The 57671-nt window shown below is 68.8% G+C and carries 55 protein-coding genes (1 of these 55 running past the window's edge); 44 read left to right on the top strand and 11 right to left on the bottom strand.

What is annotated here, in order from left to right; translation table 11 throughout:
- The 3 genes from ACWDEX_RS29385 to ACWDEX_RS29375 form a co-directional block, all read left to right on the top strand.
- Positions 1-659 carry the 3' portion of a YhjD/YihY/BrkB family envelope integrity protein gene (locus ACWDEX_RS29385; RefSeq protein WP_450467346.1) on the top strand. 46 nt of this gene lie to the left of the window's left edge, so 659 of the gene's 705 nt are visible here — the last part of the coding sequence; the start codon falls outside the window, past its left edge; its stop codon occupies positions 657-659.
- A 253-nt stretch (positions 660-912) separates the two neighbouring features.
- The gene (locus ACWDEX_RS29380) at positions 913-1395 is read left to right on the top strand and encodes a YceI family protein (RefSeq protein ID WP_450467345.1); all 483 of its coding nucleotides are present in this window, start codon (positions 913-915) and stop codon (positions 1393-1395) included.
- Between the two features lie 99 nt (positions 1396-1494).
- Positions 1495-2229 (top strand): ubiquinone/menaquinone biosynthesis methyltransferase, encoded by a 735-nt coding sequence (locus ACWDEX_RS29375; RefSeq protein ID WP_450467344.1) that lies wholly within the window; start codon positions 1495-1497, stop codon positions 2227-2229.
- Between the two features lie 128 nt (positions 2230-2357).
- Here the strand turns inward: ACWDEX_RS29375 and ligD are convergent, their stop codons facing one another.
- Positions 2358-3293, bottom strand: a complete 936-nt coding sequence (gene ligD, locus ACWDEX_RS29370; RefSeq protein WP_450467343.1) for a non-homologous end-joining DNA ligase — start codon at positions 3291-3293, stop codon at positions 2358-2360.
- A complete protein-coding gene (locus ACWDEX_RS29365; RefSeq protein WP_450467342.1) occupies positions 3290-3925 on the bottom strand; it encodes a DNA polymerase ligase N-terminal domain-containing protein in 636 nt (211 codons plus the stop codon). The genes ligD and ACWDEX_RS29365 overlap by 4 nt, the downstream gene beginning before the upstream one ends.
- A 140-nt stretch (positions 3926-4065) precedes the next feature.
- Between ACWDEX_RS29365 and ACWDEX_RS29360 the strand changes: the two genes are divergently transcribed.
- The 8 genes from ACWDEX_RS29360 (at position 4066) to ACWDEX_RS29325 (ending at position 14654) form a co-directional block, all read left to right on the top strand.
- A complete protein-coding gene (locus ACWDEX_RS29360) occupies positions 4066-4773 on the top strand; it encodes an endonuclease (RefSeq protein WP_450467341.1) in 708 nt (235 codons plus the stop codon).
- A 136-nt stretch (positions 4774-4909) separates the two neighbouring features.
- Complete coding sequence (locus ACWDEX_RS29355; protein WP_450467339.1) at positions 4910-8002, top strand: FAD-binding and (Fe-S)-binding domain-containing protein; 3093 nt, start codon at positions 4910-4912, stop codon at positions 8000-8002.
- 2 nt (positions 8003-8004) lie between these two features.
- Positions 8005-9807 carry a thiamine pyrophosphate-requiring protein gene (locus ACWDEX_RS29350; RefSeq protein WP_450467337.1) on the top strand — a complete coding sequence of 601 codons (1803 nt, stop codon included), beginning with the start codon at positions 8005-8007 and terminating at the stop codon, positions 9805-9807.
- Positions 9804-10913 carry an enolase C-terminal domain-like protein gene (locus ACWDEX_RS29345; RefSeq protein WP_450467335.1) on the top strand — a complete coding sequence of 370 codons (1110 nt, stop codon included), beginning with the start codon at positions 9804-9806 and terminating at the stop codon, positions 10911-10913. The genes ACWDEX_RS29350 and ACWDEX_RS29345 overlap by 4 nt, the downstream gene beginning before the upstream one ends.
- 18 nt (positions 10914-10931) lie before the next feature.
- Positions 10932-12698: a glycoside hydrolase family 15 protein gene (locus tag ACWDEX_RS29340; protein ID WP_450467333.1), complete on the top strand. Its 1767-nt coding sequence runs from the start codon at positions 10932-10934 to the stop codon at positions 12696-12698.
- A 10-nt stretch (positions 12699-12708) separates the two neighbouring features.
- Positions 12709-13746 (top strand): SDR family oxidoreductase, encoded by a 1038-nt coding sequence (locus ACWDEX_RS29335; protein ID WP_450467331.1) that lies wholly within the window; start codon positions 12709-12711, stop codon positions 13744-13746.
- Positions 13747-13848: 102 nt separating this feature from the next.
- Positions 13849-14193: a DUF3147 family protein gene (locus ACWDEX_RS29330; RefSeq protein ID WP_450467329.1), complete on the top strand. Its 345-nt coding sequence runs from the start codon at positions 13849-13851 to the stop codon at positions 14191-14193.
- Positions 14190-14654 carry a DUF3147 family protein gene (locus ACWDEX_RS29325; protein ID WP_450467327.1) on the top strand — a complete coding sequence of 155 codons (465 nt, stop codon included), beginning with the start codon at positions 14190-14192 and terminating at the stop codon, positions 14652-14654. Before ACWDEX_RS29330 ends, ACWDEX_RS29325 begins: the two co-directional genes overlap by 4 nt.
- 26 nt (positions 14655-14680) lie before the next feature.
- On the opposite strand, the gene ACWDEX_RS29320 is transcribed toward ACWDEX_RS29325, so the two are convergent.
- Positions 14681-15241, bottom strand: a complete 561-nt coding sequence (locus tag ACWDEX_RS29320) for a hemerythrin domain-containing protein (RefSeq protein WP_450467325.1) — start codon at positions 15239-15241, stop codon at positions 14681-14683.
- Between the two features lie 234 nt (positions 15242-15475).
- Here ACWDEX_RS29320 and qcrB point away from each other — a divergent pair, with 234 nt between their 5' ends.
- The gene (gene qcrB / locus ACWDEX_RS29315; RefSeq protein ID WP_450467323.1) at positions 15476-17116 is read left to right on the top strand and encodes a cytochrome bc1 complex cytochrome b subunit; all 1641 of its coding nucleotides are present in this window, start codon (positions 15476-15478) and stop codon (positions 17114-17116) included.
- 67 nt (positions 17117-17183) lie between these two features.
- Here the strand turns inward: qcrB and ctaF are convergent, their stop codons facing one another.
- Together ctaF and ctaD are read right to left on the bottom strand one after the other, a co-directional pair.
- Positions 17184-17576, bottom strand: a complete 393-nt coding sequence (gene ctaF / locus ACWDEX_RS29310) for an aa3-type cytochrome oxidase subunit IV (RefSeq protein WP_450467321.1) — start codon at positions 17574-17576, stop codon at positions 17184-17186.
- A complete protein-coding gene (ctaD, locus tag ACWDEX_RS29305) occupies positions 17573-19288 on the bottom strand; it encodes an aa3-type cytochrome oxidase subunit I (protein WP_450467319.1) in 1716 nt (571 codons plus the stop codon). The genes ctaF and ctaD overlap by 4 nt, the downstream gene beginning before the upstream one ends.
- 391 nt (positions 19289-19679) lie before the next feature.
- Here ctaD and ACWDEX_RS29300 point away from each other — a divergent pair, with 391 nt between their 5' ends.
- Genes ACWDEX_RS29300 through ACWDEX_RS29255 form a run of 10 tightly spaced genes read left to right on the top strand, consistent with a single transcriptional unit; the run spans position 19680 to position 24944 of the window.
- Positions 19680-20024 carry a gas vesicle protein GvpO gene (locus ACWDEX_RS29300; protein WP_450467317.1) on the top strand — a complete coding sequence of 115 codons (345 nt, stop codon included), beginning with the start codon at positions 19680-19682 and terminating at the stop codon, positions 20022-20024.
- A 49-nt stretch (positions 20025-20073) separates the two neighbouring features.
- On the top strand, positions 20074-20502 hold the full coding sequence (locus ACWDEX_RS29295) for a gas vesicle structural protein GvpA (RefSeq protein WP_450467315.1): 429 nt from the start codon (positions 20074-20076) through the stop codon (positions 20500-20502).
- Positions 20499-21296, top strand: a complete 798-nt coding sequence (locus tag ACWDEX_RS29290) for a GvpL/GvpF family gas vesicle protein (RefSeq protein WP_450467313.1) — start codon at positions 20499-20501, stop codon at positions 21294-21296. The genes ACWDEX_RS29295 and ACWDEX_RS29290 overlap by 4 nt, the downstream gene beginning before the upstream one ends.
- Positions 21297-21299: 3 nt before the next feature.
- Positions 21300-21560 carry a gas vesicle protein GvpG gene (locus ACWDEX_RS29285; RefSeq protein ID WP_450467311.1) on the top strand — a complete coding sequence of 87 codons (261 nt, stop codon included), beginning with the start codon at positions 21300-21302 and terminating at the stop codon, positions 21558-21560.
- On the top strand, positions 21557-22231 hold the full coding sequence (locus ACWDEX_RS29280) for a DNA primase (protein WP_450467309.1): 675 nt from the start codon (positions 21557-21559) through the stop codon (positions 22229-22231). Before ACWDEX_RS29285 ends, ACWDEX_RS29280 begins: the two co-directional genes overlap by 4 nt.
- Before the next feature lie 2 nt (positions 22232-22233).
- The gene (locus ACWDEX_RS29275; RefSeq protein ID WP_450467307.1) at positions 22234-23334 is read left to right on the top strand and encodes an SRPBCC family protein; all 1101 of its coding nucleotides are present in this window, start codon (positions 22234-22236) and stop codon (positions 23332-23334) included.
- Positions 23331-23687, top strand: a complete 357-nt coding sequence (locus ACWDEX_RS29270) for a gas vesicle protein (protein WP_450467305.1) — start codon at positions 23331-23333, stop codon at positions 23685-23687. The genes ACWDEX_RS29275 and ACWDEX_RS29270 overlap by 4 nt, the downstream gene beginning before the upstream one ends.
- Positions 23684-24457, top strand: a complete 774-nt coding sequence (locus tag ACWDEX_RS29265) for a GvpL/GvpF family gas vesicle protein (RefSeq protein ID WP_450467303.1) — start codon at positions 23684-23686, stop codon at positions 24455-24457. Before ACWDEX_RS29270 ends, ACWDEX_RS29265 begins: the two co-directional genes overlap by 4 nt.
- A complete protein-coding gene (locus ACWDEX_RS29260; protein WP_450467301.1) occupies positions 24454-24648 on the top strand; it encodes a gas vesicle protein in 195 nt (64 codons plus the stop codon). The genes ACWDEX_RS29265 and ACWDEX_RS29260 overlap by 4 nt, the downstream gene beginning before the upstream one ends.
- The gene (locus ACWDEX_RS29255; RefSeq protein ID WP_450467299.1) at positions 24645-24944 is read left to right on the top strand and encodes a gas vesicle protein K; all 300 of its coding nucleotides are present in this window, start codon (positions 24645-24647) and stop codon (positions 24942-24944) included. Before ACWDEX_RS29260 ends, ACWDEX_RS29255 begins: the two co-directional genes overlap by 4 nt.
- 119 nt (positions 24945-25063) lie before the next feature.
- On the opposite strand, the gene ACWDEX_RS29250 is transcribed toward ACWDEX_RS29255, so the two are convergent.
- Positions 25064-25870 (bottom strand): thioesterase family protein, encoded by an 807-nt coding sequence (locus ACWDEX_RS29250; RefSeq protein WP_450467297.1) that lies wholly within the window; start codon positions 25868-25870, stop codon positions 25064-25066.
- 252 nt (positions 25871-26122) lie between these two features.
- On the bottom strand, positions 26123-27391 hold the full coding sequence (locus ACWDEX_RS29245; protein WP_450467295.1) for a cytochrome P450 family protein: 1269 nt from the start codon (positions 27389-27391) through the stop codon (positions 26123-26125).
- 274 nt (positions 27392-27665) lie between these two features.
- Between ACWDEX_RS29245 and ACWDEX_RS29240 the strand changes: the two genes are divergently transcribed.
- Together ACWDEX_RS29240 and ACWDEX_RS29235 are read left to right on the top strand one after the other, a co-directional pair.
- Positions 27666-29288: an FAD-dependent oxidoreductase gene (locus tag ACWDEX_RS29240; protein ID WP_450467293.1), complete on the top strand. Its 1623-nt coding sequence runs from the start codon at positions 27666-27668 to the stop codon at positions 29286-29288.
- A gap of 61 nt (positions 29289-29349) precedes the next feature.
- On the top strand, positions 29350-30393 hold the full coding sequence (locus tag ACWDEX_RS29235; protein WP_450467291.1) for an amidohydrolase family protein: 1044 nt from the start codon (positions 29350-29352) through the stop codon (positions 30391-30393).
- 85 nt (positions 30394-30478) lie between these two features.
- Here ACWDEX_RS29235 and ACWDEX_RS29230 read toward each other — a convergent pair whose 3' ends face one another.
- Positions 30479-30934, bottom strand: coding sequence for a MarR family winged helix-turn-helix transcriptional regulator (locus tag ACWDEX_RS29230; protein ID WP_450467289.1), 456 nt, complete (start codon positions 30932-30934; stop codon positions 30479-30481).
- A 175-nt stretch (positions 30935-31109) separates the two neighbouring features.
- On the opposite strand from ACWDEX_RS29230, the gene ACWDEX_RS29225 reads away from it, so the two are divergent.
- From ACWDEX_RS29225 to ACWDEX_RS29205, 5 genes are all read left to right on the top strand, one after another.
- Positions 31110-32570: an MFS transporter gene (locus ACWDEX_RS29225; protein ID WP_450467288.1), complete on the top strand. Its 1461-nt coding sequence runs from the start codon at positions 31110-31112 to the stop codon at positions 32568-32570.
- Between the two features lie 290 nt (positions 32571-32860).
- Positions 32861-33841, top strand: a complete 981-nt coding sequence (locus ACWDEX_RS29220; RefSeq protein WP_450467287.1) for a cytochrome c oxidase assembly protein — start codon at positions 32861-32863, stop codon at positions 33839-33841.
- 324 nt (positions 33842-34165) lie between these two features.
- On the top strand, positions 34166-35218 hold the full coding sequence (locus ACWDEX_RS29215; RefSeq protein WP_450467388.1) for a SpoIIE family protein phosphatase: 1053 nt from the start codon (positions 34166-34168) through the stop codon (positions 35216-35218).
- 192 nt (positions 35219-35410) lie between these two features.
- The gene (locus tag ACWDEX_RS29210) at positions 35411-35644 is read left to right on the top strand and encodes a ferredoxin (RefSeq protein WP_450467386.1); all 234 of its coding nucleotides are present in this window, start codon (positions 35411-35413) and stop codon (positions 35642-35644) included.
- Between the two features lie 166 nt (positions 35645-35810).
- Positions 35811-36254: a universal stress protein gene (locus ACWDEX_RS29205; RefSeq protein WP_450467286.1), complete on the top strand. Its 444-nt coding sequence runs from the start codon at positions 35811-35813 to the stop codon at positions 36252-36254.
- Positions 36255-36313: 59 nt separating this feature from the next.
- Here the strand turns inward: ACWDEX_RS29205 and ACWDEX_RS29200 are convergent, their stop codons facing one another.
- On the bottom strand, positions 36314-36772 hold the full coding sequence (locus ACWDEX_RS29200) for a CBS domain-containing protein (RefSeq protein WP_450467284.1): 459 nt from the start codon (positions 36770-36772) through the stop codon (positions 36314-36316).
- A gap of 789 nt (positions 36773-37561) precedes the next feature.
- On the opposite strand from ACWDEX_RS29200, the gene ftsH reads away from it, so the two are divergent.
- Entirely contained in the window at positions 37562-39499 is a 1938-nt protein-coding gene (ftsH, locus tag ACWDEX_RS29195; RefSeq protein WP_450467282.1) for an ATP-dependent zinc metalloprotease FtsH, read from the top strand.
- A gap of 30 nt (positions 39500-39529) precedes the next feature.
- Here the strand turns inward: ftsH and ACWDEX_RS29190 are convergent, their stop codons facing one another.
- Entirely contained in the window at positions 39530-40411 is an 882-nt protein-coding gene (locus tag ACWDEX_RS29190) for a universal stress protein (protein WP_450467384.1), read from the bottom strand.
- A gap of 500 nt (positions 40412-40911) precedes the next feature.
- On the opposite strand from ACWDEX_RS29190, the gene ACWDEX_RS29185 reads away from it, so the two are divergent.
- The 13 genes from ACWDEX_RS29185 to ACWDEX_RS29125 all read left to right on the top strand — a co-directional run bounded on the left by ACWDEX_RS29185 (position 40912) and on the right by ACWDEX_RS29125 (position 56316).
- The gene (locus ACWDEX_RS29185; protein WP_450467280.1) at positions 40912-41334 is read left to right on the top strand and encodes an Hsp20/alpha crystallin family protein; all 423 of its coding nucleotides are present in this window, start codon (positions 40912-40914) and stop codon (positions 41332-41334) included.
- A gap of 141 nt (positions 41335-41475) precedes the next feature.
- The gene (locus tag ACWDEX_RS29180) at positions 41476-42120 is read left to right on the top strand and encodes a CBS domain-containing protein (protein ID WP_450467279.1); all 645 of its coding nucleotides are present in this window, start codon (positions 41476-41478) and stop codon (positions 42118-42120) included.
- Positions 42121-42249: 129 nt separating this feature from the next.
- Entirely contained in the window at positions 42250-43281 is a 1032-nt protein-coding gene (locus ACWDEX_RS29175) for a hydroxyacid dehydrogenase (protein WP_450467277.1), read from the top strand.
- 204 nt (positions 43282-43485) lie between these two features.
- A complete protein-coding gene (locus ACWDEX_RS29170; RefSeq protein ID WP_450467276.1) occupies positions 43486-45261 on the top strand; it encodes an enoyl-CoA hydratase-related protein in 1776 nt (591 codons plus the stop codon).
- 58 nt (positions 45262-45319) lie between these two features.
- A complete protein-coding gene (locus ACWDEX_RS29165) occupies positions 45320-45865 on the top strand; it encodes a hydrogenase maturation protease (protein ID WP_450467275.1) in 546 nt (181 codons plus the stop codon).
- Between the two features lie 170 nt (positions 45866-46035).
- Entirely contained in the window at positions 46036-46431 is a 396-nt protein-coding gene (locus tag ACWDEX_RS29160) for a hydrogenase maturation nickel metallochaperone HypA/HybF (protein ID WP_450467274.1), read from the top strand.
- Between the two features lie 3 nt (positions 46432-46434).
- Complete coding sequence (gene hypB, locus ACWDEX_RS29155) at positions 46435-47184, top strand: hydrogenase nickel incorporation protein HypB (protein ID WP_450467273.1); 750 nt, start codon at positions 46435-46437, stop codon at positions 47182-47184.
- 17 nt (positions 47185-47201) lie between these two features.
- Positions 47202-49583, top strand: a complete 2382-nt coding sequence (gene hypF, locus ACWDEX_RS29150; protein WP_450467382.1) for a carbamoyltransferase HypF — start codon at positions 47202-47204, stop codon at positions 49581-49583.
- A gap of 57 nt (positions 49584-49640) precedes the next feature.
- A complete protein-coding gene (locus ACWDEX_RS29145) occupies positions 49641-49949 on the top strand; it encodes a HypC/HybG/HupF family hydrogenase formation chaperone (RefSeq protein ID WP_450467271.1) in 309 nt (102 codons plus the stop codon).
- Entirely contained in the window at positions 49946-51070 is a 1125-nt protein-coding gene (hypD, locus tag ACWDEX_RS29140; protein WP_450467269.1) for a hydrogenase formation protein HypD, read from the top strand. Before ACWDEX_RS29145 ends, hypD begins: the two co-directional genes overlap by 4 nt.
- Complete coding sequence (hypE, locus tag ACWDEX_RS29135) at positions 51063-52142, top strand: hydrogenase expression/formation protein HypE (RefSeq protein ID WP_450467267.1); 1080 nt, start codon at positions 51063-51065, stop codon at positions 52140-52142. Before hypD ends, hypE begins: the two co-directional genes overlap by 8 nt.
- A 56-nt stretch (positions 52143-52198) precedes the next feature.
- On the top strand, positions 52199-52972 hold the full coding sequence (locus tag ACWDEX_RS29130) for a class I SAM-dependent methyltransferase (RefSeq protein ID WP_450467266.1): 774 nt from the start codon (positions 52199-52201) through the stop codon (positions 52970-52972).
- A gap of 323 nt (positions 52973-53295) precedes the next feature.
- Complete coding sequence (locus tag ACWDEX_RS29125; RefSeq protein ID WP_450467264.1) at positions 53296-56316, top strand: Kelch repeat-containing protein; 3021 nt, start codon at positions 53296-53298, stop codon at positions 56314-56316.
- A gap of 283 nt (positions 56317-56599) precedes the next feature.
- On the opposite strand, the gene ACWDEX_RS29120 is transcribed toward ACWDEX_RS29125, so the two are convergent.
- The gene (locus ACWDEX_RS29120; protein ID WP_450467263.1) at positions 56600-57238 is read right to left on the bottom strand and encodes a class I SAM-dependent methyltransferase; all 639 of its coding nucleotides are present in this window, start codon (positions 57236-57238) and stop codon (positions 56600-56602) included.
- Positions 57239-57276: 38 nt separating this feature from the next.
- On the opposite strand from ACWDEX_RS29120, the gene ACWDEX_RS29115 reads away from it, so the two are divergent.
- A partial coding sequence (locus ACWDEX_RS29115) for a hypothetical protein (protein WP_450467262.1) occupies positions 57277-57671 on the top strand: 395 nt, incomplete at its 3' end.

Raw genomic sequence — 57671 nt, 5'->3', positions numbered from 1 at the left:
TCGTCGTCGCCGCGGCCTCCCCCTTGCGGCGTCGCGGCTTCGCCTCCTGGGTGACCGACGGCATGGACCTGTCCGGACATCCCGCCCACGCCGTGCAGCAGCTGTTCGCCGCACCTCACCGGGTACTGAGCGCCACCAGCGTCTTCAGCGTGGCCGCCCTGGCATTTTTCGGACTCACCTTCGCCTCAAGCGTGCAAACCGGGTACGAACGCGTCTGGGACCTGCCCTCAGGCCGGTGGCACACCGTGTGGCGCCGCGCAGTGTGGCTCGCGGCGATGACGGCCTATCTGTTCGCCGAAGTGCACAGCGGAGTGGTGCTGCGAAGCGGGACCTGGCAGTTCCCCATCCGCGTCGCACTCACCCTTCTGTTCGGCGTGCTGTTCTTCTGGTGGGCCCAGCACTTCCTCCTCGGAGAGCGCGTCTCCTGGAAGGCCCTGCTGCCCGGCGCGGTGGCCACCATGCTGGGCCTGATCGGGCTGCGCTGGTTCTCCTACCAGATCTTCTCACCGCTCATCGTCACCAACGCGGTCACCTATGGAGCCGTGGGCACCATACTCATCGTGCAGTCCTGGCTCATCGGGGTCGGATTCGTGGTCTTCGGGGGCGCCCTTGTGGGGCGCCATGTTCATGAGGCGCTGGCCAAGCGGCGGCCCGGATGAGCAGGGCGGCCTGCCAACGGCAAATCAAAGGCCCCTCCACGGGCACAGGCGGCGGGCCGGTCAGAGAGGTCGCGGCTGCTCGGAATTCGGCGGCGGAGACGCGCCGAGTGGCCTTCTTGAACGCGTGCACCCATCACTTACAGTCACTCACGTGACAGTGTGTAATGGAGTGTATGCCTTCGGACCGCCAACCAGCCGTCTGCTGATCAGGACCAGTCGCGCCGGGTTCGGCCGGAGTGCGGGCCACGATCTCGTGATCGAGGCCACCCGATGGGCGGGGAAAGCGATGATCGTCGCCGACGACCCCGGGAAGTCGTCGGTGACCGTGACGGTCGAGACGAGATCACTGACCGTGAGGGAGGGGACCGGTGGACTCAAACCGCTCACCGACACTGACCGGTCCGAGATCGAACGGACGCTGGGCAGCGCGGCGCTGCTGCACACCGTGAAGTACCCCACCATCGCATTCCGCTCCGTCGACATCACGGGAACACCCGAGGACTTCGAGATCACCGGGGACCTCACCATCAAGGGCCGACCCCGTCGTGTCACCGTGCACGGCGGCAGTGACGGCGACGGCATGGTGTGCGGCTGGGCGGCTGTCGCCCAGTCCACGTGGGGTATCAAGCCGTACGCCGCCTTCCTGGGTGCGCTGAAGGTAGCTGACGAGGTCCGGATCGAGTACGAGGTGACCGAACTGAAACCGCTGCCCGGCCCTGGGCCTGCGCCCGGATAGGAGCTTTGCGCCAGCCGGTGTCCCTCAGGTTGTGATGAACAGGCGCTGGTTCTCGCCCCGTTCAGAGCGGAGCCAGTGGTTAACATGATCTCCTTGGCCATGGTCGGCATGGAGGAGGTCCGAGAGGTGACCATTGACCGCACGCCTCGTGGCAAAGGCCCCCAAGTGCACGGGATCTTCGAGAAGATCGCTGGGTACTACGACCGGATGAACTTTGTCATGACCCTCGGCCGCCATGAAAAGTGGTGCCGTGAAGTGGCCGCACGTGTCGCGCCACCCGCCGGCGGACAACTCCTGGACTTGGCCACAGGGACAGGTGTGATCGCCTTGGAGGCGGCACGGAGATTCCCTTCCGCCACCGTGACAGGCGTCGACTTCTCGGAGGAGATGCTGAGTCGCGCAAGGGTCAAGTCCGGGGCGAGCGCGATTTGTTGGCAGCAGGCGGATGCGGCCCGCCTGCCGTTCGAGAACGAGTCCTTCGACGGGATCACCGAGGGCTATCTCCTCAGGAACGTCGAAGACCTGGACGGAGTGCTTCGCGAGCAGTACCGAGTTCTCAAGCCCGGTGGCCGGATCGTGATCCTCGAAACGTGCCCACCGAGCGGCCTGGCGAGGCCGGTGGTGAAGTGGGGAGTTCGCACCGTCGTTCCGCTGCTGGGAGCCGTCGTGGCTCGCGATCGATCGTCCTACACGTATCTCGAATCCAGCACACTCACCTTCGAGTCGCCAGAACACATCGCCAAGATTCTGAACGGACTTGGTTTCGAGAACATCGGGTGGCGAAAGAAGTTCTTCGGCACGAACGTCATCCTGTGGGCCACCAAGTCGAGATGACCGAGATGACGGAGATGGCGCGCCGTCGGTGATCGTCGCCGTGGTGCCCACGCCGGCCTCGGCGATGTCGGCCACCCCCCGTGGCGTCGCCCGCCCGAAGTGTCCTGCCACGCAGGTGAACTACCGGGTCAGCAAGCGGATTCGTCGAGGCGCTGTCGCGCCCGGGCGAGCGACCGTCGGCAGCGGCTCAGTCCCTTCCAGACGTCTCCACGCTGTTCGAGACGTTCGGGCAGGGTGCGCAGCGTCCACCGCTGTGGGCCCAGGTCCGGGTCGTCGAGTTCGTCCCAGTCCAGCGGGGTGGCGACCGGGGCGTGTGGGCGGGCTCGCACGGCGTAGGGTGCGACCGAGGTCTGCGCGTAGGCGTTGCGTTGGGTGTCCAGGTAGAGGCGGCCACGACGCTTGTTCTTGCGGGGTTCGGTGGTCAGCCGGTCCTCGTGCCGCGCGGCGAGAACCTCGGCGACGCGGCGGGCGAAGCGCCGAGCGGTGTCGAAGTCGGTGCGGCGGTCGAGCAGGACCAGCAGATGCAGGCCGCGCGATCCGGTCGTCATCAGGGCCGGCCGGAGCCCGAGTTCGGTGAGCAGGTCCCCGAGGACGCGAGCGCTCCACCGTACGGTCTCGAATCCGTCGCCGTTGCCGTCGGGAGGATCGAGGTCGAAGACCAGTCGGTCAGGACAGTCGAGGCAGTTCGCGGGGCTCAGCCATGGATGCGGTGTGATGCAGGCCTGGTTGGCGAGGTAGACGAGGGTGGCTGTGTCGTCGCAGACCGCCATGGTGAGGCTGCCGCCTTCCTTGGGCACCTGGACGGTACGGACCCAGTCGGGGAAATAGGCGGGAACGTTCTTGTGGAAGAAGGACTTTCCCCGGTATCCGTCGGGATAGCGTTCCATCACCAAGGGGCGCCCCTTGAGATGGGTCAGCATCGGCCGCGCGATCGCCCGGTAGTAGTCGACCAGTTCCGCCTTGGTGATTCCGTCCTCAGGAAACAGCTCCTTGTCGGGATTGGACAGTGGAACGCTCCTGCCGCTGACACGGATCTCGTCCTTCGTCTCCGCCCGGGTGTTCATGAGGTCTGCTCGCCGTCCTCGGGGAGCTCGTCCAGGGTGCGGCCGCTGCATACGGACGCGGGCTCGGTGCTGACGGGGTTCCGGCGGGCGTCCGCCTCCTCGTCGGACAGCTTGACCATGATCCAGCGCTCGCGATCGCCCGCAGGTCCAGTTCGGGTCAGCGCATAGCCACCGCGCAGCTTCTCGCCTTCCAGCCACACCTTGACGTGGCCCTGGCCCACCCCCTTGGCGACCGGCACTTTTCTGCCCTCCTGCTCGGCGAGGTTGCGGTAGGTGCCGATGTCCCAGACGAGAACCTTGCCCGCGCCGTACTCGCCGGACGGGATGACTCCCTCGAAGTCGAGGTAGTCCACGGGATGGTCCTCGGTCCGTATGGCCAGACGCTTGTCCTTGGGGCTGGTCGACGGACCCTTCGGCACGGCCCACGATTTCAGGACGCCGCCCGCCTCCAGACGGAAGTCGTAGTGCAGTGTTGTGGCCGAATGTTTCTGGATCACGAACCGTCGCTTTCCGCCCTTGGGTGATGCGCCGTCCATCGGCTCCGGCGTATGTCCTGCGCGGCGCTTGCCCCGGTACTCGTCCAACCGGCGACCTGACGTGGGTTTCCGGGAGTTACCTCTGCTACCAGCCACGGTGCACGGGTTCCCGGGGCCTCCGTGACAAAACGGCCGCATCGATCCGAGTCAGGCGGGTACCCGGAGCGGACGAACGCGGCCCGCTGTGAAAGGCCGTTGAAGCGTTGAACGGGAGAAACGTTGAATCGGTGACAGGAATGACCACGAAAACGGAAAGAAAGTCAGCGAATTCCCACAAATCCCACAGCTCCGGTAAGAAGACGGCCGAAGCGACGGACAAGGCGGTGGTCCGCGCTCTGCTGGACCGACAGCGGCAGACCTACACCGCACAGGCCGGAATCCGGCTGCGCAACACCCCGGCACCGCTCTTCCAGACGCTCGTCCTGGCGATACTCCTCAGCGCCCGCATCAAGGCCGACATCGGCGTGGCGGCGGCCCGGGCGCTGTTCGACGCCGGACTGCGCGATCCGCGATCGATGGCGGACGCGAGCTGGCAGAAACGTGTCGACGCGCTGGGCGAGGGCGGCTACCGGCGCTACGACGAGCGCACCTCGACCATGCTCGGCAAGGGTGCCGAACTGGTGCTCGAGCGCTATGACGGTGATCTGCGTCGGCTACGCGAGGAACCCGACCCCAGAGCGGCCCTGTTGGACATACCCGGGATCGGGCCCACCGGAGCCGACATCTTTCTGCGCGACGTGCAGGGAGTCTGGCCGGAGTTCACGCCGTACATAGACGGTAAGGCCCTGGACGGCGCGCGACGGCTCGGACTGCCCACTTCGCCCGAGAAGCTGAGCGACCTGGTCACCGGTCGCGAGATGCCGAGACTGGCGGACGGACTTGTCCACGCGGCCCTCGACAAGCCCCTGGCCGACGAGGTGCGCGCAGCGGCCACATCGGCGTGAGACACCCCCACGCGGTTTCACCACGACCGCTCGTCTCTTCGTCGGTGCCGCTGAGGCGAGAGCGGGTACTCGGGCCCACAAGCGCCGGCCCGTAGCGCATGTTCCGGTTCACGGTCAGGAAGGCGGTCTCTCTCCGATGACTCCCATACCCCTCTTCGACATCTCCACGTTGGATGTGGCCGGTCTGGAGGACGCGCTTCGTGCGACGGTGGACGCGGAGGTGCGGTTCGACGCGGGGAGCAGAGGCACCTACTCCACGGACGGCTCCAACTACCGCCAGATGCCGATCGGCGTCGTCGTACCGCACACCGTGGAGGCGGGAGCCCAAGCGGCGGACGTCTGTGCCCACTTCGGAGCCCCGATTCTCTCGCGGGGCGGCGGCACCAGCCTCGCTGGGCAGGCCACCAACCTCGCCGTGGTGATCGACTGGACCAAATACTGCCATGCTCTGGTTTCTGTCGATCCCGAACAACGCACCTGTGTGGTCGAGCCGGGGATCGTCCTGGACGAACTCAACAGCCGGCTGTCCTGCCACCGCCTGCAGTTCGGGCCGAAGCCGTCCACACACAGCCACTGCGCCATCGGCGGCATGATCGGCAACAACTCGTGCGGGGCGTCGGCGCAGGCATACGGCAAGACGGTGGACAACGTACGACGGCTCGAGGTCCTCACCAATGACGGTGCACGCAAGTGGGTGGGTGCCACGTCCGCGGTCGAGCGTGCGCGGATCGCCGCGGAAGGGGGCCGATGGGCCGAGATCTACGACGGTCTGGACCGCCTCGTCGCCGAGTACATGGGGGACATCCGGCGTGGCTTCCCCAAGATCCCGCGCCGGGTTTCCGGCTACAACCTGGATTCGCTGCTACCGGAGAACAGCTTCGACCTGGCCAAGGCCCTGGTGGGCAGCGAGGGCACTTTGGTGACTGTGCTGCGCGCCGAACTGGACCTGGTGCCGGTCCCCAACTGTCAGGCACTCCTCGTCCTTGGCTACGACAGCATTTGCGATGCCGCCGACGATGTGTCGCACCTGCTTCAGCTGTGCTCGCCCACTCAGTTGGAGGCCCTGGACGGGCGGATGGCGCAGTTGATGCGTGAGGAGAGCGCCCACCTGGATTCCCTCAATGCCCTTCCGCAGGGAGACAGTTGGCTGTTGTTGCAGTTCAGCGGTGACAGTCAGGACGACGTCGACGAGCAAGCGCATGCCGCGTTGCGCGCGCTGGGCCGTGGCGAGAAGGACTCGACGGTGGCCTTCTCCGATGATCCCGAGCGGGAACAGAGGATGCTCAAGGCGCGCGAGGCAGGCCTCGGGGTGACGGCACGTCCGCCCGACGGCCGGGAGACGTGGGAGGGCTGGGAGGACTCCGCCGTCCCGCCGGAACGTCTGGGTGACTACCTGCGCGACCTGAAGACACTGTTCGCCGAGTTCGACTACGACCACCCCTCGCTGTACGGGCACTTTGGACAGGGATGTGTACACACCCGCATCCCGTTCGGTCTGAAGACCGCCGAGGGGGTGGCGGACTTCCGCCGTTTCCTCGAGAGCGCCGCAGACCTCGTGGCCTCCTACAACGGCTCCCTCTCCGGCGAACACGGGGACGGTCAGGCCCGGGGCGAGATGTTGACCCGGATGTTCGGAGAGCGACTGGTGTCCGCGTTCGGCGAACTCAAGGCGCTGTTCGACCCGGACAACCGCATGAACCCGGGCAAGGTGGTGGACCCCAACCCTGTCGACGGGCAGTTGCGACTCGGCCCCGCGTGGCGGCCGGCAACGCCGCAGACGCACTTCGGCTACCCGGAGGACGAGCACTCCTTCACTCGCGCCGTGATGCGCTGTGTGGGCATCGGCAACTGCCGAAGCCATCACGGTGGCGTGATGTGTCCCTCCTACCGGGCCACCAAGGAGGAGGAGCACTCCACGCGCGGCCGGGCCCGGCTGCTGTTCGAGATGCTTGACGGTCACGCGGTCTCCGCGATCGGCGACGGCTGGCGCTCCACCGAGGTCCGTGACGCCCTCGACCTGTGCCTGGCGTGCAAAGGGTGCAAGTCGGACTGCCCGACCGGTGTCGACATGGCGACGCTCAAGGCGGAGTTCCTCGCCCACCACTACGCTGGAAGGCCACGCCCGGCGGCCCACTACTCGATGGGCTGGCTGCCTGTCTGGGCCCGGCTCTCGCGCGTCGCCCCCTCGCTGGTCAACAGCGTGTGCCACGCACCCGGCCTCGCCTGGGCGGCTAAGCGACTGGCCGGGGTCGACGGGGCCCGACAGGCACCGGTCTTCGCCGATGAATCCTTCCTACAGTGGTGGCAGGAGCGTGGAGGGACGCAACCGGACCCGGCCGACCCGCGGACCGTGCTGCTGTGGCCCGACACCTTCAGCACGTACTTTCATCCCTCGATCGCGATCTCGGCGGTACAGGTCCTGGAGGACGCCGGCTTCCGTGTCGCCGTACCCACCACGCCCGCGTGCTGCGGCCTGACCTGGATCTCCACAGGTCAGCTGGCCGTCGCCCAGAGGGTGCTCCGGCGCACGCTGGGCGTGCTGCGGCCCTATCTGGAATCGGGCACCCCCGTCATCGGCCTCGAACCTTCCTGCACCGCCGTTTTCCGAGCGGACGCGCCGGAACTGATGCCCGAGCACCAGGATGTGCGGCGTCTGGCCGGGCAGGTCCGCACCTTCGCCGAGCACCTCGTCGACCACGCGCCCGACACCTGGCAGCCGCCCCGACTGGCCCGGCACGCGACCGTGCAGACCCACTGCCATCAGCACGCCATCATGAAGTTCGAAGCCGACCAGGAACTCATGCGCCGCGCCCACCTGGACGCCCATGTCCTCGACGAGGGCTGCTGCGGCCTGGCCGGCAACTTCGGCTTCGAACGCGGACACCACGAGGTCTCCATGGCGGTGGCGGAACAGGGCGTCCTGCCCGCCGTGCGCGCGGCGGCCCCCGACAGCCTGTTGCTCGCGGACGGCTTCAGCTGCCGCACCCAGATCGAACACGGCGACACAAACCGCCGGGCTCTGCACCTGGCCGAGGTGCTGGCCATGGGACTCGACGGCAACCTGCCCAGCGAGTACCCCGAACGCCTTGCGGCACGTCCCTCCCGCCCCTCCCGCGCGGCGCGGTGGGCGACCACCGTGAGCGCCGCGGCCCTCGCGGCGACGGCTGCTGCGGCGGCCGGGCGGGGCGCCCTGCGGCGCCCGCAGCCGCGACCCTCCGAAAGGTTCTGAACATGTCGACGAAGGTCTCCGACCACATACTCGAGCGCCTGCGCACCTGGGGGGTGGAGTACGTCTTCGCCTACCCCGGCGACGGCATCAACGGTCTGCTCGCGGCCTGGGGCCGCGCCGACGACAACCCCCGATTCGTCCAGGCCCGCCACGAGGAGATGGCCGCCTTCGAAGCTGTCGGCTACGCCAAGTTCTCCGGCCGGGTCGGCGTGTGCGCCGCCACCTCCGGGCCCGGCGCCATCCACCTGCTCAATGGCCTGTATGACGCCAAGCTCGACCACGTACCGGTCGTCGCGATCGTGGGGCAGACCAACCGGAGCGCCATGGGCGGCTCGTACCAGCAGGAAGTCGACCTGCTGAGCCTCTACAAGGACGTCGCCTCCGACTTCTGCGAGATGGTCACCGTCCCCGAGCAGTTGCCCAACGTGCTGGACCGTGCGATGCGCACAGCCATGGCCCGGAGCACGGTGACGGCGATCATCGTCCCCGCCGACGTACAGGAACTGGACTATTCGCCGCCCGAGCACGCATTCAAGATGGTGCCCTCCAGCCTGGGCATGCCCCACTACGCGCCCGTGCCGAGCGACGAGGACCTCACCCGCGCCGCCGAGGTGCTCAACGCGGGAAAGAAAGTCGCGATCCTCATCGGCCAGGGAGCTCGTGGCGCCCGGCAGGAGGTCATGGCGGTCGCCGACCGGCTCGACGCCGGGGTCGCCAAAGCACTGCTCGGCAAGGACGCCCTCGACGACGACCTGCCTTACGTCACCGGCGCCATCGGGCTGCTCGGCACCCGTCCGTCGTACGAGCTGATGCGGGACTGTGACACCCTCCTGGTCATCGGCTCGTCGTTCCCCTACACCCAGTTCCTGCCGGAGTTCGGGCAGGCGCGGGCGGTCCAGGTCGACATCGACCCGCACATGGTCGGGATGCGCTACCCGTTCGAGGTGAACCTGGTCGGTGACGCCCACGAGACCCTGAGCCGACTGCTGCCGCTGCTGAACGCGGTCAGGGACAGGGGCTGGCGCAAGAAGATCGAAAAGGACACTGCCCGCTGGTGGGAGGTCATGCAGCGGCGCGCCGCCGTGGAGGCCGATCCGATCAACCCCGAGTACGTGGCCTACGCACTCAACGATGTGCTGCCGGAGAACGTCATCCTGGCCTCGGACTCCGGGTCGGCGGCCAACTGGTATGCCCGTCATCTGAAGCTGCGCGGCGCCATGCGCGGCTCGTTGTCCGGCACCCTCGCCACCATGGGGCCCGGTGTGCCCTACGTCATCGGTGCCAAGTTCGCGCACGGCGACCGCCCCGCGATCGCGCTCGTGGGCGACGGGGCGATGCAGATGAACGGGATGGCCGAGCTGATCACCGTCGCCAAGTACTGGCAGGAGTGGGCGGATCCACGCCTGGTGGTGGCCATCCTCAACAACCGGGACCTCAACCAGGTCACCTGGGAGATGCGAGCCATGGCGGGAGCCCCGCAGTTCCTGCCCTCCCAGTCGATTCCCGACGTCGCCTACGCCGACTTCGCCCGCCTCATCGGCCTGGAAGGCCTGCGGATCGAGAAGCCGCAGGACGTTCCCGGTGCGTGGGAGACCGCGCTCGCCTCCGACCGGCCCTGCGTGCTGGACTTCGTCACCGATCCGGCCGTGCCGCCCATCCCGCCGCACGCCAGTATGGACCAGATCGAGGCCGCCGCAACCGCCGTACTCAAAGGCGACAGCGACCGTGCCGCCATGGTCCGCCAGGGCTTCAAAGCAAAGGTGCAGGAATTCCTGCCCGGTCGCCGTCACCAGGAAAAGCAGTGACCGACACCCCGGTCGCGGAGCGAGTCGACAGCGCCGTCTTCACGGTTCCGACGGACGCGCCCGAGGCCGACGGCACCCTCAGCTGGGACAGCACCACCCTCGTGCTCGTCACCGTGCGCTGCGGTGAATACACCGGACTCGGTTACACCTACGCGCCCGCCGCCACAGCGCGCATCGTCGATGATCTCCTCGCCGAGATCGTGACCGGCTCCCCGGTCCTCGACGTGGCACGCACCAACGAGGCCATGCACCGCGCGGTCCGCAACGCCGGACTTCCCGGCATTGCGGCGCAGGCGATCGCCGCCGTCGACATCGCCCTGTGGGACTGCAAGGCCCGCCTCATCGGCCTCCCCCTCGTCCACCTGCTGGGCGCGGCGCGCGACGACGTACCGGTCTACGGCAGCGGCGGCTTCACCACGTACGACGACGAGCAACAAGACCGGCAACTGCGCGGCTGGGTCGAGAAGGAGCGCATCCCCCGGGTAAAAATCAAAGTCGCCCAGTCGTGGGGGCGATGCGAGGACCGCGACCAGCGGCGGGTGACCCGGGCCCGCGCCACCATCGGCGAGCCGACCGAACTGTACGTCGACGCCAACGGCGGCTACGGCGCCAAGCAAGCGGTGCGCGTCGGCCGGGCGCTCGCCGACCAAGGAGTGACCTGGTTCGAGGAGCCGGTCTCCTCCGACCACCTCACCGCCCTCTCCACCATCCGCGACCAGGTGTCCCAGGACGTGGCCGCGGGGGAGTACGGCTACACCCTGTCGTACTTCGAGCACATGCTTGCCGCCGACGCCGTGGACTGCCTGCAGGCCGACGTCACTCGCTGCGGCGGCATCACCGTCTGGTTGCGCGCCGCAGCCCTCGCCCATGCGCGCGGCATCGACATCTCCGGGCACTGCGCCCCGCACGCCCACGCGCACGTCGCCGCCGCGGTGCCCAACCTGCGGCACCTGGAGTGGTTCCACGACCACGTCCGCATCGAACGCCTCCTCTTCGATGGCGTCCTCGACGCCGGCGGCGGCAGCATCACGCCCGGCAGCGAGGGAGAGCCCGGACTCGGGCTCAGCCTCAACACCGAGCGCGCACAGACCTACCGGGTGGGCTGACGGCAGGAGGCAGCGCTCATGATCACCACGTCGCTTCCGCCGCACGTTCTGCGTGACTACGCCCTGCTGGCCGACGGTGAGCGTGGCGCCCTGATCGGGCCTGACGGCGCCGTCGCCTGGCTGTGCGCTCCCACCTGGCACGACGACGCCGTCTTCGCCTCCCTCCTCGGTAGTCCAGGCGTCTACGCCATCACTCCGCGCGGCCGGTTTGTCCCCGGCGGCTACTACGAGGAGGACACTCTGATCTGGCGCAGCCGATGGATCACCAGCAGCGGTGTCATCGAGTGCCGGGAAACCCTCTCCTTCCCCGGTGAAGAAGCCCGCCTCATCCTGCTGCGGCGACTGCGCGCCGTCGACGGACCAGCCCACGTCCGGGTCGTGCTCGACCCGCGTGCCGACTACGGTCGCGCCCCGCTGACCTCCCCGCACCGCGACGACGACGGCGTCTGGCACCTGTACAGCGGCCACCACCGCCTGCGCTGGCAGGGCGCCCAGACTGCAGGCGCAGCCGCGGAGGGCCTGGTCGACGACCTCGTCCTCCAGCCGGGCGAGAGCCATGACCTGGTCCTGGAGTGCTCCACCTGCCCACTGCCGCACACCCTTCCGCAAGCCGAGCAGTTGTGGGCCGCAACGGAACAGGCTTGGCGCCAGGCCGTTCCAGCGCTGGAGCAGACCATCACCCCTCGTGACGCGAAACGCGCCCACGCCCTCTTGCGCGCGCTGACCACACACGGCGGGGGCATGGTCGCCGCGGCGACCACCAGCCTGCCCGAACGCGCCGAGGCAGGCCGCAACTACGACTACCGGTACGTGTGGATTCGCGACCAGAGTTACGCCGGGCAAGCGGCAGCGGCCGTGGACGCCCCGGACCTGCTCGACGCCGCCGTCCGCTTCGTCAGTGAGCGGCTGCTTGCCGACGGTCCGAATCTCGCCCCCGCGTACACGGTTTACGGTACGGCCGTCCCTGACCAACAGGAACTCGACCTGCCCGGCTACCCCGGCGGTTTCAGCCGGATCGGCAACCACGTGGGGAAGCAGTTCCAGTTGGACTGCTTCGGCGAGGCCCTGCTGCTGTTCGCCGCCGCCGAGCGCCGGCGCCGTATGTATCCCGATGCCTGGAAGGCCGCCGACCTCGCGGTGCGGGCCATAGCCGAGCGATGGCGCGAACCCGACACAGGGATCTGGGAGTTGGATCCCCGACCATGGACGCACAGCCGTCTCATCTGCGTCGCCGGGTTGCGCACCCTGGCCCACGCGGCACCGCGCCATCCGCTCGCGGACACCTGCACCCACCTCGCCGATACCGTGCTCGCCGCCACCTCCGCCACGAGTGTGCATCCCGAGGGCCACTGGCAGCGCACCCCCGACGACCCGGCGATCGACGCCGCACTGTTGTTGCCCCCACTGCGGGGGGCCCTGCCCGCTCACGACGCACGCACCCGCGCCACCCTTGCGGTCTGCCGTGGGCAACTGACACAGGACCACTTCGTCTACCGCTTCCGCCACGACGACCGGCCCCTGGAGGAGGCCGAGGGCGCGTTCGTGCTCTGCGGGTTCCTCATGGCGCTTGCTGAACACCAGCAAGGCCGCCTGATCGACGCGCACCGCTGGTTCGAACGCAACCGCAGCGCCTGCGGCGCGTCGGGCCTGTACGCCGAGGAGTTCGACATAGCCCAGCGCCAACTGCGCGGAAACCTCCCACAGGCCTTCGTCCACGCCCTGCTGCTGGAGAGTGCCGCCCGCCTCGCCGAGGACCCGAGCCGCATGGCGCGCGCCGCCGAGTAAGGAGCTGACCATGTCCCAGACCGTCGTCATCACCGGCGCCAGTGCCGGCATCGGCCGCGCCACCGCACGTCTGTACGGCAAACGAGGCGCCAATGTCGTCCTGATCGCCCGCGGCCAAGCAGGCCTGGACGCTGCCGCCAAGGAGGTCGAGTCGCTCGGTGGCCAGTCCCTCGTGCAGGTAGCCGACACTGCCGACGCCCAGCAGGTCGAAGCCGCCGCCGACGCCGCCGAGCGACGCTTCGGCGCCATCGACGTATGGATCAACTGCGCGTTCACCAGCGTCTTCGCGCCCTTCGACGAGATCACCACCGAGGAGTACGACCGGGTCACCCATGTGACCTACCTCGGCTTCGTCAACGGCACCCGCACGGCGCTGAAGCGGATGCTGCCCCGCGACCACGGCACCGTCGTGCAGGTCGGTTCCGCGCTCGGCGAGCGAGCCATCCCGCTGCAGTCGGCGTACTGCGGGGCCAAGCACGCCATCAACGGTTTCACCTCCTCGCTGCGCATCGAACTGCTTCACCGAGGCAGCAATGTGCGGGTGACGGTCGCCCAGATGCCCGCGGTCAACACCCCCCAGTTCTCCTGGGTGCGCTCCCGCCTGCCCCGGCACCCGCAGCCGGTCCCGCCGATCTACCAGCCGGAGGTCGCCGCCCGAGGCGTCGTGCACGCCGCGGACCACCCACGACGCAAGCAGTACTACGTCGGGGGAACCACGCTGGCGACCGTCTGGGCCAACCGCCTGGCCCCTGCCCTGCTCGACCGCTACCTGGCGCGCACCGGTTTCGACTCCCAGCAGACCGACCTGCGGCCCCCGAGCGGCGACAGCAACCTCTTCGAACCTGTCGACCGGACGGGGGGCAGCGACCACGGAGCCCGCGGCATCTTCGACGCCTTGGCGCACAGCCGGTCCTTCGAGGCCACTGTGGCCCGCCATCCCGTCGCCGTCGCCTGCACGCTCGCCCTCGGCACAGCCGCCACGGCGAAGGCCGTGCTGAACAGGCGCGGCCACGCACGGCCCCTGGTCGACCCGGATGGACGCGCATGACGATTCATGTCGCCTCTGCCCCGACCAACTGAGCGGAAGATGTCTGACGCTTCGTCAGTGTGGTCCGTTGCCTGGACCGCTCCCAGCGCTCACGTTGGAGGAATGAAGTCCCTGCTTGAGATCCTCTTGAAGTCCTTCGTCGGTGGCTTGTTCGTGGTGGGTTTCGCGTTGGTGGCGGAAACCATCCGCCCCAAGCGGCCGGCCGGAGTCTTCGCGGCGGCACCCTCTGTGGCCTTGGCCGGCCTGATCCTTCTGGTCGCGTTCAAAGGCAATCGCGACGCCGCGGAAGCCGCACGGGGGATGATTGCCGGAGCGCTTGCGTTCACCGCCTATTGCCTCGTCGACGTCCCGACTCTGGGCAGGCTCGGGGCCGTGCGCGGGTCCGCGGTGGCACTAGTCGTGTGGTTCGCCGTAGCGGCCGTCCTCGGCGTCGTGGTGGCACCATGAGCCGACCAGCGGGGTCCGCGGGCGGAAACGGAAAGCGTGCCGAGGACAGGGACCGGGTGCGGCTGGACCTGCGGGCGGCTTGGGACATGCCCCGCAAGGACCTGCTCGTCCGGTTCGGTTTCGGAGTGGCAGTGTCGTTCCTCGCGGCTGTCGTCTCGACCGTGTTCGGCCCGTTCGTCGGCGGAGTATTCCTCGCCTTTCCGGCCATCCTGCTGGCCAGCCTGACGCTCGTGGCGAAGGAGGAGGGTCTTCGGCGGGCCCGTGACGATGTCCGCGGCGCCACGCTGGGAACGTTGGGGCTTGCGGCGTTCGCCGTCGTCGGCACGGTCCTCCTCCGCCACCACTCGGCCTGGCTCGCGCTCGGGGCGGCCACGGCAGCCTGGGCGGCGGTGTCGCTCGCCGCCTATGCGATGGTCCGGGCGGCAGGGTGGGGAGGGGACGAACGCCCCCCTGGCGAGTAGGACGTAAGACGTCCCGAATCCAGGGCTCATCGACGGCCACGGCGCGTCACGAGATCGCGGAGGCGGTCCCAAGGGCCCCATACCTGTGAGGCGGCCTTCAGCAGCGGGGCCGATTCGGGTGCGCCCGGGCGGGGCCGGGTGGGTGCGGACGCCTCCGCGTCGCGGACTTTCTCTCCGAGCTCCCGCAGGACATCGGCGGGGCACATCGCTTGGAGCCGTGGGAAGAGGAGCTGCTCCTTTTTGACGACGTGCCGCGTCACCCGGGTGACCAGGGCCAGCAGGAGGCGTCCGAACTCCTCGCTGTCGGGTTCCTGTGCTTCCAGAGAATCCAGCAGCTCCTCGATCGCCCGATGCTCCGTGAGCTCGTGGTCCATCCAGGCGTCGCCGTCCGCTACGAATCGACGCACCGCTGGATACAGGTACTCCTTCTCGGCCACCGAGTGGCGGACCAGAGTAATGCTGACCTGCTCGACAAGAGCCTTCCGCTCATTGCTGCCGGGCGCGGAGGAGCGGATACGGTCGAAGAGACGCTGGATCTTTCGGTGGTCTGCTGTCAGTACCTCGATGATGTCGCTTCGGCTGCCCACTCCCACTCCTTGGTGGCGCGTTGCCCCGTTCGGCGTCGTGCTTTCGGCAGTGATCAGGGCGTGGGCACCCGGTCGCTGCTCAAAACCGTGTGCCCCTCGGCACGCCTGCGCCATGCACCTTGGGTCCACGATCAAGATTGAATCACGCGGCACTCGAGTAACCCCGGCCTTCCGTGCGGCCGGCCGAGCTGCGCGGCCCGGTTCAGGGAAGGCCGTAGAGGAGTGTGATGTGGCGTGCTGATCGGGCGACGCATGGCGAGGTTGCAGGCGAAGGCCCGGCAGGCGGCGTTCCAGGGGTACGTTGTGGCGGACCGGCGCGCGCCGGTCTCGGAGCTGGCCGGACAACTGTTGCGCAAGGCCTTTCCCGACCACTGGTCGTTCTATCTCGGCGAGATCGCGCTCTACAGTTTCGTCATCCTCGTCCTCACCGGCAGTTGGCTGACGCTCTTCTTCGACCCGAGCATGGCGGAAGTGGTCTACGGCGGGTCGTACAAGCCGCTGCAGGGCCTGCTCGTCACGAAAGCCTTCGAGTCGACGCTTCACATGAGCTTCGACGTGCGGGGTGGGCTGCTGATCCGCCAGATGCACCACTGGGCCGCCCTCGTCTTCGTGGCGGCCATCGGGGCCCACATGTTGCGGATCTTCTTCAGCGGCGCGTTCCGCCGGCCGCGTGAGCTCAACTGGATCATTGGCGTGACGCTGTTCATGTTGGCCCTGCTGGAGGGATTCTGCGGTTACTCGCTTCCGGACGACCTGCTGTCCGGCACAGGGCTACGCACCGCCCACACCATCGTGATGTCGATCCCGGTCGTCGGGACGTATCTGGCCTTCTTGCTGTGGGGCGGCTCCTACCCCGGCACGTTGCTCAGCCAACGGCTCTACATCGCGCATGTGCTGTTCGTGCCCGGGTTGCTGATCGGTTTGATCACCGTGCATCTGATCCTGGTGGTCTATCTCAAGCACACGCAGTGGGCGGCACCGGGGAAGACCAACCGGAACGTCGTGGGTCAGGCGATGTTCCCTTCGTTCGTCGCCAGGTCGACCGGGTTGTCCCTGATGGTCTTCGGTGCCACGGCGCTGCTGGGCGCGGTCGCACAAATCAATCCGGTGTGGAACTACGGCCCGTACGTCGCCGATCAGGTTTCGACCGACGCCCAGCCCGACTGGTATGTCGGATTCCTGGAGGGGGCCTTGCGGCTGATGCCGAACCTGGAGACGAACGTTGCTGGGCACACCTTCATGTGGAACGTCCTGCTGCCCGCGGTCGTACTGCCTGCGTTGCTGTTCCTGGTGCTTTACCTGTATCCCGTCTTCGAGCGCTGGCTCACCGCGGATCTGGTGGAGCATCACCTGTGTGACCGGCCCCGGGACCGGCCGGTGCGGACCGGGCTCGGCGTGGCGGCCATCGTCTTCTACGCGGTGCTGCTCATGGCGGGCGGCAACGACGTGATCGCTTACTTGTTCCATGCCTCTGTCAATGTGCTGACCTGGGTTTTCAGAGTGGCCGTCGTCGTCGGTCCTGTCATGGCTTACCTCATCACCAGACGCGTCTGTCTTGCGCTGCAACTGCACGAGCGGAAGTTGTACCAAGAGGGTGAGGAGACGGGTGTGGTACGTCAGGACCTCGGCGGCGGAATGGGGGAGCGTCATGTCGCTCTTGACCGGGAGCGGCGCTACCGCCTGCTGGTCAGGGAGATTCCCCGGCCGCTGGATCACCCTGGGCCGCAGGCTCCGTTGCGCCGCCGCCTCAGAGCGTCGCTGAACTCCTGGTACTACCGCGACCGGGTCGAACTGCCCACCACAGTGGAGGAACGCCTCCAGATCACGGGGCGCACTGCCGATCCGGTATCGGGCGGAGTCGACGTGGAAGGGTGAGCGAGCGCAGGCGCCCGCCACCGCCGACCCGCTGCGGAACCGACGGCAAGGTGGAGGGGAACCAGTCTCAGGTGCTCTCTCGGTCCCCGAACTGGAAGACCAGTCCGAAGATGCCCGGCCACAGGAGGCCGAACCCGATGAGGATGATCCACACGCCGTAGACGATGCCGACGGCGATCACCGCGGCGCCGAGCGCGGTCAGGACCGGGTAGCCGCTGTGCGGGGCGAAGAAGTCGACGGTGCCACTGCGCTCGCGGATGTCGGCCTCCGGGCGGTCTTCCGGGCGTTGCCCCCGGCGTCGGTAGTTGACCAGACAGAAGAACGCGATCACCGATGACATGCCGAAGGAGACGGTCAGCGCGGCGATGCCGGCGGGTTCGCGCGCGAACCAGATGTACGCGGCGTCGGTGAGCAGGAAGAACAGAGCCACGCCGGCGAAGAGATAGGCCTCGGACTTCATTCGCTCTGCTCTCCCAGCGTGTCGGGGGTCGGCTCGGTCGTTCCGCGAGTCGCAGCGGGCAACCGCAGCGCCTCAGGATGATGCAGATCGAACGCGGGAGAGTCAGACCGAACGCGCGGCAACGCGGTGAAATTGTGCCGTGGCGGGGGACACGAGGTCGCCCACTCGAGGGAGCGGCCCCAACCCCAGGGATCGTCCGTGTCGACCTTGGGGGCGTACTGCGTGGTCTTCCACACGTTGTAGAGGAACGGCAGGGTGGACAGGCCGAGCAGGAAGGCACCGATCGACGAGATGGTGTTCAGCGTGGTGAAGCCGTCGGCGGGCAGGTAGTCCGCGTAACGACGGGGCATGCCCATCTCGCCCAGCCAGTGCTGGACGAGGAAGGTCGTCTGGAAGCCGACGAACAGCGTCCAGAAGTGGATCTTTCCCAGACGTTCGTCGAGCAGCTTGCCCGTCATCTTGGGCCACCAGAAGTAGAAGCCGCCGAACATGGCGAAGACGATCGTCCCGAAGAGCACGTAGTGCAGATGGGCGACGATGAAGTAAGTGTCGGTCAGATGGAAGTCCAAGGCCGGGGAGGCGATGAGCACGCCGCTGAGCCCGCCCAGCAGGAACGTCACCATGAAGCCGACCGACCACAGCATGGGTGTCTCGAACGACACGCTGCCGCGCCACATGGTGCCGATCCAGTTGAAGAACTTCACGCCCGTGGGCACGGCGATCAGAAACGACATCAGGGAGAAGAACGGCAGGAGTACCGCGCCCGTGGCGAACATGTGGTGGGCCCAGACGGTGGCCGACAGCATCGTGATCGAGATCGTCGCACCCACCATGCCGACGTACCCGAAGACAGGACTTCGGCTGAACACCGGGATGATCTCCGTGACGACGCCGAAGAACGGCAGTGCCACGATGTAGACCTCCGGGTGGCCGAAGAACCAGAACAGGTGCTGCCACAACAGGGCTCCGCCGGTGGCGGAGTCGAAGATATGGGCGCCGTAGGCCCGGTCGGCCACCAGGGCCAGCAGGATCGCGGTGAACACGGGAAACGACAGCAACACGAGGATCGACGTGAACAGGATGTTCCAGGTGAACATCGGCATACGGAACATGGTCATCCCCGGAACCCGAAGGCTCAGGATCGTGGCGATGAAGTTGACGGAGCCGAGCGTGGTGCTCACGCCCGCGACCGCGAGGCCCATGGCCCACAGGTCACCCCCGTGGCCGGGGGAGTGGACCGCGTTGTTCAGCGGTGAATAGGCGAACCACCCGAACGGAGCCGGACCCTGCTCGACGAAGAAGCCCGAGACGACGATCAACCCGCCGAAGAGAAAGAGCCAGTACGACAGTGCGTTCAGGCGGGGGAAGGCGACATCCGGCGCCCCGATCTGCAGGGGCATGACGGCGTTCGCGAACCCGGCGAACGTGGGGGTGGCGAACAGCAGCATCATGACCGTGCCATGGATCGTGAACAGCTCGTTGTACTGCTGCTTGGTGAGGATCTGCAGCCCCGGTCGGGCCAGCTCGGCGCGCATGAGCATGGCCAGCACCCCTGCGAACAGGAAGAAGCCGAAAGAGGTGACCAGATACAGGCGGCCGATCTTCTTGTGATCGGTGGTCGTCAGATAGTCCCGGATCCGTTCACCCATGGGGACGTGCGGATCGCGAGTTGGGATCCGGGACCCGTCGAGCCCTGGGGATGTCTGTGACATGACTGCTCTCCACGTGCTGGACTCACAAGGCGGCATCCGGCGCGACGCGAGCGGAACTGCCTCCGTGGGCTGGCCTTGCCGGCGCCACCCAGCCCCCGCGACACCGTGTGGAGTGTCGGCAGCGCAGCCGTCGATCGCTCACTGTAGTGCACCGCTACCTTAAGTGAGCGAGGCGTGTTCCTGGCGGCGCGGAACGTTTTACGTCGAGTTCGCTCGAGCAAGCGCGCTCGCTTCTCGGAGCCGCTCGGTGAGTGAACGCTCCATGTGCTCATCCCGTCCGCCTGGCGTGACCGCCCGTGTGCGCCACGGCCCCGAGGCCGCAGCCGATGTCGAATGCGAGCTCGGCATGTTTGCACAGGGGACGGTGGGCACTCGGCCTTAGGAGGCCGACATGTCGGACACAGGACGTGCATCGAACGCACCGGGCTCCCCCAAGCCGTCGAAGAACGGCGCGGCGGGGGGAGGGCCGGGGGCGATGGAGGTGTTGCGTCATGCGCGCGACCAGTTCACGCAGCTCACCGGTATGGCCCTCGAGTCCGTGTCGTCGTTCGAACGCACGGAGGACGGCTGGGTGCTGGAGATCGAGGTCCTGGAGCTTTCCAGGATTCCCGACACCATGAGCCTGATCGCGAGCTATGAGGTGGAACTCACCGCGGACGGTGAGCTCACCGGCTACCGGCGCGTTCGCCGCTACGAACGCGGGAGGGCCGACCCCCAGCGGCCGGCCGGTCGCTAGCGGCCCGCACTCCCGCCCAGATCCCCACAAACAAGGAGGCGCGGTCGGCATGACCGTTGTCCCGGCACCGCAGACCGGAGGGGGCGGCGGCTCCAGCGGACTGTACGACGTCCTGGAGCTCGTCCTCGACCGAGGGCTCGTCATTGACGCGTTCATCCGTGTCTCGCTCGTCGGCATCGAGATTCTGAAGATCGACGTACGAGTCGTCGTGGCAAGCGTCGACACGTACATGCGCTTCGCCGAGGCGTGCAACCGGCTCGATCTGGAGGCCGGCCCCCACAAGCCCGCCGGGCTTCCCGACCTCGTCGGCGAGATCACCGAGTCCGGCGCGCGGGGCAAGTCGAAGGGCGCTCTGACCGGCGCCGCGCAGACAGTCTCCGATGCCTTCAGGCAGGCCCGCGAGGAGGCCCAGAGTGAGGCCAGGCCGCGGGCGCACAGGACGACGCCCACCCGCAGGAGGGAGGAGGAGCAGGAGTGAGCACGTACGTCTACGGCATCGCCGCGAGCTCGCACGCCTCGCTTCCCAAGGAGATGGGTGGGGTCGGTGATCCGCCCTGCCCGGTCAGGATCCTGAAGGAGGGCGAACTGGCGGCAATCGTCAGCGACGCCCCCGAGCACCTGAGGCCGAAGCGCAGGGACCTGCTCGCCCACCAGAAGGTGCTGAGCGAGGCAGCCGGGGGCGGCGCCGTGCTGCCCATGCGTTTCGGCAGTGTGGCCCCCGATGACGCATCCGTCACCGGGGTGCTCGCTGAGCGTTCCGAGCACTACCTGGAGCGGCTGACGGCCCTGCAGGACAGGGTCGAGTACAACGTCAAGGCCACTCACGACGAGGAGTCGGTGCTGCACCTGGTGATGGCGCAGAACCCTGAGGTGCGCGCCCTGGCGGAGGCCAACCAGCAGGCCGGAGGAGGCAGCCATGAGGACCGGATGCGGCTGGGCGAGATGGTCGCCGCGGCGATCCAGGGCCTGGAGACGTCGGACGCCGTGGATCTCCGGCGTGCGTTGGAGCCTGCTGCCGAGGCCCTCAGCGTCGGGCCCGAGTCTCACGGCTGGCTGGCCAACCTCTCCTTCCTGGTGCCCCGCGACTCCGCCGAAGAGTTCCTGGCCGCTGTGGAGGAGGCCCGCAACAATCACCCGCACCTCGAGTTGCGGGTCAACGGGCCGCTGCCGCCATACAGCTTCGTCGAGCCAGGCCCCGCCGAGCCCGCCGAGCCCGCCGAGCCCGCCGAGACCGCCGGGACCACGGCAGGCACTGCCACGAGTGAGGAGTGACCCATGGGACTGCTGACGGAGGTACTGCTCCTGCCGTTCGCACCGGCGCGCGGCAGCCTGTGGGCGATCCGGCAGGTGATCGCCGAGGCCGAGCGGCAGTACTACGACCCGGTGACCGTCAGGGCCGAACTCGCCCTTCTTGAGCGTCGCCTCGAGGAGGGCGAGATCACCGAGGAGGAGTTCGACCGCGAGGAGGACGCACTCCTGGACCGGCTGGAGATCGGTCTGGGCCGGACATCCGCAACCGGCGATGGGACGACATGATGAACCGAGTGGCGCTGGGCCTCGCGATAGGGGCCGGGTATGTCCTCGGACGTACCAGAAAGATGAAGCTCGCCCTTGCTGTGGGCACGGCGATCGCCGGAAAGCGGAAGCAACTCAACCCGCGGGCGCTCACCAACCTGTTCGACGAGCAACTGCGGAAGAACCCGGAGCTCAAGGCAATCGGCGACCAGCTGCGCAAGGATCTGCGCGGCGTCGGTTCGGCCGCCTCCGGCGCGCTGGTCGAGCGCCAGATCGACAGCCTCGCCGACCGGCTGCACGGCCGTACCGAGCAGGTGCGTGAGCGGCTCTCTGGCGTTGCACCGGAGCCGTCAGGTGAGGAAACCGAGGAAGAAGAGACCGAGGAAGAAGAGACAGAGGACGAGGGCCGGGCCGAGGGGACCGGCAGCGGGGAGACGGCTCGCAGGTCGGACAAGGCCGAGGAGACCCCACGCAGGAGGCCGGCGGCGAAGGCCCCGTCCAAGACCCCGTCCGGGAAGAGCGAGACCGGGAAGCGGCCCGTGAAGAAGGCGCCCGGCCAACAGGGCGCGGTCACGAAGACAACCGGGAAGGCCACGAAGGCCGCCAGGTCGGTCGCCTCGAAGACGACCGCCGGCGCAAAGGGCGGAGTGGCCCGTGCCACCCGCGGTCCGGCAGGTGAAGGGAGGCGGTGACGATGGCCGACACCGTCGGTAGAGCCACCGACAGCGCGAAGGGCGGACTTTCTCAGGTCGTCCAGGGCGAGGCGGTGGAGCGCCTCAAGGCGGAGCTGCAGTCCTATCTCGCCGCTCAGGGGCAGCGGCTTCTCGTCGGTGCGGGGCGCAAGCTCGGCCAGACCACAGTCAAGCTCAACGACATCGCCGAGGGGAACAGCCCCGGCTTCGCCCGGCTCGCACTGGAGGGCGGGCGCAAGCTCATGGAGGGCAAGGGCCCGATGCGCGCCCTTTTGGAGGCCGGTGTCGGACAGGCCAAGGAGAGGGTCTCCGAGGCGCTCGGGAGCCTCACCGGCGGCGGCAAGAGCAAGCGCAAGCGCGGGGCCGGCAACAAGCCCACCGTCATCATCGAGTCCATCGACGTCGCCGTGCCGCTGCGCACCGCCTACGACCAGTGGACCCAGTACCAGGACTTCAACACCTTCGCCAAGGGCGTCAAGAGCGCCAGCCGCGCCGACGACATCACCTCCGACTGGCATCTGAAGGTGTGGTGGTCCAACCGCAGCTGGAAGGGCCACGTCGTCGACCAGGTGGCCGATGACCGCATCCACTGGACATCCGAAGGCGCCAAGGGCACGACCAAGGGCGTGGTCTCCTTCCATTACCTCGCCGACAGGCTCACACGCATCGTGCTCGTCATCGAGTACTACCCGCAGGGGTTCTTCGAGAAGACGGGCAACATCTGGCGCGCCCAGGGCCGCAGGACACGTCTCGATCTCAAGAATTTCGCTCGCTACATCACCTTCAAGGGTGAGGTCGAGGACAGCTGGCGCGGTGAGATCCGCGACGGTGAGGTCGTACGCACCCACGAGGACGCGCTCGCCGAGGAGGAAGAAGGCGAGGAGGGCGAAGAGGCCGAGGAAGCGGAGGAGGCCGAGGACGAGGGCGAAGCGGAGGAGGCCGAGGAGGAGGGCGGCGAGGAGGAGCCCGAGGACGAGCACGACGGCGAGGAGCCCTACGAGGAGGACCGCGGGGGTGAGTACGAGGACGCGGATCGGTACCCGGAAGAGGGTTACGAGGAGGAAGAGCAGGACGAGCGCGAGGACGAGCGGAGCCTGCGATGACCACCCCCAGCAGGCTTCCGTCCCCCTACGAAGGCCCCAGCAGCGGCGCCAACCTCGCCGACATCCTCGAACGGGTGCTCGACAAGGGCGTGGTGATCGCGGGGGACATCCGGATCAACCTGCTGGACATCGAACTGCTCACCATCAAACTGCGGCTGATCGTCGCCTCCGTCGACAAGGCGAAGGAAATGGGCATCGACTGGTGGGAGGACGACCCGGCGCTCTCCTCCCGCGCCCGACGTCAGGAACTGTCCCGGGAGAACGCGGAGTTGCGCGCTCGCCTGGAGAGAATGGAGGCCACGCGCGACGAGGAGGAGCTGGAGCGCGCGCGAGGTGAGAGGGAGCCACCGTGACCGGACTGCGGTACGTCTACGCCCTCTGCCGTCCCCTCCGTGCCCCTCTTCAGGCCTCGTTGACGGGGGTCGCGGGAGCACCCGCCCGGCAGTTGGAGCACCACGGCCTTGTGGCCGTCGTCAGCCAGGTCCCGGAGGGCGACTTCGCCGAGACTCCCCTGAAGGCACATCTGGAGGACTTGGACTGGCTCGCCGCCACGGCCCGCGCCCACCAGAACGTCATCGACGCGCTCACTGATGTCACCACTCCGCTCCCCCTGCGGCTGGCGACCGTGTTCCGGGACGACAGCGGCGTCAGGACGATGATCGAGGAACGCGAGGATGACTTCCGTCGCGCCCTCGACCGGCTCGAAGGACGCGTCGAATGGGGTGTCAAGGTCTACGTCGACGACCGCGGAACGGACGCGGTGGAAAGTGACCGCCCCGCCGGGAAGGCCACTTCGGGACGCGACTACCTCCGGCAACGCAGCACGCGCACCATGGCGCACGAGGAGATGTGGGAGAAAGCCGAGGAGTTCGCCCGCCGGCTGCATGAATCGCTCTCCTCGCACGCGGAGGAGTCCCGGCTGCACGCTCCGCAGAAATCCGCGCTCTCCCGAGCCCCCGGGCGCAATGTGCTCAACGCGGCCTACCTGGTGACGCGGAGCCGTTCCGAGGAATTCGTGGAACTGGTGGACCGCACCGGGGACGACACCCCGGGAATCCGGGTCGAACTCACCGGCCCCTGGGCCGCCTACTCCTTCACCGGGCTGCAGGAAGGAGAGACGTGACCATTGTCGAACGCCGGGAGATCGCCCTGGTCGACCTGCTCGACCGACTGCTCGCGGGCGGGGTCGTCATCACCGGCGACATCACCTTGCGCATCGCGGACGTCGACCTCGTCCGTATCGATCTCAACGCCCTGATCAGCTCGGTCAACGCCCAAGTCCCCTCGCCCTGGTCGGAGGCCTCACGACCATGACCGACAGGACGTCCGGCCGACACCGCAACCGGCTGGACCTGGAGCCCGACACCGTCGAGCGCGACCTGGTCAAGCTGGTGCTGACCGTCGTCGAACTGCTCCGCCAGCTGATGGAACGCCAGGCGGTACGCCGCTTCGACACCGGCGAGCTGACCGAGGAGCAGGAGGAGCGGATCGGGCTCACGCTGATGCTCCTGGAGGACCGCATGTCCGAACTGCGCGAGCGCTACGGCCTGGAGCCCGAGGACCTGAACCTGGACCTCGGGCCGCTCGGACCCCTGCTTCCGCGTGACTGATCGCCGGGGGTCACGGGGAACGCGGGGCACAACGCGGGCCGCGTGCCCTCACCACCGGCGACTTCCGGTGCAGAGGGGCCGACGCGTCGGCCGAATCCGCGCGCCTGGCCCATGAGTGATCAAGGGCTTGGCAGAGGCCGGACGGTGAGGATCTGCTGGGCGTGTCCCAACGGGCCGGTGACGTCGTGCAGGACGGTGCTGGTGACCCCTTGGCCGGTCGGTCCGAAGGTGACGGAGGTGTCCAGGCCGGTCCAGCGGCCCTCGGGTCGGCGGTGGAGGTGGATGGTCAGGTCCACGTTGGGGTACATCCACGCGGTCGGCGGCTGGCGTACGGCGATGCCGTTGGCGGTGTCGACGAGGGCGATGTACGAAGCGAGCGGGCTGACCGGCTCGCCGCTGACGAGGTCAAGACGGGTGGAGACCCAGGTGGTCGCGCGACCGGGTTGCGGCTGAGTGAGAGGGCGGACATCCAGGGAGGCGATGAAGCCGCCGGGCCAGAGTTCGCTCATCGGCCAGGGAGCGAGTCCTTCGGGAGGGGTGAGTTTGCCGTCGGGGCCGCCCGCTATGGATGCGGTGTCCACTGCGGCCAGGAGCCAGGCCCGGGCCCGGACCACCGGGCGGTCGGCGACGCGTACGACGGCTTCGAGGAGTTCGATCGTGCGGCCGGGCCGGACGGTCTCCACCTGGATCTCGCACTCGTCGAGGGCGAGGCGGCCGAGGATGTCGAAGCTGATCCGGGAAAGGAACATGTCATTGCGTGGGCGCGCGGCCAGGTGACGGTCGATCGCATGGACGATGAGGCCGCCGAGCGGGCTGAAGTGCAGCTCGTCGGTGTCCCAGGCTCCGCCCGCGTGGGGCGTGGGCTTGTAGCGGTGGTCGTCTATGCGTTCGTAGTAGCTGTCGGCGGCTGCGGGGGCGGTGTTCAACGGACGCTTCTCCTCGGACTGCAACGGTCGCTTCTCCCGGGCTGGTCACCGGGGTGTGAGCAGTCTGACGTAGACAGCGGTGCCGATGCGATCCCCCCGAGAACGCCGTGCACCGGGAGGAGTTCGCTGTCGACCGGACCGTCGGCGAAAACGGGCGGTGGTGGAGATTCCCTCGGGACCGATGCGACGTCCCGGAACGTGCCGACCCCCGCGCAGCCGGACCGGCTCCGCGGGGGTGCGGGGGTGACAATCTCAGAGCTGTGACGGATCCAAGTGGACGGGGAGCTTCTCCAGTCCCCGGAACGCGGGGAACGGAACCTTGAGCCACTCTGCCTCAGGAGCGGGAACGGCAAGATCGATGCGAGGGAATTTCTCGAAGAGCGTGGTCAGCGCGATACGCATCTCCATCCGGGCCAAGGGTGCGCCGAGGCAGTAGTGGGCGCCGCTGCCGAAGCCGAGATGAGCGCTTTGCAGTCCCTCACGTCCCACGTCAAAGGTGTCGGGCGACTCGAACTTTTCCGGATCCCGGTTGGCGGAGGCCACCGAGACCTGGATGAGAGAGCCCTTGGGAATGACCGTCCCTCTCATGGTGATGTCCTCGAGCGCATGCCGAAACGTCGCGTTCTCCACCGAACCTTCGAAGCGGATGACCTCCTCGATCGCATTCGGTAGAAGTTCCGGGTCCGTCAGGATTTCTTGCAACTGATCGCGGTGGGTCAGCAGATTGAACACGGCATTGCCGATGAGGTAAGCCGTTGTTTTGTGGCCCGCGAAGAGCAGCACCCAGAGAGTCGACAGAAGTTCGCCGTCGGTCATGGCGCCCTGCTCGTCCTGAGTCCGGATCAGCGCGCTGAGAAGGTCTTCGGCCGCGACTTGACGCTTCCTTGCGATGAGTCCGGCGAAATAGTCCCGCAGTGACCCCTCGGCCAGTGCCAGCTTTTCCTTGTCTCCTTTGCTGAACCCGGTGCGAGCCACAACCGCGCACCATTTCTGCACGTCCTCTCGCTCTTCCTCGGGAACGCCGACCAGCTCACAGATCACGACGAGCGGCAGCGGGAAGGCGAAGGACGACAGCAGGTCGACGGGTGCCGTCGTGGAGCAGCGCGCCAACAACTCGTCGGTGATCTGCTGGATACGAGGGCGCAAGGACTCGATGCGGCGCGGACTGAACGCACTGTTGACGATGCGACGTAGTCGAGTGTGCTTGGGCGGGTCGGAGAAGAGCATGTTGTCGTCGAGTGCGACGGACGAGTCACCGAAAATGGTGTGGTACGCGTCCATGGCCGCGTACATGTCCTTGCTGATACGTGGGTCCGTCAGAGCGGCTTTCGCGTCGTCATACCGCGTGATCAGGTAGGTTTCCACCCCATGCGGGGGAGACAGGCGACAAACCGGGGCCGATTCGCGCAGGCACTTGTACACCGGATAGGGGTTGGCGCGGTATTCTGCTGAGCCGCGCGATGCCGCCGAGACCGCCTGCGCCGTCGAATCCGTGGCGTCCCGTTCGTCGAGCTGAGTCATCCTTCGGCCTTCCTGAATGGTTCCCGCGCCGGCCGCGGGGCGGCAGGTATATGACGTGCCATCAGTCATTCCCCCGGTGGATCTTGATCGTAAACTCGGTTCGCTCAATCGCGTGCACGTCCAAGGCGCCCGAGCGGTGCCGCGGCTGAAAGAACCTCCGCTGATCGAGTGATTGCTGAGTCCTGTCCCGCGATGTGTGGGACAAGGACAAGGAGCGCGTCATGGAAACCCTCGGCCGCCGCGCCACGGAGATGCTTACCGCAGAGGAGAGCACATGTTGAATGATCGCGGCAATGACCACGTGCCCGTCCTGATCGTAGGGGGGTCACTCGTAGGTTTGTCCGCGTCCGTCTTCCTCGGGCGTCTCGGTATCCAGCATCGTGTCGTCGAGCGTCATGCGGCCACGTCGGAACATCCGCGTGGCCGCGGTAACAACATGCGGACGATGGAGGTGTTCCGGACAGCCGGGCTCGAGCCGCAGATCCGGAAAGCAGCGGCCACGCTGTCGGTGAACCATGGAATTCTCCAGGTGGACACCCTGCACAGCGGGAATCAGCGGTGGCTTTCGGGGCGGATCACCGGCCGACCGCCCGAGGTCGAGATGTGCTCGACGGTGCGTTGTGCCTGCAGTCAGAACGATCTGGAACCCGCACTGCTCGAAGGTGCCCGCAACCTTGGTGGGGACGTGCGTTTCGGTACGGAGCTGCTGTCCTTCACCCAGGACGACGACGGTGTGCAGGCCGTCGTGCAGTCCAGGGAGTCCGGTGAGACCTACACGGTGCGTTCGGACTACCTTCTTGCCGCCGACGGTCCACGTAGTCCTGTGCGTCAGCGGCTCGGGATCGAGCACTCGGGACCAGGAGACCTGTTCCACAACATCAGCGTCACCTTCCGCAGCAAGTTGCTGCGCGAGGTGGCGGGAGATCAACGCTTCATCGTGTGCTACGTCACCGACCCCGCCGGTGAGGGCGTGCTGCTGCCCGTGGACAACGAAGAGCAGTGGGTCTTCCATGTGCCGTGGTTTCCCGAGCGCGGCCAGACGATGGAGTATTTCACCGACAATCGGTGCATCGAGCACATCCGGGCGGCGGTCGGCGTGCGTGATCTGGATGTGGAGATCACCGGAAGAGCGCCTTGGCATGCGGCGGACCGTGTGGCGAACAGCTACCGCGCCGGACGGGTGTTCCTGATCGGTGACTCCGCGCACGAGATGCCGCCGACCGGCGCTTTCGGTTCCAACACCGGTATCCAGGACGCGCACAATCTCGCCTGGAAAATCGCCGCCGTGCTGCGTGGCTGGGCGGACCCGAAGCTGCTGGACAGCTATGAGGCCGAACGCCGGCCGGTGGCGCAGGCCACGAGTGCACGAGCGACGTTGCAGGCGGCACGTGAGCAACATCCCGGCTACTCGGTCAGGACGGAATCGACCGACTCCTCCGATCTGATGGCCACGGCGCTGGGCTACCGGTATGTGTCCGAAGCGGTGGTGGGTGCATCTGTGGATGAGCCCATCATTCCCGATCAGCTGAACCTGCGGGCCGACCCCGGCACCCGTTCACCGCACATGTGGGTCAGTCACAACGGAGAGACCGTTTCCACCATTGACCTGTATGAGCGCTCCTTCGTCCTGCTCTGCGGAAGTCCGGAGTGGCGGCATGCCGCCCGGGCCGTAGGCGCACAGCTCGACGTGCCCCTCGACTCCTACCTGATCGGCGAAGGCGCGGGGTACGACCTGGACACCGGCGACGGCCCGGACTGGTCGTCGTTGCACGGCACGACGCCGGAAGGCGCGGTCCTGGTGCGGCCGGACGGCTTCGTGGCCTGGCGGGCCGACGGAGAAACGACTGACCGGGAAAAGGAACTGACGGGCGTTCTGCGCAAGGTCCTCGGACGCTGAACGAACCACGGCCCGGAAGCAACGAAGACTCTTCCGGCGAGCACAGGATTGGGGTCTGTCCATGACACCACTGCAGACGGCCGCGGCCGCGGCCCCGGTGGCCAACAGGGAAAACGGCAAGCCGGCAGAAGGTGACGCGCGCCGGGCGCGTGTGGACGTACACCACCACTACACCGCGCCGGAATGGATCGACTGGGCGGAGAAGAAGGACATCATCCATCGCGAGAGCCTGCCCCCGTGGACCCGGTGGGACGTAGGCACGGCTCTCGCGATGATGGATGAGGCGGGAATCCAGACCAGTGTGTTCACCGTCGCCATGCTGGGGCGCCTGAAGGAACCGAAGTTGCGCAAGGAGAGCGCCCGGGTGGCCCTGCAGGCTGCCAGGGACCTCGCCGACAGCCACTGCGATCGCTTCGCGTTCTACACCCCTGTCTTTCTCGAGAGCCCCGATCTGTCGGTGTGGTCGCTCACCCATGGAATGGACGAACTCGGGGCGATCGGAGCCAGCGTTCGGACAAGCGTGAAGGGTGTGTATCTCGGGCACCCCTCCCAGGACAGAATCCTGGCGGAACTCAATGAACGCTCGGCTGTGGTCAGTACGCATCCGATGGAGGTTCCCGGAGGGGAGGAAGGACTGGAGGGGGTCCCACCGTTCATGTGCGACTTCCTGATGGACACCACACGTGCGGCCATCAGTCTCATCATCAACGGAACCCTGGACCGCTACCCGAACATCACCTTCATCCTGCCGCACGGAGGCGGTTTCCTGCCCTACATCGCAAGCCGGGTAGAGGTGTTCGGCCAGTTTCTGGATCCCAAAGTGGAGCCGGACCGGGTCCGCGACTATCTGCACCGTTTCTACTACGACACAGCCGGTCCCATGTCCCCCTCCGCCACACCGAGCCTGCTGTCCGTGGTCGGTTCCTCCCGGATCCTCTACGGCAGCGACTGGCCGCCCACCCCCTCCCATCTGGTCACCGGTGTCACCGCACCCGCGCTCGACAGCGACCCCGCCCTCGATGAGCAACAGCGTCGTTGCATCAACCGCGACAACGCCCACCGTCTTCTGCCCGCACTCGCGACGGGCCGCCCTCGGCAGACCTGAGGGGCGGCACGTTCCCCGGAGCGCACCTCGGGCCGCCGCGCCAGCAGCGGTGCTCAGGCCGTCAGGACGGCGCCCGTGACCATGCTCATGGGCGGGGCCAGGGGCGCCCGGCGAGGCGTTCGATACTGATGTTGAAACGCTGGAGGTAGCCGGCGAAGGCGGCGATGTCGTCCTCCGGCCAGTCGGCCATCACCTGCTCCAGGCCGCGAACGATGCCCTCGCGTTCCTCCTCCAGCAGGCGCTCGCCCGTGGCCGTGATGCGGAACTTGCGGGCCATTCCGCCGTCCGGATCGGGGATGCGCTCGACGAGACCGGCCCGCATCGCCGCAGCGGTCTGGCGGTTGAGGGTGGAGGCGTCGAGTCCGAAGGCGTCGCTCAGTTCCCCGATCGACATCGGTCCCTGGACGCGTATGCGACTGAGCAGGACGTAGGCGCTGCGCTCCAGCACGCTGTCCTTGTGGTGGCCGCCTCTCTGGGTCAGGAACGTGTGGCGGCTGAGCAGCATCTGCTCGTACTCGACTGCGTGCGTCGGCCTGTTCATGCGCCTGAGCCTCCTGCTTCGTGCGGCCGTCACGCGCCATCTTTCGGCGAGCGGCCCTTTCATCCTCTCATATCGGTATGCAAGCACCACATCATATGGCCCATACATACGATGTGTAGGATGCACATCTTTCGTACGGCGCATTGTTTCCCATAGACACTCGAGGAGTCCCGACATGGGCGCCCCCCAGTCATCAGCCCGCCCAGGTGGCGTGGTCGCAACCCTGGCACTCGCCGGCATCACGGCAGCGATCATGCAGACCCTGGTCACGCCCCTCATCGCGGAGTTGCCGCAGATCCTGCACACGACGCCCTCGAACGCGGCCTGGGTGATCACCGTCACCCTGCTGGTGGCGGCGGTCTGCGTGCCGGTGTTCGGGCGTCTCGGCGACCTGGTGGGCAAACGCCGCATGCTGCTCGTGTGCTGCGTGCCCCTGGTGGTGGGCTCGGTGGTGTGCGCGCTCTCGTCCTCCGTCGTCCCCATGATCATCGGGCGTGGGCTGCAGGGCATGGGCATGGGCATGGTGCCGCTCGGTATCGCCCTCCTGCGTGACGTGGTCCCGATGGAGAAGCTGAGTTCCTCCATCGCGCTGGTCAGTGCCTCCATGGGCATCGGCGGCGGCCTCGGTCTGCCGATCGCCGCGGCGGTCGCCCAATACGCCGACTGGCGCGTACTGTTCTGGGGCTCGGCGGTCCTGGCCGCCGCTGTCGCGGTGCTGATCTGGTTCCTGATCCCGGACGTACCGGCCGGCGCGAAGGGGCAGCGCTTCGACGCTGCCGGCGCACTCGGCCTCGGTATCGGGCTGGTCTGTCTGTTGCTCGCGATCTCCAAGGGAGCCGACTGGGGCTGGGGTTCGGCGACCACGCTCGGACTGTTCGTCGCCGCGATCGTGGTACTGGGGTCCTGGGGCCTGTGGGAGGTGCGTACCGTGGACCCGCTGATCGATCTGCGCACCACGGCCCGACCCCGGGTGCTGCTCACCAACGTGGCCTCGGTCTTCGTCGGCTTCGGCATGTACGCCAGCATGCTGGTGCTGCCGCAGTTGCTGCAGTTCCCCAAGGCCACCGGCTACGGACTGGGCCAGTCGATGCTCGCTGCCGGCCTGTGGATGGCACCCGGTGGCCTCATGATGATGGTCGTCTCCCCGCTCGGCGGAAAGCTCACCAATGCCCGCGGACCGAAGTTCACCCTCGTCGCCGGTGCCCTGGTCATCGCCGCGGGCTACGGCCTGTCCATGGCGCTCCTGGGTTCCGCCTGGGGGCTGATGCTGGTCGGTATCGTCACCAGCGGTGGCGTGGGCCTCGCCTACGGTTCGATGCCTGCTCTGATCATGAGCTCCGTCCCGCTCTCCGAGACCGCCGCCGCCAACGGCTTCAACACGCTGATGCGGTCGCTGGGCACCTCGATCGGAGCCGCCGTCATCGGCGTGATCCTCTCCCAGATGACCACCACCATGGGCGGCTACACCTTCGCCTCCGAGAACGGCTTCCGCACCGCGCTGCTGATCGGTGGCGGCCTCGCTCTGGTCTCCGCGTCCATCGCGGCAGTGATCCCGGCCGCGCGTCCGGCCCCAGCCGACGGTGACGACGAAGCCGACCCGACCGTCGCGCCCGAACAGTCCGCAGTTCAGGCCTGATACCTGCGGCACGACGGGACGGCGCACCAAAGTCCTCCGGGGCGGTGAAGTACGCACGTACCTCACCGCCCCGGAGGCTCGTCGCCCGAGAGGTCCTCGCATTCGCCGCCGATCCGGCTCCGCGGCTCACCGGTGTCAGCCCGTGTCGGAGGCGCCCCGGTACCGGGGTCCGTCCGCTTTGCCGCTACCGTCACGCCTGGAAGATGTTTCCCCACTCGCCCCGTTTGGTGGAGAGGAGAGCGATCTGCGTGGCTGGTTACCCTGTGACCGATCTTGCGGCAGGGAGTCCGGTGGAGCCGACCGTGGGCCGACTGCTGTCGACGTGGCAACTGGACGTGCCCGCGCTGCTCCTGATCGTCGTGCTCGGCGCACTCTACGGCTGGGGTGTGACGCGGCTGCACCGGCGGGGCGAACCCTGGCCGCTCGCCCGCGTGGCGGCGTTCGCGCTGCTCGGGCTCGGCACACTGGCGGTGGCCACGATGTCCGCACTCGCCGTGTACGACCATGTGCTGTTCTGGCCCGCCGCCGTGCAGAACATCCTGCTCGACCTGGTCGCTCCGCTGGGTCTGGCACTCGGGGACCCGCTGCGCCTGGCGGCGCGGGCCCTGCCGGAGGACGCCTCAGCGCGCGTACGGCGGACCATGACCGGGCGCTTGGTGCGGGTCCTCACCTTTCCACTGGTCAGCACGGTCCTCGTGCTGGCCACCGAGCTGACGGTGTACTTCACGCCGTACTTCGCCACCGCTCTGAGGGTCGGCTGGCTGCACGAGCTGATGTATCTGCACCTGCTGGTGGCCGGTTGCCTGTTCGTGGTCCCTGTGCTCACCCATGAACAGACGCTGCCCGCGTGGTGCACCCACCCGGTGCGGGCGGCGCTGGTGTTCCTCGACGGCATCGTCGACGCGGTACCGGGCGTGGTGGTGATGACCCATGGATCGCTGATCGCGGGCGCCTGGTACCTGCACCACGCCCCGTCCTGGGCCCCGGACGTCCACCGCGACCAGCAGCTCGGCGGCGGCGTGATGCTCAGCATCGCCGAACTCGTCGCACTGCCTTTCCTGTTGGTGCTCCTGGTGCAGTGGGCACGCCACGAGCGCGTCCAGAACGCGGCCCTCGATCGCCGACTGGAGGGGGAACTCGTCCCGGCCCCCGTCGAAGTACCGGACCGGGACAGGGGACAGGACCCGACTTCCGACCTCGTGCGCCCCTGGTGGGAGACGGAGCAGGGAGAGATCGCCGACCGCGTCCGACGTCAGCGGTCCGAGCACTGACCCCACCCGCGGGCGGCCCTGGGACCGGGCCTGGCAGAGCCCGTCGGCGTGGCCACCGATACGGGCGCCCGCCCCGGCGAGTGCTACTGGCCCCACCCGTGGTCCATGGAGTGGGACCCGACACTGATGGATGCCCGACCGGAATGTCTGCGACGATGGACCTGCTCGTGTGCAGGGCGAGGAAGAGACGACGGCAGGGTACCGGGGCACAAGGCGCCGGGGCGAGGGCCCGTGTTCGCATGGGGTCGGCGCCGACGTGCAGGGGAGGGCCATGTGGAGAGGTACAACCGCCGTTCGACGGTGCTGTCCGTGCTGCCTTTCGCCATGATGGCTGCGGTCGGCGCGGCCGACGTCGCCGCCGGCCCGGCGCTGGGCTTCCTGCCGCTGATGTCCCTCGGGCCCGCTTTCGCCTCGCTGGTGGGCGGCTGGCGGCGCACCGCGGGCATCGGGGCGATCGCGCTGCTGCTCTGTTCGGGACTGGGCTGGCGCGAGGAGATGTCCGACGTCCGGCGCGGCTCCATGACCCTCGCCTCGGTCGTGGGCGTCACCGCGGCGGGCCTCGTGGCCGTTTCCATGCGTCAGAAGCGGGAAGCGGAACTCGACAGCGTCCGGTCGATCGCCGAAGCGGCGCAGCGCGTTCTGCTCAAGCCCGTGCCCCGGCTGGCCGGGCAACTGCGCGCGGCTGTCTCCTACATGTCCGCCGTCACCGAGGCACGGATCGGCGGTGACCTCTACGAAGTCGTCGCCTCACCGTACGGGGTACGGGTGATCGTGGGTGACGTCCAGGGCAAGGGACTGGAAGCGGTGGAGACCGCGGCCGTGGTCCTGGGTGCCTTCCGTGAGGCGGCCCCTGACGAGGCCGACCTGGCGCAGGTGGGACGCAGGTTGGAAAGGGCCGTCGACCGGCAACTGGACGGCGAGAAGTTCGTCACCGCCATCCTCGCCGAGGTGAGGGCCGAGGAGGCCACCTTCCTCAACTTCGGCCATCCGGCACCCCTGCTGATCCGTGCCGACGGCACCGTCACGTGGCCCGAACCACCCGCCTACGCACTGCCGCTCGGCCTTGGCGCGCACGGGACGGCGCACCCGGAGCCGTACCGCACCGACTTCCTCCCCGGCGACCAACTGCTGCTGTACACCGACGGCATCACCGAGGCCCGGGACGCCGACGGCGGGTTCTACCCCCTGGGCGACCGTGCCCACCTCCTCAAGGATCACGACGCGGAGTCCGCGCTGGAGACCCTGCGCCAGGACCTGCTGCGGCACGTGAACGGCCCGCTGCACGACGACGCCGCCATGCTGTTGCTGCGCCACCGGTCGCACCACCCCGGAACGACCCCTGCCTCCGGGCCCCACATGGCCGACGCCTCCGGCTGACCGCGTGGACCGGCAGGTTCTCGTCGCCAGTACGACGGCGACCTGCCGACCGGCATCACTCTTTCGGCATGCCCCACCGCGCGTGCGCTCCGCCCGGTCTCCGATGCTGGCCTGAGGGAGATGACCGCCGTCCGGGGCGCCCGCGAGCCGTGGTGCTCCACGGACCTGGCCGCCGGAAGGGGCGGAGCGTTGATGAGACTTGTCGTCGATCTCAACAGATGCCAGGGGTACGCGCAGTGCGCGTTCTTCGCGCCGGACGTGTTCGCCCTGCACGGTGAGGAGTCGCTCGTCTACGACCCACGGCCCGAGGAGGAACAGCGGGAGAGACTGGCCCGCACCGTCGCGGCCTGCCCGGTGCAGGCGATCATGGCCGAGGGACTGGACGACACACGTGACGCGTCCGCCGAGTCAGGGCAGGAGACCTAAGGCTGTCCGACGATTCCCGTCCGACAGGCCCAGCACGCGCAACGTGGATGCGGGGGCGCCGTGACGGCGACCGTCGGCAGGACCCCAGGACCCCAGGACCCCAGGACCCCAGGACCGCAATCGCAGGGCCGTGCCGCAGAAGACGGCTGCACAGAAGGTGGGACACATGGACAGGGACGTCTCGAGGCCTCGTGTCGTGGTGGGTGTCGACGGGTCGCCGTCCTCGCACGCGGCGCTGCGTTGGGCCGTGCGATACGCCGGCCTGATCGGTGGCCGTGTGGACGCGGTGGCCGCGTGGGAGCTACCGGGGATGTACGGCTGGTCGGCCCCGGCGGTGGACGCCGATTTCGACGAGGAGAGCGCTCGGCAGGAACTGGCCCGGGAACTGAGGGATGTGCTCGGCGCGGAGGGAGCGGCCGCCGTCAGGGCACTTCTCGTCCGCGGCAATCCCGCCGACGTGCTGCTGAGAGCGGCAAACGGGGCTGAGTTGCTGGCCGTGGGCAGCCGAGGTCGGGGCGGATTCGCGCGGGCCCTGTTGGGATCCGTCAGCCAGCAGGTCGCACAGCACGCCGGTTGCCCTGTCGTGATCGTCCGCCCCGAAGCATCGTGACACCACGACACGACAGGGGCCACACCGCTGTCCCCGCCCGAAGTCGCACGGCTGTCCGCTCAGGGTCCGCACGACGGACCCTGAGCCGAGGGCGGACCGGGCGGCTCTTCGAGGATGCTCCAGGCAACGGGACCGAGAAGGTCGGCCAGCCGCTGAAAAACGTCCAGGAGCAGGTCGTCCACGGTCAGGATCCCCACCACCCGCCGCCCGTCCAGTACGGGCAGCCGACGCACCCCCAACCCGCGGAAGGCCCGGTACGCCACATGGATGTCGTCGGCCACATTCACCGTGATGACCCGTGGCGACATCAGCGTATCCACCCGTGCTTCCCGGTCCAGGCCGCGGCCCAGCCCGCGCACGGCAAGATCGCGGTCGGTGACGATTCCGCGCAGCGCCCCGCCCTCGATGACGAGCACGGAACCGATCCCGTGCGCGTCCATCTGCCGGGCCGCCTCTGCCAGGGAGGTACCGGGCGGGACGGCCACCGCCGGAGCGCTCATGACCTCGGAGACCTTCATGCGTCGACTCCTCGGCGAAGGCCGCGGGCCGGGCAGGCAGGGACACACCACCCGGGGCTCAGGGCGATGGCCTGAGCCCGGCACGCGCTGCCGACGCCCTTCGAGTACGGCTCGACGGCGCGCTCATGGGTGTGGAGCATCTCCACGGTGTCCTCCTGGCATCCGGCGCATGGCGCGAGCGGCGGCGTCCTGCCCGTCCTCGTGCCCCGGTCCTCACGGTGTTGTCCTCACGGTGTTGCGGCTCCCACGCCTGCCATGCCTACGACACTCGAGCGGACCGGGAATCACCCGAAGAGCCGGAGCACGATGCTGATCCACGACTGCGGCACGGGCCGGTCGGTTCCGCCGGGTGGCGACAGCCGGGGGCCGGACACAGCCTGCCGTGATCCGGTCGTCATGGTTCCGCGTGACACGACCGAGGTGTTACCGCACGTTCCGAGGGACCATGAGAGGAGGAGGGCGGTGTCGTACGACCGACCAGCGGTGGTGCCTCACCCGTCCTGCCGACCGAGGAAGTGACCAGCGATGCTGCCCGATGAGCGACCGGTGCTTTGCGAGGAGGGTCCGGGCCCCGCGACACGCCGACCCGGTTCCGTGACCGGACCTGGTCGCCGGGCCGGATGACATGAGGCTTGTCGGAGGAGGCGGTGCGCCGTGATCTCGCGAATGCGGATGCCGCACCGGCATCTCATGCCACCGGCCAAGTCGGGGCCACCGCGGGGTGCGCCCAGGCGACCGGGGCAGCAGCCACGGTCGGGCTGGCCGTGGTGGACCATTCCGTTGGCCTGGGTGGCCTTTCTGGCCATCCTGCTGCTCGTCCGCGGCCCGACGGGGTCGACGCCCACCCACCTGACCTACAGCGACTTCGTCACCAAGGTCGATGTCGGTCAGGTGAAGACTGTCGACATCAACGACAAGGGGGCGGTCAGCGGCACCCTGAAGAACGGCACGAAGTTCACCACCCAGCTTCCGACGGCGCTCGGGACCGGATCGCTCCAGCAGAAGCTCCAGACCGAGCACGTACAGATCACCGCATCCCAGAGCAGGGGCGGCGGTAACCCGCTCGTGTCGTTCGTGGTGGCCTTCCTGCCCCTGCTGCTCCTGTTCGGTTTCTTCTGGTGGATCGGGCGCCGTGCCGCGCGTTCGGTGACCGGCGGGCTCAGTGCCATCGGTCGTTCCCGGGCGAAGATCATCGAGGCGGAGCGGCCCACCACCAGGTTCGACGACGTGGCCGGGTACAACGGTGTCAAGCAGGAGATCAGCGAGGTCGTCGACTTCCTGCGCAACCCGGCACGCTACGCGGCGGCGGGTGCCAAGGGCCCACGCGGAGTGATCATGGTGGGACCGCCGGGTACCGGTAAGACGCTCTTCGCCCGTGCCGTCGCCGGGGAAGCCGACGTGCCGTTCCTGTCGGTGACGGGGTCCGCCTTCGTCGAGATGTTCGTCGGAGTGGGCGCGTCCCGGGTGCGGGACCTGTTCGACGACGCCCGCAAGCGCGCGCCGTCCATCATCTTCATCGACGAGATCGACGCGGTGGGCGCCCGTCGCGCGGGCGGCGGGCGGATCGGCGGCAACGACGAACGCGAACAGACCCTCAACCAGCTTCTGGCCGAGATGGACGGCTTCGACCAGTCCACCGGCATCGTCGTGCTCGCCGCCACCAACCGCCCCGAAGCCCTCGACCCCGCCCTGCTCCGCCCCGGGCGCTTCGACCGCCAGGTCACCGTTCCGCTGCCGAACCAGTCCGAACGCGCCGCCATCCTGCGGGTTCACTCCCGTGGCAAGGTCCTCGCCGCCGACGTCGACCTCGACGCCATCGCGCGGGCCACTCCGGGTTTCTCGGGCGCGGACCTCGCCAACCTGGTGAACGAGGGCGCCATCAACGCGGTCCGAGCCGACCGCATCCTGATCGAGCCGCAGGACCTGGACGCCGCCCGCGACCGTGTCCTGCTAGGCCGTCGCGAGGAGTCCAACGCCCTGCTGCCCGAGGAGCGCCAATCGGTCGCCGTCCATGAATCGGGCCACGCCCTGGTCGCCGCGCTGTGCGAGCACGCCGACCCAGTCGCCAAGGTCAGTGTGCTGCCCTCGGGCATGACGCTCGGGGTCACCGAGCAGCTACCCGAGGCCGAACGTCATCTGTACAGCGAGGGATACCTGACCGACCTGCTCGCGGTCCGACTCGGCGGCCGGGCCGCCGAACTGGTGGTCTTCGGCGAGGGCTCCAGCGGTGCCGCCAACGACCTGGCAGGTGCTACCCAGATCGCCACGCGGATGGTCCGGGACTTCGGTCTGTCCGCGGCCCTCGGGCCCGTCGGCTACGCGGCCGCCGGCCCGCGCTACCTGGGCGATACCGCCGAGGAACCCGTCCGGCAGCCGTACTCGGAACAGACCCAGCGGATCATCGACAAGGAAGCCGCGCGTCTGCTGCGTGAGGCGGAGGAGAGGGCTACGGGGCTGATACGTGACCACCGCCGGGCTCTGGACCGGCTCGCCGAGCTGCTGGTCACCCGTGAGACCATCGACGGCTCCGCCGTCCTCGACGTGCTGCGGCAGGAAGAGCAGGACCGGCGGGAAGGGGACGGGAGCCTTGCGGGCACCGCTGCCGACGATCTCCGGCCCGTCTCACCACGGGCCCGGGTTCCAGGCGAGGAGTATCGGCCGGAGGCCGACTCGGCGGCGAAACGTGAGGAACCACGTACCGACGGAGGACCGAGCGAGGCGCCCTGACGGAGGAGGGCGGTGGCGGGGCGGGGAGGCTCACTCGGCGGTGTGCGGTACGGCGATCACGGGGCACCGGGCGTAGCGGAGCACGCCCTGGCTCACCGAGCCGAGCAGCATGCCCGTGAAGCCGCCGTGGCCCCGGGTTCCCACCACCAGGCCCAGCGCCTGGACGGACGCCTCGGTCAGCACCTCCACAGGGTGGCCGCGGACGACTTCGGGGCGCAGCTCGACGTCCGGGTACATCGCACCGCGGCCGACCACGGTCTCGGACAGCAGACGCTCGCACTCCTGCCGTGCCGCGTGTTCGTCGAGCACTCCGAGCAGCCTGGGATGCCAGACGTACAGCGCCCGTAGCGCCGCGCCGCACAGGGCGGCCTCCTCGAATGCGAAGTCGACCGCGGTGGCGGAACGCGCGCTGCCGTCCACGCCGACGACGAAGTACGCGTGTTGCTCGGTGACGTGCTCCGGGCCGGGCACCACGACCACCGGGCATTGGGCCTGCGCGATGACGGGCAGGGCCACCGGGGCGGTGCCGAACATCTCCTTCATCCGGCTCAGGTGCCATGATCCGAGCACCAGGGCCGTGGCTTCCTGGCTCTGTTCCCGCAGGATCCACACCGGGTTCCCCTCCGCCAGCAGCCCGGACACCTCGATCTGTGGCTGCCGGGCTTCCGCGAAGTCCACCGCCGCCTTGAGCACCTTTTCGCCGGCCTCGTGCAGTGCCCGGTTCCAGGCCTCCCAGGAAGGTGGGATCTCCCATCTCCGGAACCCCGCGGTCGGCACGCCTTCGGCGTGGACCAGGCGCAGGGGCACCCGGCGTCGTGCGGCCTCGTCCGCCGCCCAGGCCAGCGCCGTGCGTGTCCCGGGTTCTGAGTCGACACCGGCCACGATCGGCAGCCGATCACCCGGCAGGGCCATCGTCACCTCCACCAGCTCGTTCCGGACGCCCCGACGACACCGCATGAAAAGACTCTGGATACGCGTCCGGCGGGTCGCGCCGGTGGCGCTTCCTCACCGGTCCGGGCACGTCCATGTCGTACTCGCCTGCTCGACGCGGTGACGGAAAGGGCCCCGCCCGTGTCCCACGGGATTCCGATCACGCGGCGCACGGCAGGACCGCCGCTCATGGCCCTAGGCCGTTCTCTCGCGCTCTCATGGGCCCTTTCCGTCATTTCATGAAAAGCCCGGCACGACTGGATGCAAAAGGGCCGTTGGTCCCCATCCCGGGCCTGTCGGCCCAGACGAGCGAGCCTGCCGCTCGTTCCCGCCGAATGGTTCGAGGGCATCGGATGTGCCCATGCCGGATGGAAAGGACTTTCGGGTCCCCGAAAATGGGCTGTTCGGCCTCAGCGAGGAGCAACTGCGCGCGGTGGACTTGAGGTGTCAGCAGCCGCAACCACACCCGAGGAGGTACGGCGATGGCCACACTCGCACGCCGACCGTTGTTCCCGTTCCCGGAGCTGCCCGAGTGGTTCGAGTCCTTCCCCGCGCGGTTCGCGATGCCCACGATGGGTGACCTGTACACGGTCCGGATCGAGGACTACATGGAGAACGACCGGTACGTCATGCGGGCGGAACTCCCGGGCGTCTCACCCGGGGACATCGACGTCATGATCAGCGACGGAGTGCTGACCGTCGAGGCCGAGCGGACCGAGCAGAACGTGGAGAAGAACCACAGCGAGATCCGCTACGGCTCCATGAGTCGCAGTGTCACCCTGCCGGCCGGTGCCGACGAGAACGATGTCAAGGCCGACTACAGTGACGGCATGCTCACCGTCACCGTGGGGCTCGGGACAGAGAAGACCGAGGCCAAGCACATCGAGGTCAAGCACAGTGCGTGATCCCGCGCCCGGCGGCTCTCGACCGGGCGACTCTCACCCGCCCGGGTCCGCTGCCCCGGGCCCGGGCGACTCCGCCCCAGCAGACACGCCGGGACGCGCCTTCCCCCGGCCCGGAAGCGGCGGGAAGGGAGTCGGCGAGTGATGAGGAACCGTAGCGTGGCCGACCTGATGACGCCCACCGCCGTGAGCGTGCTGCCGGGCGCGACGTTCAGGGAGATTGCACGCCTCCTCGACCAGTACGGCATCACAGCCGTGCCGGTGGTCGACGAAGACGGCCGGCCGGTCGGCGTGGTGTCTGAGGCCGACCTGCTGCGCAAGCAGACCTCCGCCTTCGTCGGGAACACCGCCCGAGACCTGATGACGAGTCCCGCCGTGGTCGCGGAGCCGGAATGGAGCGTGGTCCGCGCGGCACGCACGATGGAGGCGCGCAGGATCAAGCGACTGCCCGTGGTGGACGGCGAGGGCCGGCTGATCGGCGTGATCAGTCGCAGCGACCTCGTGCAGCTCTTCCTGCGCAGGGACCGTGCCATCCAGGAGGAGATCATCGAGGACGTCATCGTCCGTACGCTCGGGCTCGCGCCCTCCGCGCTGACCGTCGAGGTCACCGACGGCCGGGTGACCCTGAGCGGTAGCGTGGAACGCAAGAGCCTGGTCCCGGTCACCGTCCGGCTGTGCGCGGGCGTCGACGGCGTGGTGGATGTCGACGCCCGGCTCGATTTCGACCGGGACGACACCGTGGACGAGGCCGCTCCGCACGGCGGCTCCCCAGCGGCACGCAAGGCGTGAACCGGACCTTCCTGACCTCATCGGGCCATGTCTCCCGGACCTCCCGATCGTATGATGGCGCCCAGATCGTTCGAACGAACATCCAGGGCGGGGAGGCCTCATGCGTGAGCCAGTCGGCCTGGGGCGCCGATGACCCCCTCGACACCGGGCCCCGGCTTCCGGCCCCGTACGGCCCTCGCCATGTCCCCGGAGGCCGCCGGGGCCGTCCTCGACCCCGAGTCGCTCGACGCACTCGCCGCGATCTGTGACCTCGTCCCGCCGCCCGTCCTCGACGACCTCACCACATCACGGGCTCGGGCCCTCCTCGCCGACGTCGACCTGCTGGTCACCGGCTGGGGCTGCCCCCCGCTGGACGCGGTCGCGCTTCGGGCGGCGCCCCGGCTGCGCGCGGTGGTGCACACCGCGGGCAGCGTCCGCGGCCACATCACCGACGCCTGCTGGGAGCGTGGCATCGAGGTGTCCTCCGCCGCCTCTGCCAACGCCGTGCCGGTCGCCGAGTACACCCTCGGGATGATCCTGCTCACCGGCAAGCACGTCCTGGAACGCGCCCGCGACTACTGCGCGTCCCGCACCCGCGACGACTGGCTGCGCACACCCCGCACCATCGGCAACCACCGCCGCACCGTGGGCATCCTGTCCGCGTCGCTCACCGGCCGCCGGGTCATCGAACTGCTGCGCCCGCACGACATGGACGTACTCCTCCACGACCCGTACGTCAGTGACGCGGACGCGGCCCGACTCGGCGTCACCCGCGTCGGGTTGGACGAGCTGTTCGCGCTCGGCGACACCGTCAGCGTGCACACGCCGCTGCTGCCTGAGACCCGCGGTCTGGTCAGTCGTTCCCTGATCGAGTCCATGCGCCCCGGCGCCGTACTGATCAACACCTCGCGCGGCGCCGTCGTCGACCAGGACGCACTCGCCGAGGCAGCCGGTGCGGGCCGGATCCGGGCCGTCCTCGACGTCACCGACCCCGAAGTGCTGCCACCCGCACACCCGTTGTGGGACTGCGACAACGTGCTCATCACTCCCCACCTGGCCGGATCCCAGGGCAACGAGTGGCGCCGCCTGGCCGACCTCGCCCTGGCCGAGACCGCGCGCTGGGCCTCCGGCGCCGGGTTCCTGCATCCCGTACGACGCGAACGGCTGGCATTCCAGGCATAAAGCGTCCCGGGGCCGAGTGGCGGCCCGACACCCGCATTTCGGGTGACCCCGCAGCCTGTCTGCGGTCGCGGGGGAGGGGCGTGGCTGACGATCGCAGCGGCCGGGTACCTGAGGTCCTGTCGTCGAACTCACGCCTACCCCGGGAGTTCGGTGACCGACCCTGGCCCGCATCGTCGTCCGCCGGGAATCCGCCGGGAGCTCGCCGTGCACATCCTGCTCGTGGCCAGCGCGTTCAACAGCCTCAGCCAGCGCGTCCATGCCGAACTGCGCGACCGGGGCCACACCGTGGCGGTCGAACTGGTGCCCGTGCCTGACGGTTCGTGGACCGAGGCCGTACGGCGGCACGCCCCGGACCTCGTCATCGCGCCGATGCTGAAGACGGCGATCCCCCGGGAGGTGTGGGCCGCGTACCCGTGCTTCGTCGTCCACCCCGGTCCCGTCGGGGACCGGGGGCCATCCTCCCTCGACTGGGCGATTCAGGAGGGTGTCGAGCAATGGGGGGCGACGGTCATCCAGGCCGAGGAGGAGATGGACGCCGGTGTTGTGTGGGCGTCCGTCGCCTGTCCGGTCCCACCGGTGTCCAAGAGCGACCTGTACCGCAACGAGATCGCCGACGCGGCGCTCGTGGCCGTCATGCTGGCCGTGGAGCGCTTCGCCTCCGGGATGCACACCCCGCTCCGGCAGAGCGTTGCCCATACCCGTCCCTACCTCGACCAGCGCGTCCGGCGGATCGACTGGGACGCCGACTCGACACAGACCGTCGTCCGCAAGCTGCGCGCGGGGGACTCCCAACCTGGCGTGCTGGACGTGCTGTTCGGCGAGGAGTGGTACCTGCACGGTGGCCACCCCGAGGACGGACTGCGCGGCGCCCCGGGGCAACTGCTGGCCACCCGGGCCGGAGCGATCTGCCGGGCGACGCGGGACGGCGCCGTCTGGATCCCCGAGCTCAGGCGCCGGCGCGGGCGGGGGCAGCCGCCCACGTTCAAGCTCCCCGCCGTACCGGCGCTCGGCGACCGGCTGCCCCCGCTGCCCGAGCTGCCCGCGCCCCTGGAGGCGGCGTGGCCCACCTGGACGGACATCCGCTACCGGGAAGAGGGGAGTGTCGGCTTCCTCTCGTTCTCCTTCCCCGGCGGCGCGATGAGCACCGCGCAGTGCCGGCGCCTGCTGAACGCCTACCAGGAGGCGTGTGCGCGCCCCACCTCGGTGTTGGTGCTGGGCGGCGGGCGCGACTTCTTCTCCAACGGGATCCACCTCAACGTCATCGAGGCCGCCGAGGACCCCGCGGCGGAGTCCTGGGCGAACATCAACGCCATCGACGACCTGGTCGAGACGGTTCTGAGGACCACCGACCGGCTGGTGGTCTCGGCACTGGCGGGCAATGCCGCGGCGGGGGGCGTGATGCTGGCTCTGGCGGCCGACGAGGTGTGGTGCCGCACCGGCTGCGTACTGAACCCGCACTACCGGCTGATGGGCCTGTACGGCTCGGAGTACTGGACGTACACCCTGCCGCGCCGGGTGGGTGCGGCGGCCGCCGGCCGGCTGCTGAGCGAGGCTCTGCCGGTGAGCGCCGTGAGCGCCCACGGCATCGGGCTCGTCGACCGCGTGGTCGCCTGCGAGCCGCGGGACTTCGCCGCCGAGACCGGTCGGCTGGCGGCCCGGCTGGCGTCGCTGGCGGGAACGCGGTCGCGGATCGCGGCGAAGAAGGCGCAACTGGAGCGTCAGGAGAGCAGGGAGCCCCTGTCCGCCTTCCGGGAGCGGGAGCTGGCCAGGATGCACCGGACCTTCTTCGACCCCGACGCCCCTTACCACGCACTGCGCCGCGCGTTCGTACGCAAGGAGAAACCGTCCCGCACGCCCCCGCACCTCTGCTTCGCGCCGCGCGTGCGCAAGGCGGCGGAGCCGGACCCGCCCACGGTCGCCGTCACGGGAACGGACCGCGATGCCCTCTCGCCGCGGCCGGATCGCCGGCATCCGCTGTGAGCAGGCCGCTCTTCATTCGCTTCCGGCCCGACGAAGTCCCAACCCTGGAGGACAACGCATGAGCCCACCCACCAGCAGCAGCGGCGTCCTCGTCGCCGGCATCGGCAACATCTTCCTCGGCGACGACGGCTTCGGCGTGGAGACCGCGCGTGCTCTGGCCGGGCGCCGTCTGCCCGAACACGTCGAGGTCGCGGACATCGGAGTCGGGGGAGTGCACCTCGCGTACCGACTCCTCGACGGCTACGACACCCTGATCCTGGTGGACGCCACCACGCGCGGCGAAGACCCCGGCACCCTCTACGTGATCGAACATGACATCGCCGCCGGGGACGAGGCACAGGGCGCCCCGCTCGACGGCCACCGGATGACCCCCGACGCCGTACTCGCCCTGCTGGGTACGCTCTGCGCCGGCACCGGGGGACAGCCGCCGCGGCGCGTTCTCGTGGTGGGATGCGAACCGGCGTCGCTGGAAGAGGGCGTCGGTCTCAGTCCGCCGGTGTCCGCCGCCGTTCCGGAGGCCGTCCGGCTGATCGAGGGGATGCTGCGGGCCGACGAGCCGGTCGAGCCCGCGCCGACACCCGTGACCCGTGGGGCCGCGCAGTGAGGAGAAGACCATCGTCGGCGCCGTTGCGGCGAACGGCGTACGCGGCCGCACGGCGACGGCGTGCCGGTCCATCGCTCCGTAGTGCCACACCTCTAATGGTCGTCGGCGGGCCGTGCACGCACGCCCGCCCCAGGGGCCGGGGCACCCGGCCTTCGCCGGGACGGAGACCGATGCACGAGATGTCCATCGCACTGGCCGTGATCGGGCAGGTGGAAGAGGCCGCCGAACGGGCCGGTGGCGTCACGGCGGTGCGTTCGGTACGGCTCCAGGTGGGCGAGTTGGCCGGCGTCGTCCCCGACGCACTGTCCTTCTGCTTCGAACTGGCCTGCGTCGGGACGGTGCTGGAAGGTGCCGAACTGATCACCGACCCGGTGCCGGGCCGGGCCCACTGCGCCGCGTGCGCGCACGAATGGCCCGTCGGCATGCCGCCCCTGCTGAGCTGTCCGCGATGCGGCGCCGACACCGCCGACCTGCTGACGGGTCGTGAACTGCAGATCCTCAGCGTGCACTGGGAGGACGGCCCGACGCACGCACCCATCCGCGAACCGATCCCCGAGGAGCGCTGAACCATGTGCCGTGTGGTCGACCTGCAGCAGGCCGTACTCGCCAAGAACGACCAGGCCGCGCACACGCTGCGCGCGGAACTGGCGGCTCGCGGCACCACCGTCGTCAATCTGCTCTCCAGTCCCGGCAGCGGCAAGACGGCCCTCCTGGAAAGCGAACTCGTGCTCGCACGCGAGAGGTCCGTACCGGTCGCCGCGCTGACGGCGGACCTCGCCACCGAGAACGACGCGGCGCGTCTGGCGCGTTCCGGCGTCCCGGTCAAGCAGATCCTCACCGACGGGCTGTGCCATCTGGAGGCCGCCATGCTCGGCCGCCATCTGGACGGCTGGCTGCCCGGCGCCACCCGGCTGCTGTTCGTCGAGAACGTCGGCAACCTCGTCTGTCCGGCGTCGTACGACCTCGGGGAGACACTGCGCGTCGTCCTCGCCTCCGTGACGGAGGGCGAGGACAAGCCGCTCAAGTACCCCACCGCCTTCGGCCTGGCCCACCTGGTCGTGGTCACCAAGACCGACATCGCCGAGGCCGTCGCCTTCGACGAGGCGGCGTTTCGTGCGAACGTCGAGCGGGTCAATCCCGGGGTGGAGGTGCTGCTGACCTCGGCCCGCGGGGGCCTCGGGACCGGCGCCCTGCTGGACCGAGCGCTGGCCGCCGCGGACGGCGTCCCCGTCCACACACCCGTCATGGCTCGTCAGCCCCACCAGCACACCCATGCCCCCGCGGACGGCACCGGCGTCATGGCCCCGTCCGGCTCGTGAGCGTCCCGCCGGCCTCGATGGCCGTCGCCGTCCCGGCGTCACTGCGCCGCCGGGTCACCGTCCAGGGTGTGGTGCAGGGCGTCGGTTTCCGGCCCTACCTGCACGCCCTCGCCACCGCCCTGGGTCTGTGCGGACACGTGACGAACACGCCCGAAGGCGTCATCGCCGAGGTCGAAGGAGCCCCCGAGGCGGTCGCCCGGTTCTGCGACCGGATCACCGTCGACGCGCCACCGCTCGCCCAAGTGGACTGTGTGCGGTACCAGGAGGTGCCCGCCACCGGTGACACCACGTTCACCATCCTCGCCTCCCGCACGGACGGCCCGGCCGGGACGCTGATCCCTCCGGACACCGCCACCTGCACCGCGTGCCTGGGCGAACTGGCCGACCCCGCGGACCGGCGCCATCGCCACCCCTTCGTCAACTGCACGCACTGCGGCCCGCGGTTCACGATCGTCACCGGCCTGCCCTACGACCGGGTGCACACCACCATGGCGGGTTTCCCGATGTGCCCCGACTGCGCCCGCGAGTACACCGACCCGGCCGACCGCCGCTTCCACGCACAGCCCGTCGCCTGCCCGTCCTGCGGCCCTCGGCTTCGCCTGCTCCTCGGGCGACCCGACGGCGGCGGCCCGCCGAGGCAGGTCGCCCCCCCGGCGGATCCGGTCGCCGAGGCCCGCGCGCTCCTGGCGGGCGGAGCGATCGTGGCCATCAAGGGCCTCGGCGGCTATCACCTGGCGTGCGACGCCACCGATCCCGCCGCCGTCACCCTGCTGCGGCGCAGGAAGGCCAGAGGAGACAAGCCGTTCGCCGTCATGGCCGCCGGCATCGAGGACATCGAGCACCTGGTCCGGCTCTGCCCGAAGGAGCGGAGCCTGCTCACGGGCGTCACGCGCCCCATCGTGCTGCTGCGCCGCCACACCGGGAGCCCGCCCGTGCCGGAAGCCCCACAGCCCGCCGAGACCGTCGCCCCCGGCAGTCCCGACCTCGGCGTCATGCTGCCCTACACCCCCGTGCACCATCTCCTTCTCGGCCTCCCCTGTGACACCGCGGGCCCCCGGCTGCTCGTCATGACCAGCGGCAACGTCTCCGGCGAGCCCATCGTCACCGACGACGAGGAGGCACTGTCGCGGCTTGCTCACCTGGCCGACGCCTGGCTCACACACGACCGGCCGATCCATGTGCCGTGCGACGACTCCGTGGTGCGCGTATGCGACGGTGAGCCACTTATCGTGCGCCGGGCCCGCGGATACGCGCCCCTGCCCGTGCCCCTTCCGGTACCTGTGCGTCCGGCCCTTGCCGTCGGCGGAGACCTCAAGAACGTCTTCTGTCTCGGCGAGGGCCGCCGGGCCTGGCTGTCCGCCCACATCGGCGACATGGACGACCTCGCCACTCAGCGGGCCTTCGAGCGTGCCACCGCACAACTGGAGTCGATCACCCCGGTGCGGCCGATGGTGCTGGCGGCCGACCGGCATCCCGCCTACCGCTCCGCCCGGTGGGCCGACCGCAACGCGGCAGGCCGCCCCGTCGTCCGCGTCCAGCACCATCACGCCCATGTCGCCGCGGCGATGGCGGAGAACGGGCTCGACGGCAGTCGGCCGGTGATCGGCGTCGCCTTCGACGGCACGGGCTACGGGGACGACGGAGCGGTGTGGGGCGGGGAGGTCCTGCTCGCCGACTACGACGGCTTCACCCGGTTCGGGCATCTCGCGTATGTGCCACTGCCCGGCGGCGACGCCGCGGTGCACCGGCCGTACCGCATGGCGCTCGCGCACCTTCGGGCGGCCGGCCTCGACTGGTCGGACCGGCTCGCCTGTACGACCGCCTGCCCGACCGATGAACTCCGTGTGTTGACAAGGCAGTTGGAACGCAACCTGAACTGCGTCCCCACCTCCAGCATGGGGCGGCTCTTCGACGCCGTGTCGTCCGTGGCAGGAGTGTGCCAGCGGGCCGGATACGAGGCCCAGGCCGCCGTCGAACTGGAGGCCGCCGCGCTGCGTGCACCGGCCGACGACACCACGGCCTACGCCTTCGCCATGCTCCCCGCACGGCCGGGTGGCGGTCCGGTCCGGGCGGATCCGGCACCGGTGCTCGCGGCGGTCGTCGACGACCTGTGCGCGGGAACCCCACCCGCCGTGGTCGCGGCCCGCTTCCACCGGGCCGTCACCGGCCTCGTCCACCACCTCTGCCTACGGGCGCGCGAGCGGCACGGAGTGGACACCGTCGCCCTGACCGGCGGGGTCTTCCTCAACTCCCTGCTCTCCTCGGCCTGCGCCGAGGCTCTCCGCGCGGACGGCTTCACCGTGCTGCGCCATCACCTGGTGCCGCCGGGCGACGGCGGTCTGGCCCTCGGCCAGCTCATGGTGGCCGCCCGAGTGGAGGAGCGCAGCGAAAGTCCCTGACCGACCACCCGTCCCGGCGGTGCCGGGCGGCGCACCACCCACAGCGAGGAGAGGCCCATGTGCCTGGCGGTACCCGGCAGAGTGCTGGAGATCGAGGAACGTGACGGCACCCGGATGGCCACCGTCGACTTCGGCGGTGTGGTCAAGGAGGTGTGCCTGGAGTACCTGCCCGACTTGCAGGTCGGCGAGTACGCCATCGTCCACGTCGGATTCGCCCTGCAGCGCCTGGACGAGGAGTCGGCGAGGCAGACACTCGAACTGTTCGAGAACCTCGGGATGCTGCAGGAGGAGTTCGGCGACCCCTGGGAGATGGCCGCGGAAGCGGGGGAAGCACTCCCGCCCGCAGCCGAGGAGGGACGCAAGTGAAGTACATCGACGAGTTCCAGGACCCGGATCTGGCGCGCCGGCTCCTCGACGACATCCACGCCACGGTGACCCGGCCCTGGGCCCTGATGGAGGTCTGTGGCGGACAGACGCACACCATCATCCGCCACGGCATCGACCAACTGCTGCCGGAGAAGGTGGAACTGATCCACGGGCCCGGCTGTCCCGTGTGCGTGACCCCCCTGGAGGTCATCGACAAGGCACTGGAGATCGCCTCCCGTCCGGAGGTGATCTTCTGTTCCTTCGGCGACATGCTCCGCGTCCCCGGCACGGGACGGGACCTGTTCCAGGTACGCGGCGAGGGCGGAGACGTACGGGTGGTCTACTCGCCGCTGGACGCACTGAGGGTCGCGCAGCAGAACCCCGACCGGCAGGTGGTGTTCTTCGGCATCGGCTTCGAGACGACGGCGCCGCCCAACGCGATGACGGTGTATCAGGCCCGAAAACTGGGCGTCGAGAACTTCAGTCTGCTGGTGTCCCATGTACGGGTGCCACCCGCCATCGAGGCGATCATGCGCTCGCCTGACTGTCGGGTCCAGGGCTTCCTGGCGGCGGGCCACGTGTGCAGTGTGATGGGTGTGGAGGAGTACCCGGAGCTGGCGGAGCGGTTCCGTGTTCCGATCGTCGTGACGGGTTTCGAGCCTCTCGACATCCTGGAAGGCGTACGCCGGACCGTGGCCCAGCTGGAACGCGGTGAGCACACCGTCGACAACGCCTACCCCCGGGCCGTGCGACCCGAGGGGAACCGGGCCGCCAAGGCCATGCTGGAGGACGTCTTCGAAGTCACCGACCGTTCCTGGCGAGGCATCGGCGTGATCCCGGACAGCGGCTGGCGGTTGTCCGCCAAGTACCGCGACTACGACGCCGAGTACCGCTTCCGCGTCGACGGCATCAAGACCAGTGAACCGGCCGCGTGCCGCAGCGGCGAGGTGCTCCAGGGCCTGATCAAGCCGCGCGAGTGCGAGGCGTTCGGCACCCTCTGCACACCCCGCACCCCGCTCGGAGCCACGATGGTCTCCAGCGAGGGCGCCTGCGCCGCGTACTACCTCTACCGGCGTCTGGAGACCAGCCCCGCGCCCCGGGAGGCGAGCCCCGTTGTCTGAGACCTCCGAGCTGACCACTGAGTCACTGGATCCGGCGGCCTGGACCTGTCCGGCTCCGCTGCGCGACCAGTCCCGCATCGTCATCGGCCACGGCGGGGGCGGGGCGCTGTCCGCGGAACTGGTCCGGGACGTCTTCGCGCCCGCGTTCGGGGGTGACACGCTCGCGCAGCTGGGTGATGCCGCGCACCTGTCGCTCGGCGGTGTCCGATTGGCTTTCTCCACCGACTCCTTCGTGGTACGGCCGCTGTTCTTCCCTGGTGGCAGCATCGGCGATCTCGCCGTCAACGGCACCGTCAACGACCTCGCCATGAGCGGTGCCAGGGCGTCCTACCTCTCCTGCGGATTCATTCTCGAGGAAGGCGTCGAACTGGAGACGGTCACCCGCGTCGCCGACGCACTCGGCGTGGCCGCGCGGGCAGCGGGCGTCGAGGTGGCGACGGGTGACACGAAGGTGGTGGAGGCCGGCCACGGCGACGGCGTCTTCATCAACACCGCCGGTATCGGGCTCATCCCGGCGGGCGTCGACCTGCGGCCGCAGCGGGTCGTCCCCGGTGACGTCGTCATCGTCAGCGGCGCCATCGGCGTGCACGGAGTGGCGATCATGAGCGTCCGGGAGGGCCTGGAATTCGGCGTGGAGATCGAGAGCGACTGCGCGGCCCTAGGCGGACTTGTGGACACCATGCTCGCGGTCACCCCGGATCTGCACGTGCTGCGCGATCCCACCCGGGGCGGTCTCGCGGCCGCGCTGAACGAGATCGCCGCCACCTCGGGCACCGGGGTCGTCATCAGGGAGCGCGAGGTTCCCGTCCCGCCGGCCGTCGCCAACGCCTGTGCCGTGCTGGGTCTGGACCCCATGTACGTCGCCAACGAGGGAAAACTGGTGGCGTTCGTCCCGCGCGGGCACGCCGACGCCGTCCTGGACGCGATGCGGGTACATCCGCTGGGTGCGCAGGCCAGGATCATCGGCGAGGCGGTGGAGGACCATCCGGGCATGGTGGTGGCCCGCACCGGCCTGGGCGGCACACGGGTGGTCGATATGCCGATCGGAGAGCAACTGCCCAGAATCTGCTGAGAGTTGACTTCAAGAAGGGCTGGGCCTGCGCCGCCGGGCCCCGGACAGGGACCGGGATGGTGCTGCCCGTCCCGCAGTACCCGGCGCCCGGTGGAAGACCGGACGGCGACGGCGACACCATCGACCCTTTGCTGATCGCAGAGCCCGAGGGGAGCGAAGCGATCATGGCCCTGGACGACGGAAAGCCGGCCGAGGGACAGTGGCGGCACTGGCAGAACACCTACGCCGCCCATCCCGGCATGTACGGGGAGGCTCCCTCCGCGCCGGCCGTCCACGCCGCCCAGGTCTTCCGCTCGGCCGGAGCCGTGGACATCCTGGAACTGGGCGCCGGGCACGGCCGTGACACCCTGTACTTCGCCCGTGAGGGCTTCACTGTCCAGGCCGCCGATTTCAGCCAGATCGGCCTGGCGCAGTTGCGGGACGCCGCGCTCACCCACGGGATCCAGGAGCGGGTCACCACGCTGGTGCACGACGTGCGCGAGCCGTTGCCGCTGCCTGACGCCTCCGTGGACGCGGTCTTCGCACACATGCTGCTCTGTATGGCGCTGTCCACCCAGGAGATCCACGCTCTGGTCGACGAGGTGCGCCGGGTCCTGCGGCCCGGTGGCGTCTTCGTTTACACGGTGCGGCACACCGGCGACGCCCATTACGGTGCCGGAATCGGCCACGGCGACGACATCTGGGAGCGCGGCGGTTTCTCTGTGCACTTCTTCGCCCGCGACCTGGTCGACACCCTCGCCGACGGCTGGGAGCTGAACGAGGTCCACGCCTTCGAGGAAGGTGAACTGCCCCGCCGCCTGTGGCGCATTACCCAGACCCGGCCACGCTAGCGCCGTCGCGCAACGGAGCGGGGAAGGCACCTCTTGCACCAAAAGGGCCGTGAATGGCCTGCGCCGTTTGTGGGTACGGCCTACCACGTTGTGAAGTTCCAATGGGAGTTGGCGGGATTATGCCATGTCATGTATCCGCCATACGGCCCTCTTGTCGAGGACATGCCCATGATGCATTAGTTATCTCGGTGGATGAATCCATCCACTGTCGACCGAGAACAGCGCACGGGTCGACCCCAGCTCAGAAGCATGGGAGTCACACATTGCGCACTTCGAGTCATTCCAGACCTGCCGCGCGGAAGAACTCTGCACGGTTGGCTGCGTTGACCGCAGCGGCCATCGCCGTTCTGGGTTTCCCGGCCACCCAGGCGACCAGCGCCGCGGCAGCCACTCAGGACACCGCCGCTACCGCGGCGTCGCGTTCAGGAGTGGGAGAGGCCGTCGGCTCACATGGTGAGATCTCCGGGGCCGTCACCAACAGCTCAGGTAAGGCGATCTCCGGCGCCATGGTCGTGGCCGGTGACTACCAGGGGATCACCGACGCCCAGGGGCACTACGACATGAAGGTGCCGCCCGGCACCTATGACATGGCCGTGACCGCCTACGGGTACAAGGCCAAGAAGACTCGCGGCGTCGTCGTCGAAGCGGACGGTACCGTCACGACCAACTTCACGCTTGACGCGGTGCCCTCGCAGACCATCACCGGTAAGGTGACCGACGGCTCCGGCCACGGCTGGCCGCTCTACGCGAAGATCACCGCCGTCGGCGTGCCCGGTGCCCCGGTCTACACAGACCCGTACACCGGCGAGTACAGCGTCACCCTGCCGCAGGGTGAGGAATACACCCTGAACTTCGCCCCGGTGTACCCCGGCTACGAGACCGTCACCAAGCAGGTGGCCGTCGCAGACACGGCGCAGACCGTGAACGTCGCGGCCAAGGCGGACCCCACGTCGGCCAAGGCACCCGGTTACCAGATCAAGCGGTCCGGCCCGACCGAGCACTTCGACTCCACCACCGATGCCCCCGAGGGCTGGAGCGTGGTCAACGCCGACGGCACCACCGGCGGCTGGTCCTTCACCGACATCGGTAACCGGGGCAACAAGACCGGTGGCTCCGGCGCCTTCGCCATCGTCGACAGTGACAAGATCGGCAGCGGCAAGAAGCAGGACAGCTCGCTGATCACCCCGGTCTTCGACTTCAGTAATAACGACAGCCCTGAGCTGAACTTCAACACGGACTACAAGAACTACTCCAACCAGACCGGCAGCATCGACGTCACCACCGATGGCGGCGCGACGTGGTCCAACGTCTGGACCCGTACCACCGTCCTGGCCGGCCCGGCTCACGTCGAGGTGCCGCTGACCGCGTACGCCGGGAAGCCCAACGTGCAGCTGCGGTTCCACTTCACGGGCAGCTACGGCTACTGGTGGCAGCTCGACGACGTGTTCGTCGGTAAGAAGACCTTCGAGGCCGTCAACGGTGGCCTGGTGGCCGGTGCGGTCAAGGACGCCAACACCGGCGAGGGTGTCGTCGGCGCCACTGTCGTCAACACCGACTCCCCGCAGGACAAGGCCACCACCGCGGCCAACCCGGACAACCCGGCGCTCGGCGGCAGCTTCTACTGGATGTTCACGTCCAAGACCGGTAGCCACAAGTTCACCGCTTCCAAGTCGAAGTACGGCGACGTGGACAAGACGCTGGACGTGGCGGCGGACAGCATGAACAAGGCGGACTTCAGCCTGAAGGCCGGTAAGCTGTCGTTCACGCCCAACTCGGTGGAGAAGACCATCGAATGGGGCGCGAAGGGCAGCCAGAACCTGACGGTGAAGAACACCGGCGGGGCGCCTGCCAGCCTCACCCTCGGTGAGCAGCCGGGCGGGTTCACCCAGCAGGTCGCGGGCGGCGCGCCGCTCAACCTGGTGAAGGGCGACTACTCCCCGCTGGCCCTCAGCAAGGGCAAGGCCTCGGACGCGGCTCCGGTCGCCAACGCGGCGGGTGACGCCTGGCAGCCGGTGCCCAACCTGCCGGGCGCGGTGCAGGACAACATCGGTGCCGTCTACAACGGCAAGATCTACTCCGGCTTCGGCTACACCGGCAGCGCGGACACCAACACGCTGTACTCGCTCGACCCTGCAGCGGGCACCTGGACCAAGCTGGCCTCCGCGGCCGACACCCGCGAGGGCAACCCGGCCCACGGCTTCATCGGCGGCAAGCTGTACGTGGTCGGCGGCTGGGGTGCCGACGGCTCCCCCGACGCCAAGATGGAGGTCTACGACCCGGCCTCGAACAGCTGGTCCACCAAGGCGTCCTCGCCCAAGCCGTACGCCGGTTCGGGTAGCGCGGTGCTCGGCGGCAAGCTGTACGTCGTCGGCGGCTGCACCAGCACCTGTGGCACCAAGGACGCCACGGTCTATGACCCGTCGTCCGACAGCTGGTCCACGATTGCCTCCTACCCGGAGACGATCGCCTGGCAGTCCTGTGGCGGCATCGGCGGCAAGCTCTACTGCGCCGGTGGCAGCACCGGCTCCGCTTCGACCAAGCACGCCTACGTCTACGACCCGGCCGCTGACAGCTGGTCGCCCGTCGCCGACATGCCCGTCGACCTGTGGGGCTCGGCCTACGCCGTGGGCAACGGCAAGCTGCTGATCTCCAGTGGTGTGGCCAACAACAGCTCCGCCATCACCAACCAGGGCTTCGCCTTCGACCCGGCCGCCGGTAGCTGGAGCGCCCTGCCCAACGCCAACACCAGCGCCTACCGCTTGGGTGGTGCCAGCGGCTTCTACAAGATCGGTGGCAACCCCGGCGGCAGCGGCGTACCGCCGGTCACCACCGTCGAGCTGCTGCCCGGCTACGAGCAGGGTGGCGATTCCTCGGACGTCTCCTGGCTGTCCCTGAGCAAGGACAAGGTGACGCTCCAGCCCGGTGAGAGCACGACGATCACCGTTGGTCTGGACGCCTCGGTCGACGAGGTCATGCAGCCCGGCGACTACACCGCGGCGCTGTCCGTCGACTCCGACACCCCCTACTCGGGTGCCAACGTCGGCGTGAAGATGCACGTCAACCCGCCGAAGGACTGGGGCAAGTACGCCGGCACCGTGCTCGGTGACGACGGCAAGGGTGGCACCACGCCGCTGGCCGGGGCGACCATCCAGATCAACGCCTCGACGACGAGCTACACCCTGCGGACGACCAAGGACGGCACCTTCGCCCTGTGGTTCGACAGCCGCCTCAACCCGGTCACCGTGATCGTGTCCAAGGACGGCTACCAGCCGGTGACCAAGACGGTGAAGCTCACGAAGGGGGGCACTGTCACGGGCAACTTCACGCTGAAGAAGAGCTCGTGATCCAGCTCCGGTGACACAACAGCACGGGCCGGTCCCTCGGGACCGGCCCGTGTGCCGTCCGGCGGGCGTTCGGCCTCAAGCCGTACTGCGGCGAGCCGTTCGACCGTCCACCGACCTGTACTTCGGCACCGGCTGTCTGCCGCTGGTCTGGCTGGCTGGGCGGATGCGTGGTCTGCTTCAGCGGCGGTCGATCCAACGCCGGATGGAGCAGATCTCCGGCGCAGTCCTGGTCGGGCTGGGACTGCGCCTGGCAGTCGAACCGCAGGCAGTCAGTGCGGGCCCGCTATGCCTCGATGGCGTGCCGCAGGACCAGATAGGTCCAGGAGACACCCGGGCGGCCGTGCGGGTCTTCGCGGTGGGCGAGGTGCACGACCTCCAGCGCGCGCCGCTGAGCGAGTTCGACCGTCTCCTGCGCGGAGACGGGGAACATACGGCGCCCGGCGGGGACAGGACCATGGCGCAGTGAGAGGACGATCTTGCCTGCGTCACCGAGCAGGCTGACCAGGTTGGCCATGGCCGCCGTCCGCTCCTGTTCGTCCAGGTGCATCCAGACCGCGGTCAGCAGGATCAGGTCGAAGCGGCGCTCTTGACTGCTCAGGATCGGCAGGTCAGGGAGAGCGTCGTCGACCCACTCGACGTCCTGGCCGGCATGAATGCGCTCGCCCAGCCTGCGGAGTTCGGGGGTGGGCTCCGCCGCAACGACCCGGTGCCCCCGTGCGGCCAGGGCCGCCGCGTCACGCCCGCTGCCCGCTCCGACGTCCAGGACCGAACTGGGCTGCGCCGGGAAAAGATGAAGTACCTCCCGGTGCACCTCGTCGAACGAAACACTCTCGTACTGGTCGGCAAGGGAAGCGGCGGCCTCGCCGTACCCGGCGGTGCTGACCATGGTGAGCAGCCGCTCAAGAGGTATGTCACTTTTCACAACGTGGCACCCTATGCCCACCGGGACCCGGAGACCAGGTGAAGATCGAGACCGTGGGGCGCGTGGCCACGAGCCATCAACTCGTCAGTCATGAGGTCGAGTTGATCCGGTGTTTCGACGACGTCACCCACGTCCATGTCGACAACGTCGGCGAGATCCGGCGCGAGGGCTGTGAGCGCTTGGACCAGGTCTCCTCGTCCTTCCGCTTCGGTGATCGGGTCATCGTCCGTCCATTGCCTGGGCTCGGGTGCCGTGCCAGGCGTCGCGGGGCAGACGGGACTTTCGAAACACGCCCTAGAAGACTCATGAAAATCTTGGGGTTCTGGCCCCGCCGCGTTAGCGGCGGGGCCAGACTCTTTGGTGTGGTGATGGGGGAATGGGCCGGGGAGACGGTCGGGCCGGATGTGTGGGAGACGTGCCGGGAGTTGATCCC

It is taken from the genome of Streptomyces sp. NPDC001020 (assembly GCF_053599115.1).
This window is presented reverse-complemented; position numbering and strand designations above follow the sequence as displayed.

Coding starts and splice junctions, on each gene's coding strand:
- ACWDEX_RS29330 (WP_450467329.1), top strand. CDS start 13,849: ATGAAGTCCCTGCTTGAGATCCTCTTGAAGTCCTTCGTCGGTGGCTTG.
- ACWDEX_RS29130 (WP_450467266.1), top strand. CDS start 52,199: ATGGTGCTGCCCGTCCCGCAGTACCCGGCGCCCGGTGGAAGACCGGAC.
- hypF (WP_450467382.1), top strand. CDS start 47,202: ATGGCCGTCGCCGTCCCGGCGTCACTGCGCCGCCGGGTCACCGTCCAG.
- ACWDEX_RS29355 (WP_450467339.1), top strand. CDS start 4,910: ATGACTCCCATACCCCTCTTCGACATCTCCACGTTGGATGTGGCCGGT.
- ACWDEX_RS29165 (WP_450467275.1), top strand. CDS start 45,320: ATGAGCCCACCCACCAGCAGCAGCGGCGTCCTCGTCGCCGGCATCGGC.
- ACWDEX_RS29240 (WP_450467293.1), top strand. CDS start 27,666: ATGTTGAATGATCGCGGCAATGACCACGTGCCCGTCCTGATCGTAGGG.
- ACWDEX_RS29275 (WP_450467307.1), top strand. CDS start 22,234: ATGGCCGACACCGTCGGTAGAGCCACCGACAGCGCGAAGGGCGGACTT.
- ACWDEX_RS29300 (WP_450467317.1), top strand. CDS start 19,680: ATGTCGGACACAGGACGTGCATCGAACGCACCGGGCTCCCCCAAGCCG.
- ACWDEX_RS29145 (WP_450467271.1), top strand. CDS start 49,641: ATGTGCCTGGCGGTACCCGGCAGAGTGCTGGAGATCGAGGAACGTGAC.
- ACWDEX_RS29340 (WP_450467333.1), top strand. CDS start 10,932: ATGATCACCACGTCGCTTCCGCCGCACGTTCTGCGTGACTACGCCCTG.
- ACWDEX_RS29335 (WP_450467331.1), top strand. CDS start 12,709: ATGTCCCAGACCGTCGTCATCACCGGCGCCAGTGCCGGCATCGGCCGC.
- ACWDEX_RS29360 (WP_450467341.1), top strand. CDS start 4,066: ATGACCACGAAAACGGAAAGAAAGTCAGCGAATTCCCACAAATCCCAC.
- ACWDEX_RS29175 (WP_450467277.1), top strand. CDS start 42,250: ATGACCCCCTCGACACCGGGCCCCGGCTTCCGGCCCCGTACGGCCCTC.
- ACWDEX_RS29295 (WP_450467315.1), top strand. CDS start 20,074: ATGACCGTTGTCCCGGCACCGCAGACCGGAGGGGGCGGCGGCTCCAGC.
- ctaD (WP_450467319.1), bottom strand. CDS start 19,288: ATGTCACAGACATCCCCAGGGCTCGACGGGTCCCGGATCCCAACTCGC.
- hypB (WP_450467273.1), top strand. CDS start 46,435: ATGTGCCGTGTGGTCGACCTGCAGCAGGCCGTACTCGCCAAGAACGAC.
- ACWDEX_RS29230 (WP_450467289.1), bottom strand. CDS start 30,934: ATGAACAGGCCGACGCACGCAGTCGAGTACGAGCAGATGCTGCTCAGC.
- ACWDEX_RS29270 (WP_450467305.1), top strand. CDS start 23,331: ATGACCACCCCCAGCAGGCTTCCGTCCCCCTACGAAGGCCCCAGCAGC.
- ACWDEX_RS29210 (WP_450467386.1), top strand. CDS start 35,411: ATGAGACTTGTCGTCGATCTCAACAGATGCCAGGGGTACGCGCAGTGC.
- ACWDEX_RS29325 (WP_450467327.1), top strand. CDS start 14,190: ATGAGCCGACCAGCGGGGTCCGCGGGCGGAAACGGAAAGCGTGCCGAG.
- ACWDEX_RS29215 (WP_450467388.1), top strand. CDS start 34,166: ATGATGGCTGCGGTCGGCGCGGCCGACGTCGCCGCCGGCCCGGCGCTG.
- ACWDEX_RS29185 (WP_450467280.1), top strand. CDS start 40,912: ATGGCCACACTCGCACGCCGACCGTTGTTCCCGTTCCCGGAGCTGCCC.
- ligD (WP_450467343.1), bottom strand. CDS start 3,293: ATGAACACCCGGGCGGAGACGAAGGACGAGATCCGTGTCAGCGGCAGG.
- ACWDEX_RS29235 (WP_450467291.1), top strand. CDS start 29,350: ATGACACCACTGCAGACGGCCGCGGCCGCGGCCCCGGTGGCCAACAGG.
- ACWDEX_RS29285 (WP_450467311.1), top strand. CDS start 21,300: ATGGGACTGCTGACGGAGGTACTGCTCCTGCCGTTCGCACCGGCGCGC.
- ACWDEX_RS29200 (WP_450467284.1), bottom strand. CDS start 36,772: ATGAAGGTCTCCGAGGTCATGAGCGCTCCGGCGGTGGCCGTCCCGCCC.
- ACWDEX_RS29180 (WP_450467279.1), top strand. CDS start 41,476: ATGAGGAACCGTAGCGTGGCCGACCTGATGACGCCCACCGCCGTGAGC.
- ACWDEX_RS29160 (WP_450467274.1), top strand. CDS start 46,036: ATGCACGAGATGTCCATCGCACTGGCCGTGATCGGGCAGGTGGAAGAG.
- ACWDEX_RS29375 (WP_450467344.1), top strand. CDS start 1,495: ATGGTCGGCATGGAGGAGGTCCGAGAGGTGACCATTGACCGCACGCCT.
- ACWDEX_RS29225 (WP_450467288.1), top strand. CDS start 31,110: ATGGGCGCCCCCCAGTCATCAGCCCGCCCAGGTGGCGTGGTCGCAACC.
- ACWDEX_RS29245 (WP_450467295.1), bottom strand. CDS start 27,391: ATGACTCAGCTCGACGAACGGGACGCCACGGATTCGACGGCGCAGGCG.
- ACWDEX_RS29205 (WP_450467286.1), top strand. CDS start 35,811: ATGGACAGGGACGTCTCGAGGCCTCGTGTCGTGGTGGGTGTCGACGGG.
- ACWDEX_RS29255 (WP_450467299.1), top strand. CDS start 24,645: ATGACCGACAGGACGTCCGGCCGACACCGCAACCGGCTGGACCTGGAG.
- ACWDEX_RS29280 (WP_450467309.1), top strand. CDS start 21,557: ATGATGAACCGAGTGGCGCTGGGCCTCGCGATAGGGGCCGGGTATGTC.
- ACWDEX_RS29350 (WP_450467337.1), top strand. CDS start 8,005: ATGTCGACGAAGGTCTCCGACCACATACTCGAGCGCCTGCGCACCTGG.
- ctaF (WP_450467321.1), bottom strand. CDS start 17,576: ATGAAGTCCGAGGCCTATCTCTTCGCCGGCGTGGCTCTGTTCTTCCTG.
- ACWDEX_RS29190 (WP_450467384.1), bottom strand. CDS start 40,411: ATGGCCCTGCCGGGTGATCGGCTGCCGATCGTGGCCGGTGTCGACTCA.